This window comes from Streptomyces lacaronensis, assembly GCF_047337785.1.
GTDB lineage: Bacteria > Actinomycetota > Actinomycetes > Streptomycetales > Streptomycetaceae > Streptomyces > Streptomyces lycopersici.
The window spans coordinates 2,673,310-2,730,518 of the sequence record NZ_JBLHDK010000003.1; the positions used below are offsets into that span (position 1 = coordinate 2,673,310).

The following is a 57,209-nucleotide window of genomic DNA, read 5'->3' on the forward strand; positions in this document are numbered from 1 at the left end:
AGCTCGAAGGCCGACACGTCGAAACTCACCGAGGTGGACATCATCACGTGGGAGAGGGCTCGCGTCCCCAGGGTCTCGACGGCCCACGCGATGGTATTGACCAGGCTCTGATGGGACACCACAACGCCCTTGGGGGTGCCGGTCGAGCCGGAGGTGTACATCACATACGCCGGATGCGATGGATGCAGCGGCGCCAGACGGTCCGCGTCCGTCAGCGCCGCACCCGGACGCTCATCCACCTCCCGCGCCGTCTCCGGGTCATCCAGCACCACCACCGGAACATCCAACGACGACAGCCGCCCCGCCACATCACCCGACGCCACCACCAGCACCGGCCCGGCGTCCGCCACCATGAACCGCACCCGCTCCGCCGGATACCCGGGGTCCACCGGTACGTACGCGCCACCGGCCTTCAACACCGCCAGCAACACCACCACCAAATCAACCGAACGCGGCATCGCCACCGCCACCAACCGCTCAGGCCCCACCCCACACCCCACCAAAAACCGCGCCAACCGGTCCGACCGCGAACCCAACTCTCCGTAGGTCACGGCAACTTCGCCGCACTTCACCGCAACGGCGGCACCACCACACGCCACCACCCGCTCGCCCAACACCCCCGGCGGCGTCCCCGGACCACCGATCCCCCAACCCAGCAGCGCCCCACGCTCCGCCGCCGACACCAACTCCACGCCACCACCCACACACCGCCCCGCGTCCACCACCACCGCCTCCAACAAGGCGAAGAGGCGCCGCTGGTGGTCGGCCAGATCCTGGGGGCGGTAGAGGTCGGCGTTGCCGTTCAGGTCGATGCGGATTCCGCCGTCGGGCTGTTCGTAGGCCATGACCGACACATCGGGGATCGGGCCGTTGGCCAGGTTGTGGTGGGTGGCCCGGCACTCGCCGAACTCCAGGTCCCAGTCGAACGACATGACATTGACCTCGGGCCCCACGAGGGCCGGAACGCCACCGGTGAGATGGAGGTCGCGGGCCAGGTCTTCGCCACGGTAGCGCTGGTGCGACAAGGCCATGCGGACTTCCCGGGAAAGGCGTCGCAGGACATCGGTCCAGGTCGTCGCGGCGCTCAATTCCACGCGGAGCGGAAGTATGTTGGCCAGCGTTCCGGGAGTACGGCGGGAAATTGGGTCCTTTCGCGCCGAAACGGCGAAACCGAGCGTGATGTCCGCCGCCCCGGTCAAGCGGTGCAGGTAAATCGCGACAACAGCGGTCAACACCACCGACCAGTGAGTCCGGGCGGCGCGCGCGGCTTCTCTGATGCGGTCGGCCTCATCAGCTCCGATCAGGGAGGTATGGCGCAGGAAATCGCTGGGTTCGGAGCCGGGCTCGGTGGTGAGACGTGCGGCTTGGGGCGGGGAGGCAAAACGCTCCAGCCAGTACCGGCGGTCACGCTCGAATTCCTTGGATTTCCGGTACTCGGCTTCCTGGTCGAGCAGGGCGGCCAGTGACGAGAATGGGGACTCACCGGCGGGTTCGCCTTTGTGAAATGCCGTGTAGAGTTCGGCGACCCGGCGGGCGAAGAGCGTGCTGCCCGCCCCGTCGGTCACGATGTGGTGATATCCCTGGTACCAGACGAACCGATCCGCCGCCGTCTTGATGAGGGCGAAGGAGAACAACGGACCGTGCGCCAGGTCCATCGGCCTCCTGAGTTCCTCGCGCATCCACTGTTCGGCGGCGGCCCGGGGATCGGGGCCATGGCTCAGGTCGAGGGTCCGCAGCGCCCAGTCGCCGGGCGGGCCGAGCACCTGATGGGGCACACCGCCGATGCCGCCGCCGATGCCGCCGTCGATGCCGTCGTCGATGTCCGGGAAGCGCGCATGCAGGGTGTCTGCCTCGGTGACGGCCCGGCGCAGCGCCGATTCGAAAAGGGCGGGGTTGAGGGGCCCATGGATCTCGACATACTGGCCTACTTGGAATTGCAGGCCATCCGGATTGATGCGCTGCGCCACCCAGATCTCCCGCTGGGCGGCGGATAGCGGGTAGCGAGACCCCCGAGGATAGCGAGACCCATTCATTCCCCCGTCTTGCACGAGCACCACCCATTGCCTAATATCGGGTCACTTCCCGGGCAGCAGCACCGAATTACTTTCGAAATACTCATGTCATTTTGCATCGGGAGTCTAACCCCGCCGCTATATCGCTACAAGAGTCGTGGGCAGGCTTGGGGGGCCGAATGGCACCATCCTGCCACTCAGAAATTTCCCTTCCCGCGAACAAGGTCACGAAGACTCGTGATCCGGACATAGAGGAAGATACGATGACGGACGCTCTTCCGATTCCCACCGGTGTGCCCACCACGCGTCGGTGTCCGTTCGAACTGCCCACCGAACTCCTGCGGCTCAGTGAACAGGGCCCGTTGAGCCGTATGCACTATTCCGACGGCCATCTGGGATGGCTGGTCACCGGATATTCGGCCGCTCGGCTGGTGCTCGGCGACAGCCGATTCAGCAACCGGGCCGACCTGGCCCGTATGCCGGTGGCGATTTCCTCCGAGGCCGAGCAGTCGCGGCGTGCGGTACCGCCCGGTGTCTTCCATCGCATGGACCCGCCCGAGCACACGCGCTACCGTCGGCTGCTCACCCGCCACTTCACCGTGCGCCGCATGGACCGGCTGGTTCCGAGGATCGAGCAACTGGCCGACGCGCGGCTGGCGGCGATGGAGCGGCAGGGGCCACCGGCCGACCTCGTGGCCGACTTCGCCATGCCGATGTCACTCGACCTCCTCACGGAGTTGCTGGGCGTGCCGGACGAGGCCCGTGAACGGTTCCGGAAGGAATCGGCGGCGCTGTTCGAACTCGACTCCGGCGCCGAGGAGATCACCCGCGCCACGCAGGCGATCCACGAGCGGTTCCGTGAGCTGATCGGGCGGAAGAAGACCGGGACGGCGGAGGATCTCCTGGGGCATCTGGCCGCCGAGCCCGATCTGCCGGAGGACGAGGCCGCGACGATCGGCATGGTCATCCTCACCGCCGGCTTCGAGTCGACCGGCAACACCCTCGCCCTCGGCGCCCTCGCGCTGATGCGGAACCCCGGGCAGCTGGACGCGCTGCGGGCCGACCCGGCCGTGATGGACTCCGCCGTGGAGGAGTTGCTGCGCTATGTCACCGTCACCCACTTCGGGCCCATCCGCACCGCCTTGGAGGATGTCCAGGTCGGCGACGACCTGATCAGGGCTGGGGACTCGGTCACCCTCGCGCTGCCCGCGGTCAATCGAGATCCGGAGCACTTCGCGGCGCCCGACACCCTGGACGTCGCCCGTCCGGCGGCCCACCATGCCGCGTTCGGCCACGGCATTCACCAGTGCCTCGGGCAGCAGCTCGCCCGCTCGCTGATGCGCTGCTCGTACGCCAGGCTCTTCGACCGGTTCCCCGCCCTGCGGCCGGCCGTTCCGTTCGAGGAAATCCACGTCCGTACGGACAAGAACACCTATGGGCTGCGCGAGCTGCCGGTGACATGGTGAGGGCAACGCCGTGATGGCGACGTGGTGAGGGAAGCGTGGTGAGGGCAACGTTCTCGCAACGTGGCGGGGGGTTCGCTGGGCCGGACCTCTGACCGCTCGGTGAGCATGACCAGCATGACGGAGAGGGATCGCCCATGGACCGTATCGCGCTGACACCGGCCGCGGCTGAGCTGATCCGCAAGCTGCGGGTGGATCACGGGCCGCTGATGTTCCACCAGTCGGGCGGCTGCTGTGACGGCAGCGCGCCGATGTGCTATCCGCTCGGCGAGTTCCGTACGGGTGGATCGGACGTACTGCTCGGGGAGCTGGAGGTGGACGGGGTCGAGGAGCCGGTGGGGTTCTGGATGTCGGCCTCGCAGTTCGAGCTGTGGGCCCATACGCATCTCACGGTGGACGTGGTGCCGGGCCGCGGCAGCGGCTTCTCCCTGGAGGCGCCGGAGGGCGTGCGCTTCCTGATCCGCTCACGGCTGCTGGACGACACCGCCGGCTGAGCGCGGCGAGTTGGGCGCGGCGGGCCGTCGGATGGGCACGAGGGGGTGAACACCACCTCCTAGCGCCCTCAGTCGGCCGCGCTCTCAGCTCGCGTCGGCCATCGCCAGAGTGTGCAGCCGCTCGGGCGGGCCCGGCCGTGCGTAGTACCACCCCTGCGCGGTGTCACAGCCCAGCCCCCGCAGATGCTCGGCCTGTACGGCCGTCTCCACGCCCTCGACCGTCACCGCGAGGTCCAGCGTGTGCGCGAGCGAGACGATCCCCTCGACGATCTTGACGTCGACCGGATCGGCCGGGGCCCGCTGCATGCCCCGGGTGAAGGAACGGTCCAGTTTGAGCTGGGAGACCGGGAGCCGGCGCAGATACGACAGGTTGGAGTAGCCGGTGCCGAAGTCGTCCAGGGCGATGTCCACGCCGAGGTCGGCGAGTTGCCGCAGCGGCCGCAGGGCGGTCTCGTCGGCGCCGATGAGGTCGTTCTCGGTGACCTCCAGGCACAGCGCGCTGGGGCACAGTCCGGCGTTCTCCAGGACCGCCACCGTGTCGGAGACCAGCGTGGGATGGCTCAGCTGGCACGGCGAGAGGTTGACGTTGACGCGCAGCGACTCGTCGTCCTCGGCGGCGTCACGCCACTCGCGCGCCTGCCGGGCGGCCTGCTCCAGGACCCAGCGGCCGAGCGGGACGATCAGCCCGGTGCCCTCGGCGAGCGGGATGAACTGGTCGGGGCCGAGCACTCCGTGCAGCGGGTGCAGCCAGCGTACGAGCGCCTCGGCGCCGCGCACGGTGCCGTCGGTGAGCCGTACCAGCGGCTGGTACTCGATGAAGAACTCGCCCTTCTCCAGGGCGGACGGCAGCCCGTTGGTGAGGCTGTGACGGGCGATCACCCGGGCGTTGGAGTCGGCGTCGGCGATCTCGAAGCGGTTGCCGCCCGCGGCCTTGGCCCGGTACATGGTGATGTCGGCGCTGCGCAGCACCTCGGCCCGGCCGATCTCCCCGGCCCGGCCGTCGACCACGCCGATACTGGCCCGTACCCGCAGCTCACGGCCCTCGATCCGGACGGGTTCGGCGAGCGCGGCCAGCATCCGGCGGGCCAGTCCGGCGCCGTCTGCCTGCGCCGCGGGGCCGGTGACCAGGGCGAGGAACTCATCGCCGCCGACGCGGGCGAGCAGCTCGGCGGGAGCCTTCACACAGCGCTGGAGGCGTTCGGCCACGGTCTTGAGCATCCGGTCGCCGACGGCGTGCCCGAGGCTGTCGTTGACGGCCTTGAAGCCGTCCAGGTCCAGGTAGCACACGCCGAACCGCTCGGCGTCGGCGTCGGCGGCCAGCACCTGTTCCAGCCGCTCCAGGAACAGGGTGCGGTTGGGCAGTCCGGTCAGCTCGTCGTGGGTGGCCTCGTAGCGCAGCCGCTCCCGGAGCAGCCGGTGCTCGGTGATGTCCTCGGCAAGGGCGAGCTGGTACTGGGGAGCGCCGCTGGAGTCGCGCAGCAGGGTGACCGTCAGATTGGTCCACAGCTCGCTGCCGTCGTCGCGGTAGTGCGGCTTCTCGATGCGGAAGTGGTCGCGCTCCCCGTTGACCAGTTCGCGGTAGAGCTCATGGGCGCCGGGGACGTCGTCGGGGTGGACGAACTCGGTGACGTTGCGGCCGGGGCGGAAGAAGTCCATCCCGCCGAACATCCGGGCCATGGCGTCGTTGACGACGAGCACCTCGCCGTCGAGTCCGGCGATACCCACGCCGATGACCGCGCCCTCGAAGACGGCCTGGAACTTGGCCTCGCTGGCGTGCAGCGCCTTCTCGGCCTCGGTCCGGGCGACCATCGCGGCCCGCGAGATGGCCTCCTGCTCATCGCGCTCGCGCTCGCGCAGCTCGCGGACGAACCCGGCGGCGAGGGCGTGCTGGAGCCGCACACAGCGGGCCCGCGCCTCCTCGTCGGCCAGGGGCTCGTGGGAGGGCTCGTCGGACGGGTCCGGGAACGATTCACTGGATGGCCCGGGGAACGATTCACCGGACGGCGGGGAGAAGTTCGCTCCGGGCGACGAGCAGGACACCAGATGTGCGTCGATGACGCCCAGGATGGCGGGCAGCGCGTCGGGCTCGGTGCACTGGGCGTCCACCAGCGCGGCCCCGACCTCGTACGCGGTCTCGGTGTCGAAAGGGGAGGAGCGCAGGGCGGCGCTCAACCGGTGGGCCAGCGGCAGCAGATAGCCCTCGAACTCCTCGGGGGTCATCGTGGTGGCGGCCAGTGGGTGGACCGCCCGGCACCAGATGCCCGCGAATCGCCTCAGCGGATCGTTCTCCCTGGGGGCGGGGTGTCCGGCGGCGTCCCTGGCGTCGCGGTCACATCTCGGCCCGCCCGATTCGGAAGTCATATCGTGCGCTCCCCGGGGCAGCCGCCATGGGCTGGGTCCCTGTAGCCTGCCGCGTCCTCGCCTGCGGCGTCGATACCCTCCGGCCGCCAGTCCACGTCCTGCACTTCCTTCGCCCTCTTCCGGCTTCCGGGGCCGCCCTCGGGTCGTCCGCGTCCTCGGGGAAGTGGAGCACGACGAAGAGCGGCACGGCAACCCGCTGCTGAGGCGAGATTACTGATCAACCGTTCGATGAGGAAAGGAAAAACGGAAAACTTCAATCCGGATCCGATCATGGAGACGGGCGCCGCCGGGGATCGTCGAGCACCTGCCAGAGTCATCTGCCAGTGGCCCGAACCCCGCGCTGACCTCGGCCCTCCACAGGACGGCCCTTTGAAAGCGCCTCGGCGAAACCCGTTCGGGAGCCCCGTTCTGACGGCGCGCCAACCCCGGGCGTGAGCAGTCGAATGAGGAAATCCATCACGTCCGCCGCGCTTGAACGTCACACCGGGTTCTCCGCGGCCGAGGCAGCGACGACCCCGGCCCGCACGCCCGCCCCCGCACCCCGCGGATCGAAATCCGTGCAGCCTTTTGCCCTCATACGGTGATTTGCCATGAATAGGGGTACTCGACCGCTGGATCTCCGCAAGGAGGCACGGCGCACGGAACACATAAGGACGCACGGAGTGACCCCATGGCCCCACCAGGTCTCGCCCAGGATCTGCTGCCGCGCCGGGCGATGGCCCAGGTCAGCACGGTCGGCACCGGCCGCGCCGAGGCGGGCTGCCTACGGCTCGGCGAGCGCCTGGTCCGCTGTCCGTACGACGGTCAGCGGGCCACCGAGGCCCTGGACACACAGGTGAGGGAGCTGGCCGGACGGGACGGGCCGGTGCGGTTCCCCCGGCGGGCCCGGGGCTGGGCCTTCGGGCTGCGCGAGCGGGACGGACCACATGAGCCGCACGGGCCGCATGAGCGGGATGGCCTGCGCGGGCCGCATGCGCCGGACGGGCTGTACGGCGCACCGCTCGACGCCGCTCCCCCAGCTACCGCTGGGAGGTGCCCCCTACCGGCTCCAGCGCATCCGCGAGATCGGCGGATGCGATCTGGCGGATGTGGACAGCAGGCTCAACCTCCAGGTCGCCACCCGCATTTGGAAGATCATGCGGAGCGTCCCCGAGTGAGCGGGACGCCGCCGGGCACCCGTGACCGACGCAACGGCACCACACCACGAGGCGGGATGAGCGATGAGCGACAAGAACAAGAGTGTGGCGAGCGCTCTGCTCGACCAGCAGGGCACGACCTTCGCCGACGAGGCCGGGATCAAGCTCCGCGACACCCCCGGCCCGCTCTACCAGCTGCTGGTCCTCGCACATCTGCTGTCCGCGCGGATCAGTTCCGACATCGCCGTCGCCGCCGCCCGCGCCCTCTTCGACGCCGGGATGCGCGATCCACGGCGGATGGCGGAGGCCACCTGGCAGCAGCGGGTCGACGCACTGGGCGAGGGCGGCTACCGGCGTTACGACGAGCGGACCTCCAGCCAGCTGGGCGAGGCGGCCGAGCTGGTGAACCGGGAGTACGGGGGCGATCTGCGGCGGCTGCGCGAGGCCGGGGACGTGAAGAAGCTGCTCCAGGAGATCAAGGGCATCGGGCCGGCCGGGGTGAACATCTTCCTGCGCGAGGTGCAGGGCGTCTGGCCCGAGTTCGCCCCATACTTCGACAGCAAGGCGCTGGACGGCGCCGAGCGGGTCGGGCTGCCGAAGAGCGCGCGGGCGCTGGCGGGGCTGGTGGCCGAGAAGGACCTCCCCCGGCTGGCCGCCGCCCTGGTCCGGGTCGCGCTCCACGCGGACGCCGCGCGGGAGGTGCGCGCGGCCGCGTGAACATGGTCAGGCGGGAAGGCCCCTGCTGCTGTCGGCCTTCCGCGGGGACGACGGGCGTGGCGGCCCGCCCTCAGCGGATGCCGAGCTCCTTCAGCACCCGCCGCTGGGCGGCGGTGGGCTCGGCCGGGAAGTAGAGGTAGCAGACGCCTCCGGTGCCCGAGACCACCTTGCCGTCGGCGTTGTACCGCTTCGTCCGCAGCCAGATGTTCTCCCACTGCCGCCGCTTGTAGATGTGGCGGACCGCCTCGTTGCTGGCCGAGGCCGGGTCGTTGGCGATGACATCGCCGTCCGCCGTGAAGCCGATGACGGTCATCAGATGGCCCGCGGTGCCGTACCCCGCGCCGTCCAGCTCGGTCTTGAGGAAGGACTGCGAGGTGATCAGCGGAATGCCGACCTCGATCAGCTTCTCGGCGTCGGTGAGCGAGCCGAGCCGGGTGACCAGGCCCTGGAGATCGCGGTAGGTGGCGGCATAGGCGGTGTTGAACGGCCAGTTGCCGCAGCCCTCGTACTGGTAGTCGAAGGTGGACCGGGCGGCGTGGCAGACCTGCGGATCGGCGTAGTCCGGGTTGACCCAGGCGAGGTCCTCCGCGGAGGGCTTGCGGCCCCAGTACTCGATGATCATCTGGGAGGAGGTGGGGCTGCACCACGCCTCGCCGCCGTTGTCGTACTCCGGGTACTGGCCCTTGTGGATCTCCTGCGAATAGCGCGGTACGACGAGTTCGCGCCCCTTGGCCAGGCTCGGCGTGGAGGCGGGCACCTCGAACCGGTCGGGGACGTCCGAGCCCATCGCGCCGACCCGCCACACCGTGGGGGTGAGGGTGGTGCCGGGCTTGCGGTGGAGGGTGAGCCGCACCTGGTACTTCGCGAGCCGCAGCCCGCTCGCCGGGTCGTCGATGGAGAAGGTGTCGGTCCACACCGAGCTCTTGTCGTCGCTCTGGTCGTCCACCGACGTGCGCCGGATGGAGGAGGCGCCGTCGTCGGAGGCCCAGCGGCCCATCACGTACCAGGGGGTCCCGGAGCCGTCGGTGTAGGTGCCCTTGAGCTCGATCTGGACCCAGGTGCCGGCCGGGGTGCGGGCGTTCCAGGAGACGATGGCCTCGGTCGCCGGCACGGAGAGGGTGCGCACCGGGGAGGTCCAGGTGGCGTACTCCCAGGCGGCCTTGGTGCCGGTGTGCGGATCGGTGTAGTCCACGCTGCCCAGCGGGCGGGAGATGACGATGCCGGGGCGGGCGCCGGACTCGGCGCGGACGCCCTTGGCGGCACCGGCCAGCCAGTCGGCGTGGCTGGTCCAGCCGTGGTACTCCGCGGTCCTTTTGGCCTTCGAACCCGCCGGGGCCGCGGCGTCCCCGGAGGCTTGTTCCGCGGCGGGGGCCGGGCGGGCCGTTCCGGCGGCCGCGGCGGCTGTCGTGGTGACGGCGGCGGCGCCCGCGACGCCGAGGGCGGCGGCGAGCACGGAGCGGCGGGGCGTGGATCCAGATCTGGTCATACGGGGTTCCCCCAGTCGTCGTCCGGTCCAGTGGGCGGCGGGTGCGCGACAGTCGCACAACTATGGCCGCTGCGAGTGGTCTCAGGCCAGTGATTCCCCCGGTGTCCGCGCCATCAATATTGGTGTGAACCAATGGAGTGAACGGGCCCGAAGGGCCGTATGGTGGTCCCCGATGCGAACTTACCGACCGGTTGGCGGCCTGGACGCGCTGGCCCGACGCCTGTGCGCGCTGCCGCCGTCCTGCGGGCCGGTCCGGCTGGTCGCGGTGGACGGCCACGCGGGCTCCGGGAAGACCACCTTCGCCGGGCATCTGGCCGAGGCGCTCGGCGGCGCCCCCGTGCTGCACACGGACGACTTCGCCACCCATGAGGAGCTCTTCGGCTGGGCCGGGCGGCTGCACACCCACGTCCTCGCCCCGCTTGCCCGGGGCACGGCGGCGCGGTACGCCCCGTACGACTGGGTGGAGCGCCGCTTCGCCACCGCCCGGCGGCGGCTGGACCCCGCGCCGGTGGTGCTGCTGGAGGGCGTGGGCAGCGGTCGCCGCGCGATGCGTCCGCGGCTGGCGCAGCTGTTGTGGATGGATCTGCCCGAGCGGGACTCCTGGCGGCGCGGTCAGCTGCGGGACGGCCCGGGGATGTCCGCATTCTGGGACGGATGGCTGCCCGCCGAGCGTGCGCATTTCGCCGCCGACCCGTCCCGTCCGTACGCAGGAGCCTTGGTACAGCAGCGGAAGGAGGGGTATGAGGTGCTACCGGGACCCGCGGCTACCGACGGAAACACCCCCTGGCCTCACACAGCGTGAGCCGATGCTCCCGACCGGACCGGACGCGGCCGCCCGAGGCATGACGCGTACTCCAACTCGGCTTGACCTGGGGCCCATACAGGTCTTACGTTCTCAATGTGCGACTCGTACGAGTCGTCCCACAACGCGAAGCCCCCGGTTGTTCCCCCGTGATCGGGGGCTTCGTCCTGTCTGGCGCCGGTTTTCCACTGCTTTGCGCGGCCATTTCGTCACCCTGGGTGACGAACCGCCCCAGACCTTGCGCGCCCCCTACACGCCCCCGCGCACACCCGTCCGGCCTTGTGTGATTGCGACGAACAACAGTGCGGCACCCTCGGCCCATGCGAGTTGCGCAGGTACGATGCGAAAGGGGCAGTCGCCCCTGCGGCATCCACGGGGGCAGCGGTTGTGGGGGACGTGATGAATTTCGGCACGCAGGGTTCGCACGCCCCGGCCGACCTCGCCTGGCTGCGAGCCGTCGATGCCTACACGATGGGCGCGTACGCACAGGCCGAGGAGGAGTTCCGGGCCGCCACCCGGCTCGATCCGGGAATGGCCGACGCCTGGCTCGGACTGCACGCGCTGCGGGCCGACACGGCGGCGGCGCTGCTGCGGATGTACCGGCACCGCGACCGCTTCGGCGAGCAGCGCGCCCGGCACCGCCGCACCCTCAACTCCTGGTACTGGCTGGGCTGGTGGGTCCAGCCGGTGCTGGAGACCAGCCGGGACCTGCTGCTCGCCCACGCATCCCACTGGCTCGACGGCCGCCATGTGCCCGAGCTGGACCGGGCGCTGGCCGGCTGCCCCCCGGTCGAGGCAGATCCGCAGGCCCGCTTCCTGCACGCCTGCCGCGCCTATCTGGTCAAGGACTGGGAGCAGCTGGTACGCCACACCGAGCAGCTGCTGGACGATCCGTTCCTGGGCATCGAGGCCGGTCTGTTCGCCGGGATGGCGCGGGTCCGGCTGGAGATGTACAGCCAGGCCGAACCGCTGCTCGCCGCCGCCTTAATGCGCTGTCGCAGCGAACAGCCCCAGCGCAAGGAGCTGCGCTACTGGCTCGCCCGCGCCCATGAGGGCACCGGGCGCAGCGCCGCCGCGCTCCCCCTCTACCGCGCGGTGCACCGCATCGACTCCACCTTCATGGACACCTCGGCGCGGCTGGCGGCGATAGCCGAGTCCGACGGGCTGGACGAGCCCGCGGACCTCGCCGCCGTATCGCTGGCCGGGGCCGGTGGCCAGGACACCACGGACGGCCGGGACGTCACCGCCACCGACCCCGCCGACACGCTGGCCGACGGCCGCGATCCGCGCGCCGCGGCCGAGGGCCCCGAGGGCCCGCCGCTGATGGGCCCCGCCGTGATGGGCGCGGGCGGCACACGCGACCGGGCCGGACTGCCGTCCCAGCCCGGCCCCTCCGATCCGGTGCTGCTGGAGAGCGCGCTCCAGGAGCTGGAGCGCATGGTCGGCCTGGAGCCGGTCAAGCGGCAGGTCCGGGCGCTTTCGGCGCAGCTCCACATGGCGCGGCTGCGCGCCGGGCAGGGCCTGCCGGTCCAGCCGCCCAAGCGGCACTTCGTCTTCTCCGGGCCCTCCGGCACCGGCAAGACCACCGTGGCCCGCATCCTCGGCCGGGTCTTCTACGCCCTCGGGCTGCTCGGCGGCGACCATCTGGTGGAGGCCGGGCGCGCCGACCTGGTCGGCGAGTATCTGGGCCAGACGGCGGTGAAGGCCAATGAGCTGATCGACTCGGCGCTCGGCGGGGTGCTCTTCGTCGACGAGGCGTACAGCCTGTCCAACTCCGGCTACAGCAAGGGCGACGCATACGGCGACGAGGCGCTTCAAGTGCTGCTCAAGCGGGCCGAGGACAACCGCGACCGGCTCGTGGTGATCCTCGCCGGCTACCCCGAGGGCATGGACCGGCTGCTGGCCGCCAACCCCGGCCTCGGCTCGCGCTTCACCACCCGCGTCGACTTCCCCAGCTACCGGCCGCTGGAGCTCACCCGGATCGGTGAGGTGCTGGCGGCGGAGAACGGGGATGTGTGGGACGAGGAGGCCGTGGAGGAGCTCCGCAGCATCAGCGGCCATGTGGTGGACCAGGGCTGGATCGACGAGCTGGGGAACGGGCGGTTCCTGCGCACGCTGTACGAGAAGAGTTGCGCCTACCGGGATCTGCGGCTGTCCGGCTGGAGTGGCACCCCGACGCGCGATGACCTCGCCACGCTGCGGCTGCCGGATCTGATGCAGGCGTACGGGGAGGTTCTGTCGGGGCGCGGTCCCATGTACCGCGATCCTCAGGACCCGCCCCTGGGGTAGCGCGCCTGCGGCGGGCTTTTCCCCGACCCGCCCCTTCCCGAACCAGGAGGCTCCGCCCCTGGACCCCGGACGCCCTTCGGGCGTGTCCTCAATCGCCGGACGGGCTGAAAATCAGCCCCTCCGGCGATTGAGGAGCGGGGTCCGGGGCGGAGCCCCGGTTGTGGGAAGGGGCGGGTAGGGGAAAGCCCGCCGCAGGCGCAACCGCGGTCAGCCGACCATCGCCCGCTCCTCCTCGGAGAGCGCGGGCGCCGCCTCGCCCCTGGGCTCGGCCACCCGGTCCCGGGCCCCGCCCCGGTGCGCGGGGTCGTGGACCTCGCCGACCAGCTTCTCCAGGACGTCCTCCAGGGCGACCAGCCCCAGCACCTTGCCCGACGCGTCGGCGACGGCCGCCAGATGGGAGGCGGCCCGGCGCATCGCGGTGAGTGCGTCGTCCAGCGGAAGCTCCGCGCGGAGCGTCTCGATCGGATGCCAGACCCGCTGCGGCACGGCCCGCTCCGGGAACTCCAGCTCCAGGACGTCCTTCACATGCAGATAGCCCATGAAGGCGCCGCCGGGGCCGCGCACCGGGAAGCGCGAGTAGCCGGTGCGCACGGTCAGTTCCTCGATCTGCCGGGGGGTGACCGAGGGATCCACGGTGACCAGGCCCGCCGGGTCCAGGAGGACGTCGGTGACCGGACGGCTGCCCAGCTCCAGGGCGTCCGCGAGCCGCTCCTGCTCCCCGGGGTCGAGCAGCCCGGCCTGCCGGGAGTCCTCGACCAGATGGGTCAGCTGCTCGCTGGTGAAGACGGCCTCGACCTCGTCCTTGGGCTCCACCCGGAACAGCCGCAGCACCAGCCGGGCACAAGCCCCCAGCAGCGCGGTGACCGGCCGGCACAGCCGCGCGAAGGCGACCAGTCCGGGGCCGAGCCACAGAGCGGTCTTGTCCGGCGCCGCCATGGCCAGGTTCTTCGGCACCATCTCGCCGATGACCAGATGGAGGAAGACCACCAGGGCGAGCGCGATGGCGTAGCCGAGCGGATGGATCAGCTGCTCGGGCAGATGGACGGCGTGGAAGACCGGCTCCAGCAGTTCGGCGACGGTCGGCTCGGCGACCGCGCCGAGGGTCAGCGAGCAGACGGTGATGCCGAACTGGGCGGCCGCCATCATCTGCGGCAGGTTCTCCAGGCCCGTGAGCACCGTACGGGCGCGCCCGGAGCCCTCGGCCGCGCGCGGCTCGATCTGGCTGCGGCGCACCGAGACCAGGGCGAACTCGGCGCCCACGAAGAAGCCGTTGGCCAGGACCAGCAGAACGGCGAAGAGAAGCTGTACCAGACTCATCGTCCGTCCGCCTTCCCGGCCACGGCGGGGGCACTCATCTGCATGGGCGGCGTACTCGTACGGACGATGCGCACCAGTTCCGCCCGGTGGTGGCCGACCTGCCGGACGGCCAGCTTCCAGCCGGGCAGCTCGGCGATGTCGCCGGGGGCGGGGATCCGCCCCAGCAGATCGGCCACCAGCCCGGCCACGGTCTCGTACGGCCCGTCGGGCGTGTCAAGGCCGATCCGGCGCAGGGTGTCGACGCGGCAGGCGCCGTCGGCGTCCCATACGGTGCGGCCGTCCTCGGTGAGGGTCTGCACCAGGTCGGGGGTCTCCGCGGCCTCGTCGTCGTGCTCGTCGCGCACCTCGCCGACCAGCTCCTCGACGATGTCCTCCAGCGTGACCACACCGGCCGTGCCGCCGTACTCGTCGACGACCACGGCTATCGGCTGCTCACTGCGCAGCCGCTCCAGCAACGGCTGGACCGGCAGCGTCTCGGGGACCAGCACCGGGGACTGGGCGATCCGGCTGACGGGTGTGCGCAGCCGGTCGTCGGACGGCACCGCGAGGGCGTCCTTGAGGTGCACCATCCCGATGACCTCGTCCAGCCGGTCGCGGTAGACGGGGAAGCGGGACAGCCCGGTGGCCCGGGTGAGATTGAGCACATCCACGGCGGTCGCCGTGGAGTGCAGCGCGCTCACCCGCACCCGCGGGGTCATCACATGCTGGGCGGTCAGCTCGCCCAACGAGAGGGTGCGGACGAACAGATCGGCCGTGTCCTGCTCAAGCGCGCCGGCCAGCGCCGAATGGCGGGCGAGCGAGACCAGCTCACCGGGGGTGCGGGCGGAGGCCAGCTCCTCGGTGGGCTCCACGCCCAGCGCCCGCACCAGCCGGTTGGCCACGGTGTTGAGCAGGGCGATCACGGGCCGGAAGAAGCGGGCGAAGGCGTACTGCGGGCCCGCGACGAAGCGGGCGACCTGCAACGGCCGGGAGACCGCCCAGTTCTTCGGCACCAGCTCGCCGATGACCATCTGGACGGCGGACGCCAGCAGCATGCCGAGCACGATGGCGACACCGGGGACGGCGCCGTGCGGCAGCCCGACCGCCTCCAGCGGCGTGGTCAGCAGATGGCCGAGCGCGGGCTCGGCCAGCATGCCGACGATCAGCGAGGTGATGGTGATGCCGAGCTGGGTGCCGGAGAGCTGGAAGGACAGCTCGCGCAGCGCCTCGACGACGGTACGGGCGCGCTTGTCGCCCTCGTCGGCGGCTCGCTCGGCGTCCGGCCGCTCGACGGTGACCAGGCCGAATTCGGCGGCCACGAAGAAGCCGTTGGCGAGGATCAGGACGAGTGCCGCGGACAGCAGCAGGAGGGAAAGGGTGATGCTCATGCCGCCGCCTCGTGGTCGGCGGCGGCGCAGGTACTACAGGACGATCCGTCCATCTGCTGAGGGAGTCACTCCTCGGGTCGCAGGGGAGCCCGCCGGGGGCGCACGCGGGCGTACGCGCTGGAGAGGCGGGGCGGGGCATCGTTCGGCCCCGGCAACAGAGTAATCAAGGATGGGGCATGACGGGCAGGCCCCTCACGCCGTTGGAGTGCCGATCCGCCCGTCGGCCGGTCCATGGGGCCCGCCCGGCAGGAGCGGAGGCGTACGCAAAGGGGCTGCTCAACGCCGCTGGTGCCGGGCGGTCCTGCCGAGTGGCTCAGTCCGTGGTACGGCCCGTCCCGTGCCGCTCGGCGAGGGCGCGCAGGGCCCGCGCGTCGCTGATGGCGTGCGCCTTGGCGATGCCCGGCTGGATGCCCATCGCGGGCAGGCTGGTGCCGTCGGCGAGGTCCAGATAGACCCAGGGGTCGCCGGGGCGCAGATTGACCCGGAGCACCTCCGCCCACTCCAGCCGGCGCTTGGTGGTGAGGTTGACCACCGTCACACCGCCCTCCTCGGCCACCACCTTGGGGCGGCTGAGCAGCATCAGCCCCCCGAAGAAGAGCAGTCCGGTGAGGATGAAGCTGGCCCGCTCCCCCGGCCCCAGCCGCTCCAACAGCAGGGCGACGGCCGTGAGGACGACCAGGACGGCGACACCGACGGTCATCAGGACGGCCCGGGTCCTGGTCGGCCGGAAGGTGACGGGCAGGGCGGGGGTGGGCGCGGCGGCGGACACCTGGTCGGCCTCTCGGATGGGAGGGAACGGGACGTGGGGCAGGGACGGGGCGGGCCGTCAGAGGCGGCAGGCGTGGATGCCGGTGGTGAGGATGGCCCGCGCCCCCAGGTCGTAGAGCTCGTCCATGATCCGCTGGGCGTCCTTGGCGGGGACCATCGAGCGGACCGCGACCCAGCCCTCGTGGTGCAGCGGGGAGACGGTGGGCGACTCCAGGCCCGGGGTGAGGGCCACGGCGCGCTCCACCTGCTCCACCCGGATGTCGTAGTCCATCATCACGTAGCGCCGGGCGACCAGGACGCCCTGCATCCGGCGGAGGAACTGCTGGACCTTGGGGTCGTCGCTGGGGTCGCCGGTGCGGCGGATGACGACCGCCTCGGACTCCAGGATGGGCTCGCCGATGATCTCCAGCCCGGCGTTGCGCAGGGTGGTGCCGGTCTCGACCACATCCGCGATGACCTCGGCGACACCGAGCTGGATGGCGGTCTCGACGGCGCCGTCGAGGTGGACCACGGCGGCGTCCACACCGTTGTCGGCGAGGTGCTTGGTGACCAGTCCGGCGAAGGAGGTGGCCACGGTCATCCCGCCGAACTCGCTGACGTCCTTGGCCGTGCCGGGACGGGTGGCGTAGCGGAAGGTGGACCCGGCGAAGCCGAGCTGCATGATCTCCTCGGCCTGGGAGCCGGAGTCCAACAGCAGATCGCGGCCGGTGATGCCGATGTCGAGCCGGCCGGAGCCCACGTAGACGGCGATGTCGCGGGGGCGGAGGAAGAAGAACTCCACCTCGTTCTCCGCGTCGACCAGGACCAGCTCCTTGCGGTCCTTGCGCTGCCGGTAGCCCGCCTCATGGAGCATCGCCGACGCAGGCTCGGACAGTGAACCCTTGTTGGGGACGGCGATGCGCAGCATGAGTGCTCTTTCCTTCGGTAGCTCGGTAGCTCGGTAGCTCGGTAGCTCGGTAGCTCGGTAGCTCGGTAGCTCGGTAGCGAGGATGAGGGGGTGTTTGACGGGGGTGTTCAGAGGTGGGCGTAGACGTCGTCGAGGGTCAGCCCCTTGGCGACCATCATCACCTGAAGGTGGTACAGGAGCTGGGAGATCTCCTCGGCGGTCGCCTCGTCGCTCTCGTACTCGGCGGCCATCCACACCTCGGCGGCCTCCTCCACCACCTTCTTGCCGATGGCGTGCACACCGGAGTGGACCAGCTCGGCGGTGCGGGAAGTGGCGGGGTCGGCCGTGGCGGCCTTCTGCTGGAGCTCGGCGAAGAGCTCCTCGAACGTCTTCTTGGGCATCGTGTCCGTCATCCTACTTGGGTCGTGCGACGCCCCTCAGCGCCAGGGTTCGGCGACCGAGCGCAGGGTGGTGGCGGTGGCGACGGCCGCGGTGACCGCCTCGTGGCCCTTGTCCTCGCTGGAGCCCGAGAGCCCCGCCCGGTCCAGGGCCTGCTCCTCGGTGTCGCAGGTCAGCACGCCGAAGCCGATGGGCACACCGGTGTCCACGCTGACCTGGGTCAGCCCCTGGGTGACGCCCTGGCACACATAGTCGAAATGCGGGGTGCCGCCGCGGATGACGACGCCCAGGGCGACGATCGCGTCATAGCCGCGGCCCGCGAGCACCTTGGCGACCACCGGCAGTTCGAAGCTGCCCGGTACCCGCAGCACGGTGGGCTCGTCGATGCCGAGCTCGCCCAGCGCGCGCAGGGCGCCGTCCAGCAGCCCGTCCATCACCTTCTCGTGCCACTGTGCGGCGATGACGGCGACGCGCAGGTCCCCGCAGTTCTTCACGGACAGTTCGGGGGCGCCCTTACCGCTCACGTCTCTCCTCGGTGTTTCTCATGTTGCTGGTGCTTCTGGTGCTTCTGGTGCTTCTGTGGTGGTGCGTCGGTGTGGCTACTGGTTGCCGCAGGCCGATATGGGCTCGGCGCGGTCGCCGTCCAGCCAGGGCAGGTCATGCCCCATCCGGTCCCGCTTGGTGCGGAGGTAGCGGAGGTTGTGCTCCCCGGCCTGGACGGGCATCGGCTCCCGGCCGGTGACCCGCAGCCCGTGCCGGACCAGCGCCGTGGTCTTCTCGGGGTTGTTGGTCATCAGCCGCAGCGAGCGCACGCCGAGGTCGGCGAGGATCTCCGCGCCCGCGGCGTAGTCCCGCGCGTCGGCGGGCAGGCCGAGCTCCAGATTGGCGTCCAGAGTGTCCCGGCCCAGCTCCTGGAGCTCGTACGCGCGCAGCTTGGACAGCAGTCCGATCCCGCGCCCCTCATGGCCGCGCAGATACAGGACGATGCCACGGCCCTCGGCGGTGACCCGCTCCAGCGCGGCGTGCAGCTGGGGGCCGCAGTCGCAGCGCAGCGAGTGGAAGACATCGCCGGTGAGGCATTCGGAGTGGACGCGGACCAGCACGTCCTCGCCGTCCCGGAGGTCGCCCTGGACCAGCGCGATGTGCTCGACGCCGTCGGCCGCGCGGTAGCCGTACGCCCGGAAGTCGCCGAAGGCGGTGGGCAGCCGGGTCTCGGCCTCGCGCCGCACAAGCGGCTCGGCGGGCTTGCGGTACGTGATCAGATCGGCGATGGAGACGATCGCGAGGTCGTGCTTGTGGGCGAAGGCCACCAGGTCGGGCAGGCGCAGCATGGCGCCGTCCTCCCCCGCGATCTCGCAGATCACGGCCGCCGGGCGCAGTCCGGCCAGCCGGGCGAGGTCGACCCCGGCCTCGGTGTGGCCGTCGCGCGCGAGCACCCCGCCGGGGCGGGCGCGCAGCGGGAAGATGTGGCCGGGGCGGACGAGGTCGCCGGGGGTGGTGTCCGGGTCGGCCAGCAGCCGGAGGGTGGTGGCCCGGTCGGCGGCGGAGATACCGGTGCTGACGCCGTGTTCGGCGGTGGCGTCGACCGAGACGGTGAAGGCGGTCCGCATGGACTCGGTGTTCTCCTCGACCATCTGCGGAAGCCGCAGCCGGTCGAGGTCGACGGCCTCCATGGGCGCGCAGATGAGCCCACGGCACTCGTTCATCATGAAGGCGACGATCTCGGGGGTGATCGTCTCGGCGGCGGCGACGAGGTCGCCCTCGTTCTCCCGGTCCTCGTCGTCCACGACCACCACGGGGCGGCCCGCGGCGATGTCGGCGATGGCGCGCTCGATGGGGTCCAGTGCCAGTTCGTCGGGCCAGTGCGCGGCTCGCAGGGGGGCGGCCGGGCCGCTCGGGTGCGGGTCGGTCACCGCGTATGCCTCACTCATGATGTGGCCTCCTTGTCCTGCGTGCCGTTGTCCCGTCCGAGCAGCCGCTCGACGTATTTGGCGAGTACGTCCACCTCGAGGTTGACCGGGTCACCGGCCTGCTTGACCCCGAGCGTGGTGAGCGCGAGGGTCGTCGGGATGAGGCTGACGGTGAAGTAGTCCGGGCCCGCGTCCACGACGGTGAGGCTGATGCCGTCCACCGTGATGGAGCCCTTCTCGACGACATAGCGGCTGAGTTCGGCGGGCAGCGAGATCTTCACGATCTCCCAGTGCTCGGAGAGCTTGCGGTCCAGGATGGCGCCGGTGCCGTCCACATGGCCCTGCACGATATGGCCGCCGAGCCGCCCGCCCAGCGCCATCGGGCGCTCCAGGTTGACCCGGGAGCCAATGTCGAGCGCGCCGAGACTGGAGCGGTTCAGGGTCTCGGCCATCACGTCGGCGCTGAACCGGGTGCCCTCCGCGTCCTCGGTGATGTCGACGACGGTGAGACAGACGCCGTTGACGGCGATGGAGTCGCCGTGCTTCGCCCCTTCGGTGACGACGGGGCCGCGTACCTGGAAGCGGGACGCGTCACCCAGGTGCTCGATGGCGACGATCTCACCCAGTTCTTCGACAATTCCGGTGAACACTTCAGTTCTCCTCGGCGAGGGGGGCGGGGACGGGAGCGGCGATGGGGACGGCGGTGACGCGCAGATCGGGACCGAGCCGGGTCACATCGGCCGTCTCGAGGCGCAACGCCTGCGCGATGGTGGTGATTCCGGCGTCGGCGAGGGCGGCGGGGCCGGCGCCGAGCAGGACGGGGGCGAGATAGCCGACGACCTTGTCGACGGCTCCCGCGGCGAGGAACGCCCCGGCGAGGGTGGGCCCGCCCTCCAGCAGGACGGAGCGCACCCCGCGGCCGTGCAGTTCGGCCAGGAGCGCGGGGATCCGGAGGCCGGTTTCCGCGCGCGGCAGCCTTACGGTCTCCACGCCCGGCCGTCGCGGCAGATGCGCGATGCCCGCGTCCTCGGCGACCGCGATCAGCGTGGGCGCGGCGTCGTCCAGAACCCGGGCACCGGGCTTGATGGTGGCGCCCGTGTCCACGACGACCCGCAGCGGCTGGGTGGTGTCCTCCCGGTTCCGTACGGCCAGGTGGGGGTCGTCGGCGCGCAGGGTGCCGGAGCCGACGACGACGGCGTCGGCCTCCGCGCGCAGCCGGTGCACATCGGCGCGGGACTCGGCGGAGGTGATCCAGCGGCTGGTGCCGTCGGCGGCGGCGCTGCGGCCGTCCAGGGTCGCGGCGAACTTCCACAGCACGAAGGGGCGGCCGCGGCGCATCGCGGTCAGCCAGGGCTCGTTGACCGCCTCGGCCTCCTCGGCCAGCAGCCCGGCGTCGACCTCGACCCCGGCGGCGGCCAGGGTCGCGGCGCCGCCCTTGGCCTGGGCGGTGGGGTCGGCGACGGCGTAGTGGACGCGGGCGATCCCGGCGGCGATCAGGGCCTGTGAGCAGGGGCCGGTGCGGCCGGTGTGGTCGCAGGGTTCGAGGGTGACGACGGCGGTGCCGCCACGGGCCCGCTCCCCCGCCGCGCGCAACGCGTGGACCTCGGCGTGCGGGCCGCCGGCCCGCTGGTGCCAACCCTCGCCGACGACGCGGCCACCGGCGTCGAGGATGACGCAGCCTACGACGGGGTTGGGGCTGGTGTGGCCGAGGCCGCGGGCGGCGAGCGCGACGGCTTGGCGCATCGCCTGGGCTTCGGCTGCGGTGGCCACCGGGTCCTCCTGCCTCTTCGGGCACGGACTCCGGGGCTGTCGAGATGACACGGAAGCGGGAACGCCGCCGCCAGCACGCCGGGATCGGCGAAGAGTCCGCATCCCGCATACGCGAGGGCGAACCGCCGAGGCGGCGCACCGGTGATGTCGCTACCGCCGCGCACTGCCTCCCATCCGGACTTTCACCGTCGGTCCAGGAATTTCACCTGGTCAACCGGCCGCTGGCGGCGGACGGGTCGCGGACTGTAACCGCCGGTTCGGATTTTCACCGACCCCGGAGTGCGCTGACGTCACTGGTACGGACTCAGTGTGCCATGGCTATCGGCGCAGGTGGGAGGCAACCCCCATGTGGCCTCCCTCACCCACCCAAGCCCCGGAGGGGCCCGCCCCAGGTCCGGGCCGGATCCCACCCCGGTTCGGCCCCGGGTCCGGAGCGGTTTCCCCACCCCGGTCGGGAAGGGTTTCCCCGCTCGGGCCGGGAGCGGATCCCCCACCCCGCCCCTTCCCGAATCGTGGGCAAGCCCCCGAGCCCCGTCCGGGAGCGGCCTCCATACCGCGGAACTCCGTCGAAGCCCCGTCGCCCCGCAGATGGCGGGTGGGAGAGGCGAGGGATGGGCTTCCCTCCCCGGGGCGAGCCCCCGAGCCCCGTCCGGGGGCAGCCTCCATACCGCGGAACTCCGTCGAGACCCCGGCCCCCGCAGATGGCCGGTGGCGGCAACCCCCGGCCCCCTGCCACCCGCAAGGCACCCGCCCCCGGCCGGATACCGCGGCGCCGAGGCCGCTACCGATCCGGGGGGGCGGGGGCTTGCCGCCGGGGTGGGGAGAGGTGGCCGTCAGCCCTGGGCGATGCTGTCGAGTTGTTCCACCGCCGGCCGCAGGGCCCACAGGTCGCCACCGGGCGGGGTCTGGAGCTTGGGCAGTGCCGCACGGGCCTCGCGGTCACCCGCGTCGGCCGCCGCGTGGACGATGTCGCTCGCCGCGTAGGCGCGGAAGTCGAGCTCCGGGTACGGCCAGGGCGCGGCACCCGTGGCCGCCGGGAGCAGGACGTCGACCGCCTTGAAGAGGTTCGCGCCACCGGGCCCGGTGTAGTGCCACAGGTCCACCCCGACGTGCTTCCCGATGGCTGCCATCCGGGTGTACGCGACCAGGTTGAAGGTCGAGTAGTGGAAGCTCCGGGTGCGCTTCAGCTCCTGCGGCTGCGTGCCGTCGGCCGCGATCTGCGTGTCGATGCGCTTGGTGCGGGCGTCGCGGAGCACCTGGCGGGCGCGGTCCCGGTCGCCCACGGCGGTGGCGATGGCGGCCACCTGCATGTCGTAGAAGGTGCCGTGGTTGTTCTCGGCGGCGCCCTCCTCCTTGCCGAAGTCGCTGTTCACCAGCCAGTCCAGGAACTGCTTGTTCCAGGTGCGGAAGCCCGCGTGGTCGCTGTCGGACCAGCCGGGGGCGCCGGTGTCGAGGAGCGCGGCGGCGTCGAGGAGGCTGGTGAAGGCCTGGGAGAAGTCGATGATCCCGATCGAGCGGCCGTCGTACATGCAGGGGATGAACTGCGCGTGGTTCAGGTTCGGGTTCATCCGGGTCTCCGGGGTGATGAACCAGGTGCGCAGGATGTCCGCGGCGTGCTCGGCGTAGGCCCGCTTACCGGTGTAGTACCAGGCCAGGGAGAGCTCGTAGGCGGACTCGAAGACCTTCCCGACCTCGGGACGGTCCGTCATCTTGTCCACGTCGGGGTTCCGTTGGCCATCCTTCTGAACGTAAGGGCAGCCGTACGGATTGTCCTCGGTCTTGGGCCGGCTGGGCCACCAGTAGGGGGCCTGACTGAAGTAGTCGTGTTTGTCGCCGCTGGGCGGCACCTGGTCCTTGTCGGTGACCGTCCAGGGGCCCTGCTTCATCCACTGGTCGGCCTGGGTGGTCAGATCGCGTACGGTCCGCCGCAGATTCCGGTCTCCGAGCTGCAGTTTCAGCTTGGTGAGGGACAGTCGGGGCCCGTCGAGCACCACCGTACGGGGCACCGGGCCGGAATGCCGGACGCGCTCGGCGCCCTGCGCGGAGGGGGCGGCGGGGATCGCCAGGACGGCCAGGAGGGCGGCGGCGGCGACGATCGCCCGGGCGATCCGCCCGCGTCCCGCTGGAGGTGCACCCATCGAGCACTCCAATCAGATAGCTGAACGCTATTCAGAATTGAGATCGGGCTCAGAGTAAGACGGCTCCATGGGCACGACAAGAGATCGCACAGGAATGCCCTCACCCCACGGATGCGGCGCGCCGAAGGACTACGGGGCGCCGAACAGCTCGTTCTGCGTCGCGTCCAGCGCCGTCAGCACGGCGCCCCGCAGCACCCCGCCGCCGCCCACCACCCCCGCGCGCACCCACGTCCGCAGCGGCGACAGCCGGGCCACATGCTCCTCCACCCGCCGGGCGAGCCCCTCGCCCCCGGCCCGGCCGACCTCGCCGCCGAGCACCGCGCATCCCGGGTCGAGCACCGCGCAGATCGCGGCGACGCCCAGCGCGATACGGGACGCCAGCGCGTCCAGGAACGTCTCGCCCCGCTCCCCCGCCGCCAGGGCCGCGCGGATCACCGCCTCCGCCGCGCCGGAATCCTCCGCTCCGTCCCCACGCGAACCGCCCGCCGCGGCCTCGAGACCGTGCTCCTGGGCGAGTTCGCAGACCGCGGCGCTGCTCACCAGGGAGTGGAACCCGCCGTCGCAGCCGGTGGCGGAGGGCAGCCCCACGGTGCCCGGCACCGGCAGAAAGCCGATCTCCCCGGTGCCGCCGGACGCACCGCGCCGCAGCACCCGGTCGAGCACCACGGCCGCGCCGATGCCGTGGCCGAGCCACAGCAGTACGAAGGTGTCGCGGTCGCGCACCGCGCCCAGCCGCTGTTCGGCGACGGCGGCGAGATTGACCTCGTTCTCCAACAGCACCGGTGCCGCGAGGCCGCCGTGCAGCGCGGTGGCCAGCTCCCGATGCCAGGAGGGCAGCCCGCCCGGTGAGTTGAGCTCCCCGGTGGCGGGGTCGATGAGACCGGGCATCCCGATCCCGATGTGGTGCAGCCGCACCGCCCCGGCCCGCTCGGCGGCCCGCTCCACGAGGGCCACCACGGCCGCCACGGTGTGCGCCGGATCCACGTCCGGGGCCACCGGAAGCGACTCCTCCGCCACGGTCCGGCCCAGCAGATCGGCCACGCACACCGCGACACCGTCCGTACGGACGTCCACCCCGGCCACATGCGCGCTGTCGGCGACGAGCCCGTACACCCGGGCGTTGGGCCCCCGGCGCTCCGCCCCCGACTCCCCCACGACCGCCACCAGCCCGGTCTGCCGCAGCCGCTCGACCAGGTCCGCGATGGTGGGACGGGACAGCCCGGTCAGCGACTTGAGCTCCCCCGCGGTCAACGGCCCCTTGTCCTTGAGCAGGTGCAGGGCGAGGCGGTCGTTGATGGCCCGCGCCGTACTCGGAGAGGCGGTGCGGCCCGCCACGGACACGCTCGTCGAGGTCATGCCGGGATCCTTCCAGAAGGCCGTGGGAAAAGCTCTATCTATCAGGGAGCCTGCCTGATAGTTTCCGGTGGGCCACGGCACAGGCCGGGCGCAAGCACGAGTACGGGCACGGGCACGGGTCGGCGCTACGGGGAGGGTGCGACAAGTATGGGCAGGCTCAAGGAGTCCGGGGCGTCCGAGATGCGCCCGGTACGGCGGGCACGGATCGCCGTGGCGTCCGTCTTCGCCGTGCACGGCGCGGTGACCGGCAACTTCGCCACCCGTATCCCCTGGGTCCAGGAGCGGCTGGACCTGAGCGCGGGTCAACTCGGCCTCGCGCTCGCCTTCCCCGCCGTCGGGGCCTCGATCGCGATGCCCCTGGCCGGGCGGATCAGCCATCGCTTCGGCGCCCGCACGGCACTGCGCGGACTGCTCGCCCTGTGGACCGTCTGGCTGGTGATGCCCCCGCTCGCGCCCGGACTGGTCTGGCTGTGCGGTGCGCTGCTCATCTTCGGCGCGACCGCCGGGATGTCCGACGTCGCGATGAACGCCCTCGGTGTGGAGATCGAGAACCGCCTCGGCCGCTCGATCATGTCCGGGCTGCACGGCATGTGGAGCGTCGGCGCGCTCACCGGCTCGGCGGCGGGCACGGTCGCCGCGCACGCCGAGGCCGACGCCCGGCTCCACCTCGCCATCGCCGCCGGGGTCCTCACGGTGCTCGGCGCGGTGGCCTGCCACTGGGTCCTGGACCTGCGCAGCGCCCCCGAGGAGCACCCGCCGCCCCGCTTCGCCCTGCCGCCCCGCTCCGCGCTGATCATCGGCGCGGTGGGATTCTGCGCGGTCTTCGCTGAGGGGGCGAGCCTGGACTGGTCGGCGGTCTATCTGCGCGACGTCCTGGACACCTCCCCCGGCCTCGCCGCCGCCTGCACCACCGCCTTCTCCTGCACGATGGCCGGCGCCCGGCTCGTCGGGGACGCGTTGGTGGGCCGCTTCGGGCCGGTGCGGACCGTACGGACCGGCGGCGTCCTCGCCACCGCCGGGGGCGTCCTCGTGGTCACCGCCTCCGGGCCCGCCCTCGCCATCGCCGGATTCGGCCTGATCGGCCTCGGCATCGCGGTCGTGGTGCCGCTGGCCTTCGCCGCCGCCGGGCGCAGCGGCCCGGCCCCGAGCCAGGCCATCGCGGGCGTCGCCACGATCACCTACACCTCGGGGCTGATCGCTCCGGCGGCGATGGGGTCAATCGCGGATCTTACCTCGCTGACGATCTCGTTCTGCCTGGTCACGACGTTGGCGCTGGGGCTGGTGGCGGGGGCCGGAGTGCTGCGGACCCCGGCGGGGACGGACACCACGGGCTCCGCCCCGCACCCCGACCCGTCGACGTCCCAGGCCACGCTCCCCTGACGGAGGCGAGCCCGTGACGGTGCGTCGGCTCCGACGCCACCACCGTCCGGCTCCCGCACGGCCGTCGGTCGGCTCCCGCACGGCCGTGGGTCGGCTCCCGCACCGCCACCGTCCGGCTCCCGCACCGCCATTGTTCGGTGAGCGCCGTAAGGATCCGGCCGTACGGTCGGTGATATGAGCGATACGAGCGACGGCCCGGCCCCCGACCGCCACACCGCCTTCCGCCGGCTCCACCACGGCGACCGGCCCCTGCTGCTGCCCAACGCGTGGGACCATGCCTCAGCCGCCGCCCTGGTCCGGCGCGGCTTCCCCGCCATCGGCACCACCAGCCTCGGCGTGGCCGCGGCGGCCGGGCTGCCCGACGCGACCGGCGCCGCCCGCGACGGCACCCTCGCCCTCGCCCGTGGCATCGCCCGGCTCCCGGCGCTGGTGACCGTCGACATCGAGGGCGGGTTCGGCGAACGGCCCGAGGAGGTCGCGGCGGTCGCGGCCGAGCTGGACCGGGCCGGGGTGGTCGGCGTGAACATCGAGGACGGACGCCCCGACGGCACCCTCGCGCCGCCGGCCCGGCAGTGCGCGATGATCGAGGCCATCAAGGAGCGGGTGCCCCGGCTGTTCGTGAACGCCCGGACCGACACCCACTGGATCGCCGCGATCGGTGGCGGCACCCCGCCCTCGCTGGCCGCCACCGCCGAGCGCATCGAGGCGTATGTGCGGGCGGGCGCGGACGGGGTCTTCGTACCCGCGCTCATCGATGAGCAGAACATCGGCGCGCTGGCCGACGACCTCGGCGAGACCCCGCTGAACGTCCTCTTCACACCCGGCCGCCACACCTATGAGCGGCTGGCGGAGCTCGGGGTGCGGCGGATCAGCTGCGGTTCGCTGCTCTTCCGGGCCGCCCTGAACCATGCCGTCGAGCTGGCGTGGTCGATCACCCACCCGGACGTCCCCGCCCATGCCGATCAAGCCGCCGACCTGCCCGGCTACGGTGAGGCACAGTCACTGGCAGACGACTTCACCACGGCCGGTCCCACATAGCCGCAAGACGCATATTTTCGGCCAACTAACATTGCTGCGAATCCCCCGCAGCGATGAAGTGGAGCAGTCATGGGCCTCGGCGTGGGCTGGACCCTGCACGGCGATGGGCGCACCCCCGCCCCCGGTGCCGTCGTCAGGCCGGATGAGCGGCTGTCGTGGCCGAGGACGGTGGGGCTCGGCGCGCAGCACGTCGTGGCCATGTTCGGGGCCAGCTTCGTCGCTCCGGTGCTGATGGGTCTCGACCCCAACCTCGCGATCATGATGTCCGGGGTCGCGACCGTGCTCTTCCTGCTCGCGACCCGCGGCCGGATCCCCAGCTATCTGGGGTGCAGCCTGTCCTTCGTCGGCGTGGCCGCCGCGATCAGGGCGCAGGGCGGCGGCAGCGCCGCCGTCACCGGGGCGATCCTGGTGGTCGGCGGTGTGCTGCTGCTGAGCGGTCTGGCGGTACGGACGTTCGGCGCCCGGATCATCCACGCGGCGATGCCGCCGGTGGTGACCGGCGCGGTGGTCATGCTGATCGGATTCAATCTGGCGCCGGTGACCGCCGGTACGTACTGGCCCGCCGACCAGTGGACCGCGCTGCTGACGATGTTGCTCACCGGGGCGGCGGTGGTCTGTCTGCGGGGCTTCTGGTCGCGTATCGCGATCTTCCTGGGGCTGGTCTTCGGCTATGCGGTCTCCTGGGTCTTCGACCGCGTCTTCGGCAAGATCCACTCCATCGACGGCAGCGGACGGGTCACCGACCACTGGCGGCTGGATCTCTCCGGTGTGGCGAGGGCGGACTGGATCGGTCTGCCGTCCCTGCACGGGCCCACCTTCCACTGGTCGGCGGTACTGGTGGCGCTGCCGGTGGTGATCGCGCTGATCGCCGAGAACGCCGGGCATGTGAAGGCGGTCGGCGAGATGATCGGCGATCCGCTCGACGATCAGCTGGGCACGGCGATCGCCGCGGACGGCGCGGCGACCATGATCTCCACCTCGGTCGGCGGCCCGGCCAATACCACGTACTCCGAGAACATCGGGGTCATGGCCGCCACCCGGGTGTACTCCACCGCCGCGTACTGGGCCGCCGCGGGCTTCGCGCTGCTCTTCGGGCTGTGCCCGAAGTTCGGCGCGGTGGTGGCGGCGGTGCCGGGCGGGGTGCTGGGTGGGATCACCGTCATCCTCTACGGCATGATCGGGCTGCTCGGCGCGCAGATCTGGGTGCACAACAAGGTGGACCTGCGCAATCCGCTCAATCTGGTGCCGGTCGCGGCGGGCGTCATCATCGGCGTCGGGGGCGTCAGCCTGAAGATCGGCCACAACTTCGAGCTGGGCGGGATCGCGCTCGGCACGATCGTGGTGCTGCTCGGCTACCACGTACTGCGGGCCCTGGCCCCGGCACACCTGAAGCAGCAGGAGCCCCTGCTGGACGCGGGCACCAGCGAATACGACGACGAGTGGCCTGCCCAGGGGGCGTCCGGCGGATCGTGACGCCCGCGGCGGGCCGCGTCCCTCCCCGCCCCTCCCCGAAACCGGGGCTCCGCCCCACACCCCGGACCGGGCTCCGCCCGGAGTCCAGGGGCGAAGCCCCTGCCGCACACGCTGTGGAGCCGCAGATCGGGGTCGCGGGAAGGGGCGGGGAGGGGACAGATCCACCGGGCAGCCCGTAGGCCCTGAAGCGCCCGCGAAACCCCCGGGCCTCATCCTCGCGGGGCGAGGTCCTGGAGGCCCACCACCCGCAGCAGCTCCAGCCGCTCGGCGGACTCGGTGCCGGGGCGGGCGGTGTGGACGATCAGCCGCTGGGCGTGTTCCGAGCTCAGCAGGACCTCGCAGTCCAGCTCCATCGTCCCCACCACCGGGTGGGTGAACCGCTTGACCCTGGAGTGCCATACGGCCACCTCATGGGCCTCCCACAGCGCCGCGAACTCCGCGCTCACCGACAGCAGTTCGGCCACGAGCCCCGCCGGTCCGGGGTCGTCGGGGCGGGCGGCGAGCACGGCCCGGAGGGTGGCCACATGCAGCCGGGCGTGCTCCTCGATCTCCTCGCCCGAGAAGATCCCGGGGGCGTCGGAGGCGTCGTCGCGCCGGGTGAAGAAGGACCGGACGATATTGCGGTCGCCGGGCGGCCGCACCATGATGTCGCCGACCAGCGCCGCCGCCATCGCGTTCTGCGCCAGCACCTCGCCCCAGTCGGTGATCACCTGGGCCGGGGTGTCGTACAGCCGGTCCAGCACCCGGAGCAGACCGGGCCGCACATGCTCCGAGGTGCTGCGGTCGCCCGGCGGCTCCTCCCCCACCAGATGGAAGAGGTAGTCGCGCTCGTCGTCGGTGAGCCGCAGCGCCCGGGCCAGCGCGGTCAGCATCTGGCGGGACGGGCGCGGGCCCCGGGCCTGCTCCAGCCGGGTGTAGTAGTCCGGGGACATGCCCGCGAGCTGGGCCACCTCCTCCCGGCGCAGCCCTGGCGTACGGCGTCGGGGGCCGGGCGTCATCCCCACGTCGGCGGGACCGAGGCGGGCGCGGCAACGGCGCAGGAAGTCAGCGAGTTCCGTTCGATGCACGCTCCCATCGTCGCCGTGCCCGCGTCCCGTATCCAGGGTCTGCGGATCCCTGGATGAGGAGGTCTCTCCCGGCCCCGCCCCGCCCGCCGCAGGCTGAGGCCGAGCGACGAGACGAAAGGCGGATGCTCATGCCCTTGATTCTGGTGACGGGTGCGACCGGCCAGGTGGGACGGCGGTTCACCAAGCGGCTGCTGGAGCGGCCCGCGGCCGGTACCGAGGTACGGGTGCTGGTGCGCGACGAGGAGCGCGGCGCCCCCTTCGCGGCCCAGGGCGCGCGGCTCATGGTCGGCGATCTGCGCGAGGAGAAGGATCTGCGGAGGGCCATGGAGGGGGCGCATGCGGTGGTCAACATCGCGGCGGCCTTCCGCGGGGTGCCGGACGAGGAGGCATGGGCGGTCAACCGGGACGCGGCGGTCGCGCTCGGACGGGCCGCGGTCGAGGCCGGGACGAGCCGGTTCCTCCAGGTCAGCACCAATCTGGTGTACGGCGCCTCGCGCGGGCGGCCGCTCACGGAGGACGACGAGAGCAGGCCCGGCGGGCTGCTGTGGGGCGCGTACCCCGCCTCCAAGGCCGAGGCGGAGCGGGAGCTGCTGGCGTTGCACCGCGAGCACGGCCTCGATCTGCGGATCGGCAGCCTGGCCTTCGTCTACGGGGACGGCGATCCGCATCTGGCGAACATCCTGCCGCACGCGGCGGCATGGGCCGGGAACCAGCGGCTCGCCATGGTCCACCACGCGGACGCGACGCAGGCGCTGCTGCGGCTGCTGCGCGCGCCGGGCGGCACCGCCGGCGGCTCGGTGTCGGGCCGCAAGTACAACATCGTGGACGACGCCCCGGCGACCACGGTCGAGCTCTACCAGATCAGCGGGGTGCCGCTGCCCGAGGGCATGACCGAGCGGACCGACGCGGACCCCTGGTTCGGGATCACCTCCAACCTCCGGCTGCGGGACGAGCTGGGCTGGCGGCCGCTGTATCCGTCGATGTGGACGGCGCGCGACGCGGGGGTGCTGTGATACGGCGGTTGACGGGGCGTTAGACCGTCCAGGGGAAGCGACGGCGTACGGCGGGACCGCGCCCGTCCGGCCTGCCACCCTGGCGTCCATGACGATGCCCACGCCCACACCCACGCCCGCGCGGCCCACACCCACGCCCGCGCGGCTCGCACCGCGCACCGTGCGAAGCGTCCTGGCGCGCATGAGCGCGCTCGGCACGTCGCTGCCGCCCGGGGACGGGGTGACGGTCTTCAACGGGGTGTATCTGTCGGTCACCGAGGAGGTCGGCCGACGGCTCGCGGACGGGTACTTCCACGACCCGTCCGCCACCGAGGAGCTGGACGTGCGGTTCGCCGAGCGCTATCTGGCGGCGGTCGACGCGGTGACCACCGGCGGTCGGCCGCCCGCCTGCTGGCGGCCGCTGTTCCAGCTGCGGTGCCACCCGGGGGTCCGCCCGGTGCAGTTCGCGCTCGCCGGGATCAACGCCCATATCGGCCATGACCTGGCGCTCGCGCTGCTGGACACCTGCCGGGCCCGGGACCTGGAACCGGACGCCCTGGAGGGCGACTTCGACCGGATCGGCGCCCTGCTCGCGGGGATGGAGGAGCGGATCCGGGAGGAGCTGATGCCCGGTCCCGATCTGCTGGACGTGGCCGATCCGCTCACCCATCTCGTGGGCTCCTGGAGCCTGGAGAAGGCGCGGGACGCCGCATGGGCGGCGTTCCGCGCGCTGTGGGGGCTGCGCGCGGTGCCGGAGCTGGCCGAGGAGTTCGCCGAGCGCGTCGACGCCACCGTGGGTCTGGTCGGGCGCTTTCTGCTCACCCCTCTGCCGTCCGCGTGCTGAAGCCGCCCCGGACCGGGTGCTGAACGGCCCCCGGACCGGCTCAGTCCTCGGGGAGCTCGACGGGCGCGATCTCGTCGTACAGATCGCCCGGCCCGGGGTTCTTCGGGTCGGTGGAGCCGCCGAACTGGTGCATGACGCCCCACACGGCGTTGAGCGCCGTCTGGATCGCGCCCTCGGCCCAGCCCGCCGTCCAGGAGATGTCGTCGCCCGCCAGGAAGACGCCGCGCTTGCCGGCGGGCAGCCGGTCCTGCATGAAGTGGGTGAACAGCCGGCGCTGGTAGCGGTAGTGGCCGGGCAGATTGGCCTTGAACGCGCCCATGAAGTACGGCTCGTTCTCCCAGGACACGGTGACCGGGCTGCCGATGATGTGCTTGCGGATGTCGACGTGTGGATAGATCTCCGAGAGCGACTTGAGCATGACCTCCATCCGCTCGTTCGCGGACAGCGGCAGCCACTTGAGGCTGTCGTCGCACCAGGTGTAGGAGAGGCAGATGACGGCGGGCCGGTCCGGGCCGTTGTCCAGCAGATAGGTGCCGCGGGTCATCCGGTCGGTGAGCGTCATGCTCATCGTGTCCCGCCCGGTGACCTCGTCCTTGTCCAGCCAGAACGGCCGGTCCACCGGCACGAAGAGCTTGCTGGACTCCATGTAGTGGGTGCGCTCGATCGCCGTCCAGTGGTCGATCGGGAAGAGTGAGTCGTCGCAGTCGATCTGGGAAAGCAGCATCCAGGACTGCGCGGTGAAGACCACCGCGCGGTACGAGCGGATGTCACCGCTCGCGTCCGTCACCACGACGCGGTCGCCCGCTGCCCGGTGCAGCCGGGTCACGGCCGGGCGGGGCGCACCCTCGTGCAGCGAGGCCAGCGAGGTGCCCTGCGGCCAGTGGACGATCTTCTCGGGCTCACGCTCCCACAGCCGCAGCGGAAGCTGCTGGCTGCCGCCGACGATGCCGCGGTGGTGGTCGTCGGCCTCGGTGTAGACGACGCGCAGGATCTCCAGGATGGAGTTGGGGAAGTCGGTGTCCCAGCCGCCGGTGCCGAAGCCGACCTGGCCGAAGATCTCCCGGTGGCGGAAGGAGGTGAAGGCCGGGGAGTCGCAGAGGAAGCCGTAGAAGGTCTGGTTGTCCAGCTTCTCGACCAGCCGCGCCCAGATCTCCCGGATCCGGGGCACGTCCCGCTCGCGGATGGCGCGGTTCATGTCGGAGAAGTCCGCGCCCTCCTCCAGGCAGGCGTTCCAGGCGTCGGCCACCTCGCGGTAGACCGGCGGCAGGTCGTCGATGGTGCGGGCGTAGTGGGACTCGCCCTTGAGGTCGACGACGGTCGAGGGGGTCTCGGGGGCCAGCGGATTGGGGAACGGCTGGGTCTTCAGGCCCACCAGGTCGATGTAGTGCTGGAGGGCGGTGGAGGACGGCGGGAAGCGCATCGCGCCCATCTCGGCGGTCAGCGCGTCGTCACAGCCGTCGAAGCGATGAGTGCGCAGCCGTCCGCCGATCCGGTCGGCCTCGTAGACCACGGGTCGCAGGCCCATCTTCATCAGTTCGTACGCGGCGACGACACCGGAGAGTCCGCCGCCGACGACCGCGACCTCGGCGCCGTGCTCGGTCGCCGGTATCTGGCCCAGGCCCGCGGGGTGGGCGAGGTAGTCGTCGTAGGCGTAGGGGAAGTCCGGGCCGAACATGGTGATGGGCGGAAGGGCCTCGAGGGCGCGCGTCTCCTGCTCGTCATGGACGGCGGTGGGCACCGTGGACGTCATGGGGTACGGACTCCTTGCTGCTTGGTGCTCAAAAGGGTGGTTCGGGTGCGGCAGGGGCCGGACGGATCAGCTGAGGGAGGTGTAGAGACCGGGGCGGCGGTCGCGCAGATACGGGTTGATCCGGCGCGAGGTCGTCAGCAGTTTGGGGTCGACGTCGCCGAGGAGGAGCTCCTCACCGCGGCCGGCGCGCAGACAGGTGGCGCCGTCGGGCCCGGCGAGACAGCTCAGCCCGACGAAGTCGAACTCGCCCTCGGGGCCGCTGCGGTTGACGTACGCGATGTACATCTGGCTCTCGAAGGCCCGCACCGGGATCAGGGATTCGGCGACGAACTCGAAGGGGTGCATCTGCGCGGTGGGCACCACCAGCAGATCGGTCCCGGCCAGGGCATGGGCCCGTACGTTCTCGGGGAACTCCACGTCGTAGCAGACCAGGATGCCGACGGTCAGCTCGCCGATGGTGGCCTGGACGACGGGGACCTCCCCCGGGGTGAACGACTCCCGCTCGAAGCAGCCGTAGAGATGGGTCTTGCGGTAGTTGGCCAGCTCGGTGCCGTCCGCGCCCACCAGCCGCGCGGAGTTGTGGACCGCGCCCGCGTGGCGCTCGGGGTAGCCGTAGAGGATCGCGAGGCCGTGCGTCGCGGCGATCTCGGCCACGGCCCGGCCGCTCGGCCCGTCGGCGGGCTCGGCCAGCTCCCGCACGCCGCCGCCGATGGCGTAGCCGGTGAGGAACATCTCCGCGGTGACCAGCAGCCCGGCGCCATCGGCGGCCGCGCGGGCGGCGGCCTCGTCGAGGACCTTGAGGTTACCGGCGGGGTCGCCGGGGTGACCGGAGTTCTGGAGCAGAGCGGTGCGCAGCGGCGGCATGGCAGACCTCGGGAGGAGGAGTAAGGGCATAAAAACAGTACGTTGCCTCCGGATCGCCCAACAAGACGACTTCATTGCGTCCGGCGTCGATTCATGACGTATCGGGATCAGTACACGGCGATTCATTGCACGCGCCCCGAAGGGGCGCGAGGAACTGCGCGACCAGCCACAACGGCGCCGCGGCCGATAACGACACCAGGGAACGTGCGCACCCGGCGGAGCGCCTACGTAGGGGCGCCCGAACTAAACCTCCGCAGCAGAGGCGACAGCACCAGCACAGACTTCGTGCGCTCCACGAACGGCTCCCCCGCGATCCGCTCCAGCACCCGCTCAAAGTGGCGCATGTCGGCGGCGAAGACCTGGACGACGGCGTCCGCGTCACCGGTGACGGTGGACGCGGACACCACCTCGGGGTAGCGCGACAGGCCCCGGCGGATGTCGTCCGGCGAGGTGTTGTGGCGGCAGTAGAGCTCGATGAAGCCCTCGGTCTCCCAGCCCAGCGCCACCGGGTCGACCCGCACCGTGAAACCGGTGATGGCTCCCTCCGCGCGCAGCCGGTCCACCCGCCGTTTGACGGCGGGCGCGGACAGCCCGACGATTTCGCCGATGTCGGCGTAGGAGCGGCGGGCGTCCTCGGCTAGGGCGTGGACGATGCGTTCGTCGAGATCGTTCAGTCGCACTGGGGGGCAATCACTTCTCTGCTGTGGCCAGTCGGGATCGGCGCATGCCGTATCCGAAGTACAGCACAAGGCCGACGGCCATCCACACGCCGAAGACCACCCAGGTCACGAACTGCAGGCTGCCCATCATCCACAGGCACAGCGCGAAGCCGATCAGCGGGAAGAGCGGGGACAGCGGCACCCGGAAGGTACGGGGCATGTCGGGCCGGGTCCGGCGCAGCATGATCACGGCGATGTTGACCAGCGCGAAGGCGAAGAGCGTGCCGATGCTGGTGGCGTCGGCGAGCTGGCCGAGCGGGATGGCGGCGGCGAGGACACCGCAGAAGAGCGAGACGATGACGGTGTTGGCGCGGGGCACCCCGGTCCGGGCGTGGACCGTGGAGAAGACCTTGGGCACCAGCCCGTCCCGGGACATCGCGAAGAGGATGCGGGTCTGCCCGTAGAGCACGGTCAGCACCACGGACGCGATCGCGATCACCGCGCCGGCCGCCAGCAGCACGGCCCAGAAGCTCTGTCCGGTGACATCCTTCATGATCGAGGCGAGCGCGGCCTCGGAGCCGGAGAACTCCTTCCACGGCAGGGCGCCCACCGCCACGGCGGCCACCAGGCAGTACAGCGCGGTGACGATGATCAGCGAGAGCATGATCGCGCGGGGCAGGTCGGCTTGCGGGTTCTTGGCCTCCTCACCGGCCGTGGAGGCGGCGTCGAAGCCGATGTAGGAGAAGAAGAGGGTGGCGCCGGCGGCGCTGACGCCCGCCATGCCCAGCGGCATGAACGGGGTGTAGTTGCCGGCCCGGATGCCGGTGAAGGCGACGGCGCAGAAGAGGATCAGCGCCGCGATCTTCACCCCGACCATGATGGCGTTGGCGCGGGCGCTCTCCTTGGCGCCGCCCAGCAGGAACGCCATGGCCAGCAGCACCACGAGCAGCGCGGGCAGATTGAAGATCCCGCCGTCCCCGGGCGGCGCGGCCAGCGCGTCGGGGATGGTGATGCCGAGGGTGCCGTCGAGCAGTTCGTTGAGGTACTCGCCCCAGCCGACGGCCACGGCCGCCACCGAGACGCCGTACTCCAGGATCAGACACCAGCCGCAGACCCAGGCGATCAGCTCGCCCATGGTGGCGTAGGCGTACGAGTAGGAGGAGCCGGAGACCGGGATGGTGCCCGCCAGCTCGGCGTACGACAGCGCGGAGAACAGCGCGGTGAGCCCGGCTATGACGAACGACACGACGACCGCGGGGCCCGCGTCCGGCACCGCCTCGCCGAGCACCACGAAGATGCCGGTGCCCAGGGTGGCGCCGATGCTGATCATCGTGAGCTGCCATACGCCCATCGAGCGCCGGAGGCTTCCGCCCTCGCCCTGGCCGCCCTCGGCGACCAGCCGCTCCACGGGCTTGCGCCGCATCAGCCGGGCGCCCAGCCCGCCGACCGGAGGGTCTGGTTCCGGTTGCTGGGTGGCGGGCGGTGCTGCGCCGTGCTCCAACACTTGGGTGGCTCCTTATTCGCTGCCATCAGGTGGTGGCGACCGACTGCGGACATACGGGTACCCGGGAAGGAAACCCGCAGGTGGGAATCGCCGAGCAGCCGGTCCCCGCCACTCCACGTCAGCGCAAGACCCTATGAGCCGTCCGCCGACGGCCGTAATGGACCATGGTTGCGCATACGCGTCGCAACGTTGCGCGCGGGGGCGCTCGTCGGTGAATCGTTGCGAAACACTGAGCTTGTCAGCGCGCGTTTCACCCGAATGCCGCGATACTGCACCATTTTAGCGGTCGTTGGTGGGGACGTGACCACTGACAGTCTGCAACCACCCGATCACTCCCGCCTCGGTGCCGAACCGGTGTTCCGGCCTCGCGACCAGGGGGGTGACAGCGAGCGCTACCCGCTCGAATACTGCGCGAGAGTGTGGGAGGACTTCATCCGGACGCTGGGCCGGATCGAGGCGGACTTCCTCCAGCGCTCCGATACCACAGAACCGGGCGTCAAGGCATGACGTACACCGAGCCGAGGCCGGGCGGCTACGGGCCCCCTCCCACCGGCCACCGGCCCGCCCCCGCGCCCCCTCCCGGGGACCGGTTCGAGGCGGCAGCCGATTATGAGATGAATCCTTTCCCCCTGCCCGACCCGGAGACCATCGAGGGTCGCTGGGACCTGGAGGGGGACCTGGCCCGGCTGCTCCAGACCTCCTCCGCCGAGGAGGCGGTGCACACCACCGGCCCCATCGGACCACCGGTCACCCCCCTGCGGGCCCCCTCCCCCGCGCATGTGCGGGGGCGCGGCAAGCGCCGCCGGGTCCGCTTCCGGCTGCCGACGATGCCGTGGCTGCATGTGATCAGCCTGACCTTCGCGGCGGTCACCACCGTCATCGTCGCCATGCTGAGCGTGCTCGGCGGAATGATCTCCTACCCCCCGCTGCGCTATCTGGCCTCCCCGAGCACCTCGGAGTCCATGGCGGCGTGGTGGCCCCTGCTGGTCTACGGACCCTGGCTGGTCGCCTCGCTGTCGGTGCTGCGGGCCGCCCTGCACCGGCGGGGCGCGGCGCACTCATGGGCCGTGGTGGTGCTCTTCTCCACCATCGCGGTGTTCCTGTGTGTGGCACACGCCCCGAGGAACGCGCCCAGCATCGCCGTGGCCGGTCTTCCCCCGGTCGCCGCGCTGGTCTCGTTCCACCAGCTGGTGCGGCAGATCACCCTCACCAGCCCGCCACGCCACGCACTGCCCCGCACCCGGGGTGAGCAGCGTGGAATGGCGAGATGAGACAGGGCCGCACCACACCACCACAGCCCCACTCACCCGAGCCGAGTGGGGCTGTGGTGCTGTCCGGGTTCCGGGAGGCGGTGTCTCAGTCCCACGAGGCGTGGAGGGGCTGGCCCTCCGCGTAACCCGCGGCGCTCTGGACGCCGACGACGGCCCGCTCGTGGAACTCCTCCAGCGACCCCGCGCCCGCGTAGGTGCACGAGCTGCGCACGCCCGCGACGATCGAGTCGATCAGGTCCTCGACGCCCGGCCGGGCCGGGTCCAGGAACATCCGCGAGGTGGAGATGCCCTCCTCGAACAGCCCCTTGCGGGCCCGCTCGTACGCCGACTCCTCGCTGGTCCGATTGCGCACCGCGCGCGCCGACGCCATGCCGAAGCTCTCCTTGTACGGGCGGCCGTCGGCGGTGTGCTGGAGGTCGCCGGGCGACTCGTACGTGCCCGCGAACCAGGAGCCGATCATGACGTTGGACGCCCCGGCGGCCAGCGCCATGGCGACGTCGCGAGGGTGCCGGATACCGCCGTCCGCCCAGATGTGCTTGCCGAACTTCCGCGCCTCGGCGGCACATTCCATCACCGCGGAGAACTGAGGCCGGCCCACGCCGGTCATCATGCGGGTGGTACACATGGCGCCCGGTCCGACACCGACCTTGACGATGTCGGCACCGGCCTCGACGAGATCGCGCACCCCCTCGGCGGAGACCACGTTGCCCGCCACCACCGGCACCCGCGGGCCCAGCGCCCGGACCGCCTTGAGCGCGCTGATCATCGACTCCTGGTGGCCGTGGGCGGTGTCCACGACGAGGGTGTCCACCCCGGCGTCGAGGAGCGCCTTCGTACGGCCCTCCACATCGCCGTTGACCCCGACGGCGGCCGCGATCCGCAGCCGGCCCGCCGCGTCCACCGCGGGCGTGTAGAGCGTCGCGCGCAGCGCTCCCTTGCGGCTCAGGATGCCGGCCAGCTTCCCGTCCGCGTCCACGGCGGGGGCCAGCTTGCGGTGGGCGGCGTCGAGGCGGCTGAACGCCTCCTGGGGGTCGATGTCGGCGTCGAGCACCATCAGTTCCCGCGACATCACCTCGGACAGCTGGGTGAAGCGGTCCGCCCCGGTCAGGTCGGACTCGGTCACCACACCCACCGGACGCCCGTCCTCGACCACCACGCCCGCGCCGTGTGCCCGCTTGGGCAGCAGCGACAGCGCGTCGGCGACGGTGCCGGTCGGGGCGAGGACGATTGGGGTGTCCAGCACCAGATGGCGGCTCTTGACCCACCGGACCACGTCCGTGACGACGTCGATCGGGATGTCCTGCGGGATGACGACGAGGCCACCGCGCCGGGCGACCGTCTCGGCCATGCGGCGCCCGGCGATCGCGGTCATGTTGGCGACGACGAGCGGGATGGTGGTGCCGGTGCCGTCGGGGGCCGACAGATCCACTCCCTGGCGGGAGCCGACCGCGGAGCGGCTCGGGACCATGAACACATCGTCGTAGGTCAGGTCGTAGGGAACCGGGGAAGATTCCACGTGGCGCCCCGTACCGGGCTCTAGGAAACGCATGAGTCTCACATTTTCACGCGAAACGACGCAGGTCACTCGCACAGTGACACAAGAAAAGACCCCCGTGTTCATATAGTCCTCCAAAGAGGCGCTGCGGGGGCCGCTCCGGTGCCGACAGGCAACCTGCCTTACGTCAAAACGCTACCCGAGCGCCCGCCCGAGGGCGAGTGCCCCTGCGGCGGACCACCGCTCGGCGCGTGCGCAAGCGGTCGGGCCCCGGCCGTGAGTCGCCGACCGCGAGTCGTGGGAGAACACGATGACGGTCGTTGGTTCCACCTCCCCGAATCCCTGAGGTAACCCTTAGACCCGGCTCCCCGAAGGTCCCGAATCGCGGGCGGTGCGCGTACAAGATATGCGGGGCGCTCGATCTGAGCGCCTCACAGGTAAACCCGCGAACGGAAGCCGCGCGTGCCCATCCGGTGAGGTGTGTTTCGAGCAGCACTGGGTGCGAATGGCTGCCGTCGCCCTCTCTGACGAAGGAGTTGACCATGTCTATTGCCGTACCGGCCGAGTCGGCCATGGAGATGTCGGAGTTCGACCTGGACGTGCGTGTCGAGCTCGACGAGCCGGCGGCCGCCCAGGCCGCCTCCACGCCCATAGCGTCCATCCTCTGGTGCACCCAGGCCGCGCCGGCCTGTTAGCAGCCAGGACCGCGCGGGGCACGGGCCCAGCCCGGGCCCCGCGCGGCTCGCCGACGGCGGAATGCCCGGCGGTGCCGGGCATCAACGGGAGAGACGACACCATGTCCGGAGACCACGCGATGTTCCAGGCGGAGCCCACCGGGATGCTCCGTGTCCCGCTCCTTCCCCGCTCGGCCACCGGGACCCGCGCCCACATCGACCCGCGCGACCGCGAACAGGTCCGCCGGTACATCGACGCGCTCCTCTCCGACGGACGGGTGGAGGAGGCCCTCGCCGTCTCCAGCCCCTCACTGCACCGGACCGTCGAGGCGCTGCGCGCGGGCGCGCCGATGAAACCCGGCGCACTGCGCAAGCTCACGCTCTCGACGACGCGCTACGTCCTGCGGGCCGCCAGCCGCGCCACCCCCTTCGGGCTCCTGGCGGGCGTCGCCCCGGTGTCCTTCGGCGAGGCGGGCTGCCAGATCCGGATGGGCACCCGGCACCGCAAGGCGGTGCGCCCGGACGGCGGCTGGCTGACCGGCGTGCTCACCGCCTGGGAGGGCGACCTCGAGGTTCTGCGGGCGCTGCGCGTCGTGGCGAACGACCTGGGCTTCGCACGCGGACAGCGCTGGGTGCTCCCCTGCGGCTACGACGCGAAGGACCCGGCCGACCCCGAGGAGCCGGCCGCCGGCGAACGGCAGGGTGAGGGGCGGAGCGCCCAGGAGATCTCCGTACGCCACACGGCGGCCGTGAAGACCGTCCTCGCCGCCACCCGGCACCCCCGCCCGGCCGGGGAACTGCTGAAAATCCTGGACGAGACGTACCCGAACGTCCCCGAGTCCGCCAAGGAGGGGCTTCTCGTCGAGCTCGTCCGCCAGGGCTTCCTCCTCACCGAGCTGCGCCCCCCGCTCAGCGAGACCGACCCGTTGCGGTACGCGGTGGAAGTCCTCAAGGCCGTGGGCCGGACCGACAAGGCACGCGAACTGGCCGCCATCGGCGACCTATTGGAGGAGTACGGCGCGGAACGCCTCGGTGCCGGGCTCGGCCGCTGGCAGGCGGCCCTGAACACGATGGGCGGCCTGCGCGCCGATGACCGGCCGATCCAGGTCGACATGCGGCTGGACGCCGAAGTCACCCTGGACCGGGAGGTGTCGCGGGAGGCGGAGCGCGCGGCCACGGCGCTGTGTCTCGCCGCACCCGACACCATCCCGACGCCCGAACTCCGGGAGTACCGTGACGCGTTCGTCGAACGCTATGGCACCGACCGGGCCGTGCCGCTCGCCGACGTCCTCGACCCGCACACCGGCCTGGGCCCGCCCGCCGGCTACGACCACCCAAGAAGCGAGCGGCGCACGGCGGAACCCGGTGAGCCGAGCGAACGCGACCGGGCCCGGAACGAGTTCCTGGCCGAGCTGGCGCTCACGGCGATCGCGTCGGGCGACCGCGAGGTGGTGCTCGACGACGCGGCGCTCGACCGGCTGCGCGGCTCCGGAGCACCGCCCCCGGCCGCGCTGGAGCTCTGCGCCCATCTGACCGCCCCCTCAAGGCGATCACTCGAAGAGGGCGACTTCGCGCTCGTGCTCTCCCCGGCGACGGGATCGCCGGCACCGGGCGCGCTCTTCGGCCGGTTCGCCTACCTCCTCGACGACGTGGAGGCGGTGGGCGAGTTGGCGCGCCGCTCCGCCGCCGACTCGGCCCGGGACGGCGCGCTCCAAGCACATCTGGACTTCCTGCCCCTGAGCGGGCGCGACGCCAACGTGGCCCGCGTTCGGGCGTTCTGGACCGAGCGGGTCGCGGTGGGCTGCTTCGCGGACCGCGCCTCGCCCGCCGTGCGGGGAATGGGCGATCTCGCACTGGCCGCCGACCTCGACCGGCTGTATCTCGTGGACGCCTCGACCGGGCAGGAGATCAACCCCCGGGTTCCGACCATGCTCGACGCGCGGCGCGCCCCCGCGGCGGTCCGTCTGCTGCGCGAGCTGCCGACGATGGGAAGCTGGCCCTCGTGCGTGTGGACATGGGGGCGCGTCTCCACACTTCCCCATCTGCCCCGTGTCCGGTTCGGCAGGACGGTCCTCGCCCCCGCCCGATGGCGGCTGACCGACCCCGGCCTGTTCGACCCCTCCCTCTCGGACGCGGAGTGGGAGCGCCGCCTGGACGGCTGGCGGGCGCGCTGGAACGTGCCCGACCGGGTCGCCGTCGGCGGGGGCGACCATCGGGTGGCGGTCGACCTGACCGCCCCGCTCCACCGCATGGTGCTGCGCCGCGAGCTCCGCCGGGGCAAGGACGTGACGGCGTACGAGACTCCCGAGGACGCGGGGGCGGGCGACGGCTGGCTCGCCACCGACTCGGGGGCGTTCAGCAGCGAACTGGTGATTCCGCTGCTGCCCGCCCGCCCGGCGCCCGGCGGGTCCCCGGCCGTCCGGGCTCCGGCGCGGCGCATCCGCCCGGTCGGTCCGCCGGTCCCGCGGCACAGCCGCGCATGGCTCTACGGCAAGCTCTACGCCTGCGCCAACCGCCAGGACGAGGTGCTGACCGAGCACCTGCCCCGGCTGCTGGCGGCCCTGCCGCCCGCGGTGGACCGCTGGTTCTTCATCCGCTACGCCGATCCGGCCGGCGCGCATCTGCGCCTGCGGTTCCACGGCGACCCCGCCACGCTCCACGGCGAGCTGCTGCCGGGCGTCCTGGACTGGGTGGAGCAGCTGCGCGACCTGCGTCTGGCCGGGGCGTTCGTCATCGACGGCTATGAGCCCGAAAGCCACCGCTACGGTGGCCCCGAGTCCATCGAGGCCGCCGAGAAGGTCTTCCACCAGGACAGCGTGGCCGCCCTCGAACAGCTGCGCCTCCGGGCGGCGGACGCGGTCACCGTCGAACCGCGGCTGCTCGCCGCCGCCAACTACCTCGATCTCGCCTGCCAGGTCCATGGCGACCGGTGGACCGACTGGTGGCTGCGCAACCCGCGGGACGAGGAGCACCACGCCTACTTCCGGGAAAGCCGCGCGGCGGCACTTCGCCTGCTGGACGGCGGGCTCCCGGCCGCGTTCCCCGCCGAAGGCGCTGCCGCCGCGCTCGCCGCCCTCGACGCCAGGGCGGCCGCCATGCGTGCCTATGCCTCCGCAGCCGCCGACGGATCGGTGCTGGCGAGCGTATTGCATATGCACCACAACCGGCTCATCGGCACCTCACGCACCTCCGAGTCCCGTTCGCTGGCGGTGGCGCGGGGCCTCGCCCAGACCGAACACGGACGACGGAGGCACCTGGGATGACGGCGGCACCAGCCGGACGGTGGGACGCCGACACGGTGGCGGCCGAGATCGCCGCCCGCCTCAGCGACCACGCCATCGGCACCGGCACCGGCACCGGCACCCGGGACTTCCCCGCTGCCGGGCTCGGCATGGGTGCCTCAGGGGCGGCGCTGCTGCTCAGTGAGCTGAGCAAGGGCGACCCGGGCCTGCGCACAACCGTCCACGCCTTGCTGGCGGCGGAGGCCGGGTTCGCCGGTGCCAAGGGTTCCGGGCTGATCACGGGCCTGGCCGGGCTCGGCTTCGCCGCCAAGCACGCCGCCCGCTCGCCCCGGGACTACGCCGCCGTGCGGGGCCAGGTGGACGCGGCCCTGCGGCATCGTCTTGGAAAAGTCCTCGACGCCGAGTACGACCGGATGGAATCCGGTGTCCCCGGAGCGGACCGGGGAGACTTCGACGTCGTCTCCGGTATGACCGGCCTCGGCCGGTACTTCCTCGCCGAGCCGTCCGACCCCGAAACGGTCCACGACGTACTGCGGTATCTCGTCGCCCTCACCGAGCCCGTCAAGGCCGGGGCCGGGCCGCTGCCCGGCTGGTTCAGCCCACCGTGGCCCGCCGCGGCGGACCCGGGGCGGCGGGAGTGGGTCCTCGACCTGGGCCTCGCCCACGGCATCGCCGGGCCGCTCGCGCTGCTGTCCCTGTGCTGGACGCGCGGACTGCGCGTCCCCGGCCACGACACGGCCATCCGCCGTATCGCCCGGTGGCTGATGAGCTGGCGCCAGGAGGACCCGGACGCGGGCGCCGGATGGCCCGGTACGGTCTCCGTCGACCAGGAGCTGGCCCCCACTCGGCCGACCCTGGAGCCGGGGCGCGCGAGCTGGTGCTACGGCGCTCCGGGAATCGCCCGCGCCCTCCACCTCGCCGGAGTCGCGCTGGGCGAGGACGCGTGGGTGCACACCGCGGCGGCGGCGATGAGGGCGGTCTTCGCCCGCCCCGGCGGACTGCGGGGGCTGGACGACCCCGGACTGTGCCACGGCCTCGCCGGGCTGGCCCGGATCACCGGGCGCATGGCCGACGAGTTGGACGATCCGGTGCTGTCCGCGCGGGCGGACGAGATCGCCGAGCGGCTGTGCGCCCGCTTCGACCCCGGTACGGCCTTCGGCTTTCCCACCGCGCCGGTGCCATCGCACCGGCCGGAACCGCTGGACGCGCCGACGTTCCTGGAGGGCGCGGCGGGCGTCGCCCTCGTCCTGCTCGGCCGCGGCACGCCGCCCGCCGGAACCGCCGACGGTGATGTGCCATGGGACGCCGCCCTGCTTCTGGCGTGATCCGGCGGGTGTTTCCGTCCCAGGGTCCTCCTGGCGGATCCGAGTGACGGGAGGACCCCAGCCCGCGGCGGTCGGCCCGCTACGGCCCGTCCGGGTCGGCGCGGTCGAGGGCGGGGTGGGCGGCGGGGGTGATCCCCAGCAGATAGTCCGCGGCGGCGGTGTCCGTCACCAGGCTGGTGACCAGGCCGGACCTCAGCACCGCCCCGATCGCCTCGGCCTTGCGGCGGCCACCGGCGATGGCCACCACCTCGGGGATCCGGCGCAGCCGGTCGGCCTCCACGGTGATGCAGCGCTCGCCCAGGTCACGGCCGATGCGGCGGCCCTCGGCGTCGAAGAGGTGGGCCGACATCTCGGCGGCGGCGCCCAGGCTCTCGTAGTGGGCCCGCTCCTCCTCCGTCAGCATGTCGTAGACCGTGGAGATCCCGGCCTCCCAGGAGCCGATGGAGACGCAGGCCACGGTGACCTTGTCGAAGTACTCGAAGGCGCGGGCGATACCGGTCTGGCCGCGCAGGGCGTCCGCGGTGGCCGTGTCCGGCAGCAGCATCGGCGCGTAGATGGGATGCGCCTCACCGCCGGAGACGGCGGCGGCGCGGCGCACCGCCTCGACCGAGCCGCGCTCGGCCGTGCCCGCGTCGTACACGCCCGTGAGCTGGACGACCGTGCACGGGGGCAGCCGGTGCAGCGCGGCCGCCATGTGGATCGTGGACCGCCCCCAGGCCAGCCCCAGCACATCCCCCTCGGTCACCAGCTCGCCCAGCAGGTCCGCGGCGACCTCGCCGAGGTTCTCCGGGTCCGGGGTGTCCGCCTCGGCGTCGGCCGGGGACTCCACGACGACCGCGTGGCGCAGCCCGTAGCGGGCGCGCAGCGCGTCGGAGCGCTCCGCGTCGAGCTCGGCGGGAACCCGGATTTCGATGCGCACAAGATCGCGCTCGAGCGCCGTCTCCAGCACCCGCGCGACCTTGAAGCGGCTGACGCCGAACTCCTCGGCGATCTGGATCTTGGACTTGCCCTCGAGGTAGAAGCGGCGCGCCATGGCGGCCGCCTGCACCAGTTCGGCGGGTCCCATCCGCGTGGCTGAACGGCCCGTCGACACCGCGGTCTCCTCACTATTCACTGTCCGGACTCACCGTTCATCCTGTCAGAAACGGCGGAGTTGGTTTGGCCTTCACCCTTGAGTTCATCGACCGGTAGCTACGCCGCCTCATGAACCGGGGGTGCCGGTCGCCTTTTCGGCGAGGTGGCGCAGCTCCCGTACGGCCTTGGCCGGGTCGTCGGCGCCGTAGACGGCCGAGCCCGCGACGAACACATCGGCGCCCGCCTCGGCGCACCGCTCGATGGTCTCGGCCGAGACCCCGCCGTCCACCTGCAACCACATCTGAAGGCCGTGCTTGGCGATGAGCTGCCGGGTGCGGCGGATCTTCGGCAGCATGATGTCGAGGAACGCCTGGCCGCCGAAGCCGGGCTCCACGGTCATCACCAGCAGCATGTCCAGCTCGGGCAGCAGATCCTCGTACGGCTCGATGGGGGTGGCGGGCTTGAGCGCCATCGACGCCCGCGCGCCCTTGGCCCGGATCTCGCGCGCCAGCCGCACCGGCGCGGCCGCGGCCTCCACATGGAAGGTGACGGAGCCGGCGCCCGCCTCGATGTACTGCGGCGCCCAGCGGTCCGGGTCCTCGATCATGAGATGGCAGTCCAGCGGGGTCCGCGTGGCCCTGCCCAGCGATTCGACCACCGGCACGCCGAGGGTGAGGTTGGGGACGAAGTGGTTGTCCATGACGTCGACGTGGAGCCAGTCGGCGCCTTCGACCGCCTTCGCCTCATCCGCCAGGCGGGAGAAATCTGCGGACAGGATGCTGGGATTGATCTGCGGAGCCATGGCTCCAAGCCTCCCACGGTCGGCGCCGGTCCAGGGAGCCGGGATCTGATCATCGGTCCCGCTCGGATCGACGGACGCCGAGGGAGCCAGGATCATGAAGATGTCGGACGGAATCCTTGGCCATCGGGCGCGACACAGGCAACCCACCATGACGAGCGATCGAATACCCCGGCACCCCCGCACCGCGGTGTGCGCGGCGCTCACAGCGGCCCTCGTCGCGGCGCCGGTCGCCGGGGCCGGGCCCGCCTCCGCGGCGGCCACGGCACCGCGGCCGGTCTGCGTCTCGCACCAGTCCGGGCTGGCCGGAAAGATGTCCAAGGACATCGCCGCCGCGCTGCGCGGCCGGTCCGGAACCATCGCGATCAGCCTCCGCGACCACACCACCCACACCCGCTGCACCCTGCGCGCGAACCAGAGGTTCGACTCCGCGAGCGTGGTGAAGGTGACGGTCCTGGGGACGCTGCTGTGGGACGCGCAGCGGCACCACCGGGGGCTGACCAAACGCGAGAAGACCCTCGCCAAGGCCATGATCACCAAGTCGGACAACGCCTCGACCAGCAAGCTGTGGAAGCAGCTCAAGCCCTCCGGGGTCAAGGCGTTCCTGCGGACGGCCGGAATGGACGCCACCGTGCCCGGCCAGGACGGCTACTGGGGCCTCACCCGGATCACCGCGAACGACCAGGAGCGGCTCCTGGACCTGATCACCCACGCGAACACGGTGCTGAGCGACGGCTCCCGCACGTACATCCTCTCGTTGATGGGCAAGGTCATCCGGGAACAGCGCTGGGGCACCCCGGCCGGCGCCCCGGGCGGTACGAAGATCCATGTGAAGAACGGCTGGCTGGAGCGGTCCTCGCACGGCTGGCGAGTGCACAGCGTCGGCGCCTTCACCGGCGGCGGCCACGACTACACGCTCACCGTGCTCACCCAGGACGACCGCACCATGGAGGCGGGCGTGGCCACCATCGAGGCGGTGGCGCGCGCGGTGCACAAGGACCTCAACCCCACCGTCCACGCCAATACGCTCTACGCCCCGACCGACCGGCCCGAGGAAGCGCTCCCGGCGGTCCCGAAGGACTGACCCCGGAAAGCACCGCCCGGAAATGAGAGCGGTCAGCCGGTGCGGCGCAGCAGGGCCAGATACATGGCGTCCGTGCCGTGCCGGTGCGGCCACAGCTGGATGTCGGGGCCGTCGCCCAGCTCGGGCACCCCGGGCAGCAGCGGCCGGGCGTCGATCCACTCCGCGGAGACGGCGGCGCCGCCCCGCCCCTTGAGGACGTCCTCGACCACGGCCCGGGTCTCGGCCGGATGCGGGGAGCAGGTGGCGTAGCCGACCACCCCGCCGATCCGCGCCGCGGCCAGTGCCTCCCGCAGCAGTCCGCGCTGGAGCGGGGCGAAGCCCTCCAGGTCCTCGGGGCGGCGCCGCCAGCGCGCCTCGGGGCGGCGGCGCAGGGCACCCAGGCCGGTGCAGGGGACGTCCACCAGCACCCGGTCGAAGGACTCCGGACGCCACGGCGGCCGGGTGCCGTCCGCGGCAATCACCTGGTACGGCCCGGGGTTGCCCGCCAGGGCCCCGGCCACCAGCCGGGCCCGGTGCGGCTGCTTCTCGGCGGCCAGCAGCGCGGCACCGCGCTCCGCGGCGAGCGCGGCCAGCAGCGCGGCCTTGCCGCCGGGGCCCGCGCAGCCGTCCAGCCAGCGCCGGTCGTCCCCCTCCAGCGGGGCGTTCGCCAGCGCGAGGGCCACCAGCTGGCTGCCCTCGTCCTGCACTCCGGCCCGCCCGTCGCGCACCGCCTCCAGCGCACCGGGCTCGCCGCCCTCGGTGAGCCGCACCGCGTACGGCGACCAGCGGCCCGGCACCGCTGCCGGCTCGCCGACCGCGTCCAGCAACTCCCCGGGCGTGGACCGGCCGGGCCGGGCGACGAGGGTGACCTCGGGCCGTTCGTTGTCGGCGGCCAGCAGCTCCTCCATACCGGCGCTGCCGCCGCCGAGCGCGTCCCACAGGGCGGAGACGACCCAGCGCGGATGCGAGTGGCGGACGCCCAGATGCTCCTCGGGGTCCTCGTCGTACGGCGGGGCGACCCGCTCCAGCCAGCCGTCGAGGTCATGCGTGGCGATCTTGCGCAGTACGGCGTTGACGAACTTGGCCCGGCCGTCGCCGAGCACCACCCGGGCCAGTTCGACGCTCGCCGAGACGGCGGCGTGGGTGGGGATACGGGTTCCGAGCAACTGGTGGGCGCCGAGGCTCAGTACATCGAGCACGGGCGGATCCACCTCGCGCAGCGGGCGGTCCACGCATTCGGCGATGACCGCGTCGTAGGTGCCCTGGTGGCGCAGGGTGCCGTAGACCAGCTCGGTGGCGAGCGCCGCGTCCCGGGAGTCGAACCGCGGCCCGCTCCCGGCCTCCGCGCTCTCCCGCGCCTTGCGCAGCAGGGGCGGGAGAACGAGGTTGGCGTACGCGTCCCGTTCGTCGACCGCCCGCAGCGCCTCGAAGGCGAGGATCCGCACGGGGTCCTTCTGCGGGCGGCGGTAGGGCTTGCCAGGCCGGTTCGGGGCGTGGGGACGGCGACGACGGGGCTGGTCGGTCACGGGAAATGTGCTCCGGGGGACGGATCGGGCTGAAGGAACCAGCCTACGTCGCCGGGGCGTCGGCGGTCGTGGGGCCGCCGTCCAGGGCCGCCGGGTCCACGATGGCTCCGTCCACGATGGAGGTTCCGTCCACGGTCGTGCCGCTGACGGCGAATCCGTCGTCGACACTCGTCGGCTGCTCGAACTGGGTGCGGTACAGCTCCTCGTAGCGGCCCCCCGCGGCCAGCAGCGCGGTGTGCGTACCGCGCTCCACGATCCGCCCGTCCTCCACGACCAGAATGAGATCCGCTGCCCGGACCGTGGACAGCCGGTGGGCGATCACCACCGCGGTGCGCCCGTCCAGCGCCTCGCCGAGCGCCTCCTGGACGTCCGCCTCCGAGGTGGAGTCCAGATGCGCGGTGGCCTCGTCGAGGATCACCACCCGGGGCCGGGCCAGCAGCAGCCGGGCGATGGTCAGCCGCTGGCGCTCACCGCCGGAGAGCCGGTAGCCGCGCTCGCCCACGACGGTGTCGAGACCGTCCGGCAGGGCCGCGATCAGCCCCTCGAGACGGGCCCGGCGCAGCACCTCCCACAGCTCCTCGTCGGTGGCCTCCGGCCGGGCCAGCAGCAGATTGGCGCGGATCGAGTCATGGAAGAGATGGCCGTCCTGCGTGACCATGCCGAGGGTGGCGCGGATCGAGTCGGCCGTCAGGTCGCGGACGTCCACCCCGGCGAGCCGTACGGCGCCCTCGTCGGCGTCGTAGAGCCTCGGCAGCAGCTGCGCGATGGTCGACTTCCCGGCGCCGGAGGAGCCCACCAGCGCGACCATCTGGCCCGGTTCGGCGCGGAAGGACACCTGGTGCAGGACCGGGACGCCACCGCGGGTGTCCAGGGTGGCGACCTCCTCCAGGGAGGCGAGGGAGACCTTGTCCGCGGCCGGGTAGCCGAAGTCCACGCGGTCGAACTCGACGGACACCGGCCCCTCCGGGACCTCCCGGGCGTCCGGCCTCTCCTTGATCAGCGGCTCGAGGTCGAGCACCTCGAAGACCCGCTCGAAGCTGACGAGCGCGCTCATCACCTCGACCCGCGCCCCGGCCAGCGCGGTCAGCGGCGCGTACAGCCGGGTGAGGAGCAGCGCGAGCGCGACGACGGCGCCGGGGTCGAGCCGCCCGTGCAGCGCGAACCAGCCGCCGAGACCGTAGACCAGGGCGAGGGCCAGGGCGGAGACGAGGGTCAGGGCGGTCACGAAGGAGACCTGGACCATCGCGGTCCGCACCCCGATGTCCCGCACCCGGCGGGTCCGCGCCGCGAACTCGGCGGACTCGTCGGCGGGCCGCCCGAACAGCTTGACCAGCGTCGCCCCGGGCGCGGAGAAGCGCTCGGTCATCTGGGTGCTCATCGCGGCGTTGTGCGCGGCCGCCTCGCGCCGCAGCTTCGCCAGCCGTCCGCCCACCCGGCGCGCGGGCAGCAGGAAGACGGGCAGGAGCACCAGCGTCCCCAGGGTGATCTGCCAGGAGATACCGATCATGACGACGAAGGTGAGCAGCAGCGTCACCACATTGCCGACCACCCCGGAGAGGGTGTCGCTGAACGCCCGCTGCGCGCCGATGACGTCGTTGTTGAGCCTGCTGACCAGCGCACCGGTACGGGTCCGGGTGAAGAACGCCACCGGCATCCGCTGGACGTGGTCGAAGACGGCGGTGCGCAGATCGAGGATCAGCCCCTCGCCGATGTTCGCCGACAGCCAGCGGGTCACCAGCCCGAGCGCCGCCTCCGCCACGGCGATCGCGGCGATCAGCCCGGCCAGCCAGAGCACCGTGCTCTGTCCCGAACGGTGGACGATCGCGTCCACCACCCGGCCGGCCAGCAGCGGCGTCGCCACCGCGAGCACCGCCGTGACCGTGCTCAGCACCAGGAACAGCAGCAGCCGGCGGCGGTGCGGACGGGCGAAGGCACCGATGCGGCGCAGCGTCTCGCGGGAGAAGGGCCGCCGGTCGTCTTGAGCGTTGGCCGTCTGATACAGGGAATGCCAGGCGGTCGATTGCATGTCCATCACGTACCTCCGAGGTCTCGTGAGGAACGTAGGACTTCAACCTAGGTTGAAGTCAATGTCCGCCTCCTCGGCGCGTCCGTGGCCCTGCCGGTCCTGGCGCGGCCGCGCGCTCAGGCCCCGAGCCGCTCGCCCTCCGCGATCCGCACCCCGCGTGCCCAGTCCGCCGCGAGCATCGGCTTCTTGCCCTGCGGCCGCACCCAGGTCAGCTCGACGGCATGGCTGCCGGTGCCCACGTACACGGCCTTCTTGGTGACGGCCGGCCGGCCGGGCTCCAGATCCGTACGGTCCGCCACCGGCCGCGCCGAGACGACCTTCAGCCGCTCCCCCCGGAAGGTGGTCCACGCGCCCGGGGCCGGGGTGCACGCGCGCACCAGCCGGTCGACGCGCAACGCGGGCGCCGTCCAGTCGATCTCCGCGTCCTCGACGGTGATCTTCGGGGCGAGCGAGATGCCCTCGGCCGGCTGCGGCACCGGGCGCAGGGTGCCGTTCTCGATGCCGTCCATCGTCGCCTCGAGCAGCCCCGCACCGGCGAAGGCGAGCCGGGTCAGCAGATCGCCGCTGGTGTCGGTGGCCCTCACCTGCTCCGTCACCACCCCGAACACCGGCCCGGAGTCCAGTCCTTCCTCGATCTGGAAGGTCGAGGCGCCGGTCATCTCGTCGCCCGCGAGCAGGGAGTGCTGCACGGGGGCCGCGCCCCGCCAGGCCGGGAGCAGCGAGAAGTGCAGATTGACCCAGCCGTGCGCGGGGATCTCCAGCGCGGCCTTGGGCAGCAGCGCGCCGTAGGCCACCACCGGGCAGCAGTCCGGCGCGATCTCGGTGAGCCGGGCCAGGAACTCCGGATCGCGCGGCTTGGCGGGCTTGAGCACCTCGATGCCCGCCTCCTCGGCCCGCTCGGCGACCGGGCTGGCCACCAGTCGGCGGCCGCGTCCGGCGGGCGCGTCGGGACGGGTCACCACGGCCACCACCTCGTGCTTCTCGGACGCGATCAGCGCGTCCAGAGCGGGCAGGGCGACCTCGGGGGTACCGGCGAAGACGAGCCTCATGGGTGGCGAACTACCTCTCACACAGCGGATATGGCGGGAACGTCGCAAACAGCGACTGAAGTCTATGGTCCGCCGTCCGAGGGGGCGTACGAGCGGACTGCCGCACGCCCCGGACCGTGACCGACGGGCGGGTGCCGCGTTGGTCAAGGCAGATTGACCGCATCGGGCCGCTGTCGCGGCCCGATCCATTTCCCGCCGTCCGTCCGACTCCCCGATCCAGCCCCAGCCCTTCCCCCAACTCCCCCAACTCATCCCCTATCCCTCGTCAACGCCGGTTCGAGAGGCTTGTTCATGGCCGACCACGCAACTCATGACGCCCAGGCACGGGCCAGCCTGCACCTCCTGGTCCGGGACATCGAGCGGGTCCGCCGCCAGGTGGACGCGCTGCGCACGCTCACCGCCCAGCTCGGCAATGTCTACCGCCCCCGTCGCACCGGCCCGTCCACCGGTTTCGTGGTCTACGGACGCGCCCCGGCCCCCACCGTGCGGCTCGCCCAGGAACTGCGGGACAGCGTAGAGACCCTGGTCACGGCCGCGGTCGACTTCGACCGCTCACTCGGCTTCTCCTGGGACGCGGTGGGCTCGGCACTCGGCGTCACCAAGCAGGCGGTGCACCGCCGTTACGGCGCCCGCCGGGCCGCGGCGCAGAGCGCGACCGAGGGTGGCGAACCGTCCACGGGCCGCCCGGCCGAGCCCGCTCCCCTGCCCTCGGTGCCCGCCGCCCGCACGGTCCCCCCGCAGTCGACCCCGGCCCTCCGCGAGGACCCCCGCCCGAGCGCTTTCCCCAGTCCCCGGCCGTCCGTCTGAAGCTCGGTTCTCCCCCGGCTACCGCCGGGAGGTGCCCCCACCGGGCTCAGCCGATGTCCAGGGGATCCACCCGCACCGCGGGGTCCCTGTCCCCCCGGGCCAGGCGGCGGGCCTTCGCTTCCTTGAGGGCCGCCGCGAGGGCGCTGCCCTGGCCGGGGCGGACCCGTAGCAGGGCGCGCTCCCAGACCTCGCCCGCGGGCGGGTCTCCGGGGCGGCGCGGGCGGCCGGGAGGCGGCGGGGGCAGCGGGACCGGGCCCAGGGTCTCGGCCCCCTCGGGGAGTCGGGTCGAGGCGATCAGCTCGGCCACCGCCTCCGCCGGGCCGGTCACGGCCGCCATCCGGGAGATCGGTGGAAAGCCCAGATCGGACCGCTCGGCCAGCTCGCGCGCCGCATAACCGGCCGGGTCCCAGCGCACCAGCGCCTGGACGGGGCGCAGCGTCGGCTCGGCCATGATCACCACCGTGCCGCCCCCGCCGTCGTCGCCCTCCTCCCCATGGCCACGGACCAGGGAGGCCGCCTCCAGCCAGTGGCGCAGCGCGTCCTCGCCCGCGCGCAGATCGGGGCGGCCGAGCAGGGCCCAGCCGTCGAGCAGCAGCGCCGCGGCGTAGCCGCCCTCCGCGACCGGCTCGGCGCCCGGTGTGCTCACGACGAGCGCCGGACGGTCGGGGACGGACGTCAGCACATGGTCACGGCCCGATGTGCGGACGGGCACGGACGGAAAGGCGCGGCCCAGCTCCTCGGCGGTGCGCCGGGCGCCGACGATGGACGCCCGCAGCCGGACGCCCCCGCATTCGCGGCAGTGCCAGGCGGGCTCGTCCCGCCCGCACCATCCACACACCAGATGGTCCGCGTCCCGCGCCTCCAGGGGGCCCGAGCAGTGCGCACAGCGCGCGGGCTCCCGGCAGCGCTCACAAGCCAGCTTCGGCACATAGCCCCGGCGCGGCACCTGCACCAGCACCGGGCCCCGGGTCAGCGCCTCCCGTACGGTCTGCCAGGCGAGCGTGGGCAGCCGGGCGGCGCGGGCCTCCGCGTCCCGGGCCACCTCGCCCTCGTCGACCGTACGGATCAGGGGGGCGGCCGCCCGGACCCGCTCGCGGTCGGCCTCCAGCGGCCGGGCCCAGCCGTTCTCCACCAGCTGGGCGGCCTCGACGGTGCGGCCGAGGTCGCCCAGCAGAAAGCCGGTCTTCTCATGGACGGCGCGCAGCAGCAGCACATCGCGGGCGTGCGGCTGCGGCAGCCGGTCGTCGCTGTGGCTGCGGTCCCCGTCGTCCCAGATCCCCACCAGCCCGAGGTCCCGGACCGGTGCGAACATCGCCGCCCGGGTGCCCACCACCGCCCGCACCGAGCCCCGGCTGACCGCCAGCCAGCGGCGGTAGCGCTCCTCGGGCCCGAGGTCGGCGGTGAGCAGCACATGCCGCCCCGGGCCGCCGAGCACCTCCGTGAGCGCGGCGTCCACCCGCTCTGCGGTCCGCCCATCGGGCACGACGACGAGCGCCCCGCGCCCGGACGCGAGCGTGGCGGCCACGGCGGTGGCCCACTCCCGGGGCCAGTGCGGCCCTGGCAGCGCGGTCCATACGGCACGCGGCCGGTCGCCGCGCACCAGCGCCTCCAGGAACCCGGGCCCGGCCGGATAGCGCGCCCAGCTACCGGGCGCGGGCGGCTCCGGCGGGGGCAGCGGCGGCGGTGACGGCTCGCCCTCGGCACGGGCGTTGCGCTTGGGCAGGGCCAGCTGGAGCACATCGGCGAGCGACCCGGCGTACCGGTCGGCGACCGCCCGGCACAGCGCCAGCAGCCCCGGCCCCAGCACCTGCTCCGTGGAGACCACCTGCGCGAGGGCGGCCAGCGGGCCCCGGTAGTCGGACTCGGCGACGCGCTCGATGATGTACCCGTCGAGCAGCCCGCCCCCCTCGCGGCGCCCCTCGCGCACCTTCCCCGCCCCGGCCCCGAACCGCACCCGCACCCGCACCCCGGGCCGGGCCTCGGCGTCCATCTCGGCCGGCACCGCGTAGTCCCACAGCTTGTCGAGGTGAACCGGCCCCTTGTCGACCAACACCCGCGCCACCGGCCGCTCCGCGGCCAGCGCCGCCCCCCGCCAGGTCCGCGGTTTGGCCTTGGGCACCTTGGCCTTGCGCACCGTCTCCCGAATGAGCGCGAGCTGCTCCCCCTCCGGCACCTCCGCCGGATCCCTCGACCGCTCGTCGTCCCTGCTCACAGATCAAGTCTTAGCAGACCGCACGGACAGGAACGCATGCGAAGACCCGGACGCCGCCAGGGGCGTCCGGGGCCTTCGTCTGGATCCGGGAATCGAGCCGGGGGTTACAGGCCCGCCGCCGCGCGGAGGGCGTCGACGCGGTCGGTGCGCTCCCAGGTGAAGTCGGAGTGCTCACGGCCGAAGTGGCCGTATGCCGCGGTCTGGGCGTAGATCGGGCGGAGCAGGTCGAGGTCGCGGATGATCGCGGCCGGGCGGAGGTCGAAGACCTCGGAGATGGCCTTCTCGATCTTCTCGGCGTCGACCGCCGCGGTGCCGAAGGTCTCGACGAAGAGGCCGACCGGCTCGGCCTTGCCGATCGCGTACGCGACCTGCACCTCGCAGCGCTGGGCGAGGCCGGCGGCCACCACGTTCTTGGCGACCCAGCGCATGGCGTAGGCGGCGGAGCGGTCGACCTTGGAGGGGTCCTTGCCGGAGAAGGCGCCGCCGCCGTGGCGGGACATGCCGCCGTAGGTGTCGATGATGATCTTGCGGCCGGTGAGGCCGGCGTCGCCCATCGGGCCGCCGATCTCGAAGCGGCCGGTGGGGTTGACCAGCAGGCGGTAGCCCTCGGTGTCGATCTTGATGCCGTCCTCGACCAGCTCGTTCAGCACGTGCTCGACCACGAATTCCCGGATGTCGGGCGCCAGCAGCGAGTCCAGGTCGATGTCGGAGGCGTGCTGCGAGGAGACGACGACGGTGTCCAGGCGGACCGCCTTGTGGCCGTCGTACTCGATGGTGACCTGGGTCTTGCCGTCCGGGCGCAGGTAGGGGATGGTCCCGTTCTTTCGGACGTCGGACAGCCGGCGGGAGAGCCGGTGCGCCAGGTTGATCGGCAGCGGCATCAGCTCGGGCGTCTCGTCGCAGGCGTACCCGAACATCAGGCCCTGGTCGCCCGCGCCCTGCTTGTCCAGCTCGTCCTCGTCGCCCTCGACCCGGAGCTCGTAGGCGGAGTCCACACCCTGGGCGATGTCCGGGGACTGTGAGCCGATCGACACCGAGACGCCGCAGGAGGCGCCGTCGAAGCCCTTCTTCGACGAGTCGTAGCCGATCTCGAGGACCTTGTTCCGCACGAGCGTCGCGATATCGGCGTACGCCTTGGTCGTCACCTCGCCGGCCACGTGCACCAGGCCGGTGGTGATCAAGGTCTCGACGGCGACCCGGGAGGTCGGGTCCTCCCGCAGAAGGGCGTCGAGAATGGTGTCGCTGATCTGGTCAGCGATCTTGTCGGGGTGACCCTCGGTGACAGATTCCGAGGTGAACAGGCGGCGGGACACATCGCTCCCTGGGGTTGCAGCGGCTGCTGGCTGATCATGGTCGGGACCGCGCGGGAGCTGCGCCCGATGCGGTTCCTGGGCCAGTTTATCCGGCACGTCCACCGGTCAAGCATCCCCGTCCCACAGAACGGGCAGGCCCGTGACCGGGAACATACCTTGCCTCAGGCCGAAATACAGCCCCACCTCGCCGTGGCAGGAATGTGTCATGAGCCCGATCGACCGCGTCCCGCCCCTGTCGAGCCCGTGGAGGAAGCCCCGGCGAGCCTCGGATCCGCGCTCAGCCCAGGCGGCGGGCCACCAGGTCCCAGACGGTGTCGGCGAGCGCGCCCTTGGGGCCGTACGGCACGGGCGTCTCGGTGCCGTCGGCGCCGAGCACCACGGCTTCGTTGGTCTCGGCGCCGAAGGTCTTGTGCTCCCCGACCTCGTTCACCACCAGCAGATCGCAGCCCTTCCGGACCAGCTTCGCGCGGCCGTTGGCGAGCACGTCGTCGGTCTCGGCGGCGAAGCCGACCACGATCTGGCCGGGGCGGGCGCGCTCCGCGGAGATCTCGGCGAGGATGTCCGGATTCCGTACCAGGGCGAGCGGCTCGGGCTCCTGGCCCTCGCGCTTCTTGATCTTCCCCTCGGCGTACCGCGCGGGGCGGAAATCGGCGACGGCGGCGGCCATGACCACGGCGTCGGCGTCCGCGGCGGCCTTGAGGACGGCCTCCCGCAGCTGTGCCGCGGTGCCCGCGCGCACCACGTCGGCGCCGGCCGGGTCGGGCAGCTCGCTGTTGGCCGAGACGAGCGTCACCCGCGCGCCCCGGGCGACGGCGGCGCGGGCCAGGGCGTACCCCTGGCGGCCGGTGGAGCGGTTGCCGAGGAAGCGCACCGGGTCCAGCGGCTCGCGGGTGCCTCCGGCGCTGACCACGACATGGCGGCCGGCCAGATCGGCGGTGAGCGCCTCGCCGCCGCGGGCCAGCACCCGGCGGCAGACCTCGAAGATCTCTCCGGGGTCCGGCAGCCGCCCCTTGCCGGTGTCCACGCCGGTGAGCCGACCCACGGCGGGCTCGATGACGACGGCGCCGCGGCGGCGCAGCGTCGCCACGTTC

General features: G+C 72.2%; 46 protein-coding genes and 1 riboswitch (2 of these 47 only partly in view). Of the genes, 18 read left to right on the forward strand and 28 right to left on the reverse strand.

Annotation, left to right across the window (positions count from 1 at the left end; translation table 11 throughout):
- Positions 1-2,033, reverse strand: the 5' end (the start) of a protein-coding gene (locus ACMTAK_RS11175) for an amino acid adenylation domain-containing protein (RefSeq protein WP_413806070.1). 2,638 nt of this gene lie to the left of the window's left edge; 2,033 of the gene's 4,671 nt are visible here — the first part of the coding sequence; the start codon lies at positions 2,031-2,033; the stop codon falls past the left edge of the window.
- Positions 2,034-2,275: 242 nt separating this feature from the next.
- Between ACMTAK_RS11175 and ACMTAK_RS11180 the strand changes: the two genes are divergently transcribed.
- Entirely contained in the window at positions 2,276-3,478 is a 1,203-nt protein-coding gene (locus ACMTAK_RS11180; RefSeq protein ID WP_413806071.1) for a cytochrome P450, read from the forward strand.
- 134 nt (positions 3,479-3,612) lie between these two features.
- The gene (locus ACMTAK_RS11185; protein WP_413806072.1) at positions 3,613-3,969 is read left to right on the forward strand and encodes a DUF779 domain-containing protein; all 357 of its coding nucleotides are present in this window, start codon (positions 3,613-3,615) and stop codon (positions 3,967-3,969) included.
- An 84-nt stretch (positions 3,970-4,053) separates the two neighbouring features.
- Here the strand turns inward: ACMTAK_RS11185 and ACMTAK_RS11190 are convergent, their stop codons facing one another.
- A complete protein-coding gene (locus tag ACMTAK_RS11190; protein WP_413806073.1) occupies positions 4,054-6,330 on the reverse strand; it encodes a putative bifunctional diguanylate cyclase/phosphodiesterase in 2,277 nt (758 codons plus the stop codon).
- Positions 6,331-7,256: 926 nt separating this feature from the next.
- On the opposite strand from ACMTAK_RS11190, the gene ACMTAK_RS11195 reads away from it, so the two are divergent.
- Both ACMTAK_RS11195 and ACMTAK_RS11200 read left to right on the forward strand, forming a co-directional pair.
- Positions 7,257-7,487, forward strand: a complete 231-nt coding sequence (locus ACMTAK_RS11195; protein WP_413806074.1) for a helix-turn-helix domain-containing protein — start codon at positions 7,257-7,259, stop codon at positions 7,485-7,487.
- A gap of 63 nt (positions 7,488-7,550) precedes the next feature.
- Positions 7,551-8,183, forward strand: a complete 633-nt coding sequence (locus ACMTAK_RS11200; protein WP_413806075.1) for an HhH-GDP family DNA glycosylase — start codon at positions 7,551-7,553, stop codon at positions 8,181-8,183.
- Positions 8,184-8,253: 70 nt separating this feature from the next.
- Here the strand turns inward: ACMTAK_RS11200 and ACMTAK_RS11205 are convergent, their stop codons facing one another.
- Positions 8,254-9,669 carry a peptidase C39 family protein gene (locus ACMTAK_RS11205; RefSeq protein ID WP_413806076.1) on the reverse strand — a complete coding sequence of 472 codons (1,416 nt, stop codon included), beginning with the start codon at positions 9,667-9,669 and terminating at the stop codon, positions 8,254-8,256.
- 172 nt (positions 9,670-9,841) lie between these two features.
- Between ACMTAK_RS11205 and ACMTAK_RS11210 the strand changes: the two genes are divergently transcribed.
- On the forward strand, positions 9,842-10,471 hold the full coding sequence (locus tag ACMTAK_RS11210; protein ID WP_413806077.1) for a uridine kinase family protein: 630 nt from the start codon (positions 9,842-9,844) through the stop codon (positions 10,469-10,471).
- Positions 10,472-10,870: 399 nt separating this feature from the next.
- On the forward strand, positions 10,871-12,760 hold the full coding sequence (locus tag ACMTAK_RS11215) for an AAA family ATPase (RefSeq protein WP_413806078.1): 1,890 nt from the start codon (positions 10,871-10,873) through the stop codon (positions 12,758-12,760).
- A gap of 207 nt (positions 12,761-12,967) precedes the next feature.
- On the opposite strand, the gene ACMTAK_RS11220 is transcribed toward ACMTAK_RS11215, so the two are convergent.
- From ACMTAK_RS11220 to ACMTAK_RS11270, 11 genes are all read right to left on the reverse strand, one after another.
- Positions 12,968-14,077, reverse strand: coding sequence for a hemolysin family protein (locus ACMTAK_RS11220; RefSeq protein WP_413806079.1), 1,110 nt, complete (start codon positions 14,075-14,077; stop codon positions 12,968-12,970).
- Positions 14,074-15,438 carry a hemolysin family protein gene (locus tag ACMTAK_RS11225; protein ID WP_413812858.1) on the reverse strand — a complete coding sequence of 455 codons (1,365 nt, stop codon included), beginning with the start codon at positions 15,436-15,438 and terminating at the stop codon, positions 14,074-14,076. The genes ACMTAK_RS11220 and ACMTAK_RS11225 overlap by 4 nt, the downstream gene beginning before the upstream one ends.
- A 319-nt stretch (positions 15,439-15,757) precedes the next feature.
- A complete protein-coding gene (locus ACMTAK_RS11230; protein WP_413806080.1) occupies positions 15,758-16,213 on the reverse strand; it encodes a PH domain-containing protein in 456 nt (151 codons plus the stop codon).
- Positions 16,214-16,270: 57 nt separating this feature from the next.
- Positions 16,271-17,119 carry an ATP phosphoribosyltransferase gene (hisG, locus tag ACMTAK_RS11235; RefSeq protein WP_137980388.1) on the reverse strand — a complete coding sequence of 283 codons (849 nt, stop codon included), beginning with the start codon at positions 17,117-17,119 and terminating at the stop codon, positions 16,271-16,273.
- A gap of 107 nt (positions 17,120-17,226) precedes the next feature.
- Complete coding sequence (locus ACMTAK_RS11240; protein ID WP_044568481.1) at positions 17,227-17,499, reverse strand: phosphoribosyl-ATP diphosphatase; 273 nt, start codon at positions 17,497-17,499, stop codon at positions 17,227-17,229.
- Between the two features lie 36 nt (positions 17,500-17,535).
- Entirely contained in the window at positions 17,536-18,021 is a 486-nt protein-coding gene (gene ribH / locus ACMTAK_RS11245; protein ID WP_413806081.1) for a 6,7-dimethyl-8-ribityllumazine synthase, read from the reverse strand.
- A gap of 75 nt (positions 18,022-18,096) precedes the next feature.
- Entirely contained in the window at positions 18,097-19,428 is a 1,332-nt protein-coding gene (locus tag ACMTAK_RS11250; protein ID WP_413806082.1) for a bifunctional 3,4-dihydroxy-2-butanone-4-phosphate synthase/GTP cyclohydrolase II, read from the reverse strand.
- A complete protein-coding gene (locus ACMTAK_RS11255) occupies positions 19,425-20,057 on the reverse strand; it encodes a riboflavin synthase (protein WP_413806083.1) in 633 nt (210 codons plus the stop codon). Before ACMTAK_RS11255 ends, ACMTAK_RS11250 begins: the two co-directional genes overlap by 4 nt.
- Position 20,058: 1 nt before the next feature.
- Positions 20,059-21,177, reverse strand: a complete 1,119-nt coding sequence (gene ribD / locus ACMTAK_RS11260; RefSeq protein WP_413806084.1) for a bifunctional diaminohydroxyphosphoribosylaminopyrimidine deaminase/5-amino-6-(5-phosphoribosylamino)uracil reductase RibD — start codon at positions 21,175-21,177, stop codon at positions 20,059-20,061.
- A 156-nt stretch (positions 21,178-21,333) separates the two neighbouring features.
- Positions 21,334-21,464, reverse strand: a riboswitch (FMN riboswitch).
- A gap of 546 nt (positions 21,465-22,010) precedes the next feature.
- On the reverse strand, positions 22,011-23,315 hold the full coding sequence (locus ACMTAK_RS11265) for an alginate lyase family protein (RefSeq protein WP_413806085.1): 1,305 nt from the start codon (positions 23,313-23,315) through the stop codon (positions 22,011-22,013).
- Between the two features lie 129 nt (positions 23,316-23,444).
- Positions 23,445-24,671, reverse strand: coding sequence for an ROK family transcriptional regulator (locus tag ACMTAK_RS11270; RefSeq protein WP_413806086.1), 1,227 nt, complete (start codon positions 24,669-24,671; stop codon positions 23,445-23,447).
- A 147-nt stretch (positions 24,672-24,818) separates the two neighbouring features.
- Between ACMTAK_RS11270 and ACMTAK_RS11275 the strand changes: the two genes are divergently transcribed.
- The 3 genes from ACMTAK_RS11275 (at position 24,819) to ACMTAK_RS11285 (ending at position 28,562) form a co-directional block, all read left to right on the forward strand.
- Positions 24,819-26,051, forward strand: coding sequence for an MFS transporter (locus ACMTAK_RS11275; RefSeq protein WP_413806087.1), 1,233 nt, complete (start codon positions 24,819-24,821; stop codon positions 26,049-26,051).
- 174 nt (positions 26,052-26,225) lie between these two features.
- On the forward strand, positions 26,226-27,089 hold the full coding sequence (locus tag ACMTAK_RS11280) for an isocitrate lyase/PEP mutase family protein (protein ID WP_413806088.1): 864 nt from the start codon (positions 26,226-26,228) through the stop codon (positions 27,087-27,089).
- Between the two features lie 69 nt (positions 27,090-27,158).
- Entirely contained in the window at positions 27,159-28,562 is a 1,404-nt protein-coding gene (locus ACMTAK_RS11285) for a uracil-xanthine permease family protein (protein ID WP_413806089.1), read from the forward strand.
- A gap of 209 nt (positions 28,563-28,771) precedes the next feature.
- Here ACMTAK_RS11285 and ACMTAK_RS11290 read toward each other — a convergent pair whose 3' ends face one another.
- Positions 28,772-29,629 (reverse strand): helix-turn-helix transcriptional regulator, encoded by an 858-nt coding sequence (locus ACMTAK_RS11290; RefSeq protein ID WP_413806090.1) that lies wholly within the window; start codon positions 29,627-29,629, stop codon positions 28,772-28,774.
- Between the two features lie 128 nt (positions 29,630-29,757).
- On the opposite strand from ACMTAK_RS11290, the gene ACMTAK_RS11295 reads away from it, so the two are divergent.
- Both ACMTAK_RS11295 and ACMTAK_RS11300 read left to right on the forward strand, forming a co-directional pair.
- Entirely contained in the window at positions 29,758-30,642 is an 885-nt protein-coding gene (locus tag ACMTAK_RS11295) for an NAD-dependent epimerase/dehydratase family protein (RefSeq protein ID WP_413806091.1), read from the forward strand.
- Positions 30,643-30,730: 88 nt separating this feature from the next.
- Positions 30,731-31,465, forward strand: a complete 735-nt coding sequence (locus tag ACMTAK_RS11300) for a DUF5995 family protein (protein ID WP_413806092.1) — start codon at positions 30,731-30,733, stop codon at positions 31,463-31,465.
- 40 nt (positions 31,466-31,505) lie between these two features.
- On the opposite strand, the gene ACMTAK_RS11305 is transcribed toward ACMTAK_RS11300, so the two are convergent.
- From ACMTAK_RS11305 to ACMTAK_RS11320, 4 genes are all read right to left on the reverse strand, one after another.
- Entirely contained in the window at positions 31,506-33,215 is a 1,710-nt protein-coding gene (locus ACMTAK_RS11305) for a flavin monoamine oxidase family protein (RefSeq protein ID WP_413806093.1), read from the reverse strand.
- 66 nt (positions 33,216-33,281) lie between these two features.
- A complete protein-coding gene (locus tag ACMTAK_RS11310; protein WP_413806094.1) occupies positions 33,282-34,079 on the reverse strand; it encodes a carbon-nitrogen hydrolase family protein in 798 nt (265 codons plus the stop codon).
- Between the two features lie 224 nt (positions 34,080-34,303).
- The gene (locus ACMTAK_RS11315) at positions 34,304-34,759 is read right to left on the reverse strand and encodes an Lrp/AsnC family transcriptional regulator (protein ID WP_201854519.1); all 456 of its coding nucleotides are present in this window, start codon (positions 34,757-34,759) and stop codon (positions 34,304-34,306) included.
- Positions 34,760-34,769: 10 nt separating this feature from the next.
- A complete protein-coding gene (locus ACMTAK_RS11320) occupies positions 34,770-36,242 on the reverse strand; it encodes an amino acid permease (protein ID WP_413806095.1) in 1,473 nt (490 codons plus the stop codon).
- Between the two features lie 300 nt (positions 36,243-36,542).
- Here ACMTAK_RS11320 and ACMTAK_RS11325 point away from each other — a divergent pair, with 300 nt between their 5' ends.
- Together ACMTAK_RS11325 and ACMTAK_RS11330 are read left to right on the forward strand one after the other, a co-directional pair.
- Complete coding sequence (locus ACMTAK_RS11325) at positions 36,543-36,749, forward strand: hypothetical protein (protein WP_164425081.1); 207 nt, start codon at positions 36,543-36,545, stop codon at positions 36,747-36,749.
- A 107-nt stretch (positions 36,750-36,856) separates the two neighbouring features.
- Entirely contained in the window at positions 36,857-37,513 is a 657-nt protein-coding gene (locus ACMTAK_RS11330; RefSeq protein WP_413806096.1) for a DUF2637 domain-containing protein, read from the forward strand.
- A gap of 85 nt (positions 37,514-37,598) precedes the next feature.
- On the opposite strand, the gene ACMTAK_RS11335 is transcribed toward ACMTAK_RS11330, so the two are convergent.
- Entirely contained in the window at positions 37,599-39,062 is a 1,464-nt protein-coding gene (locus tag ACMTAK_RS11335; RefSeq protein WP_413806097.1) for a GuaB1 family IMP dehydrogenase-related protein, read from the reverse strand.
- 488 nt (positions 39,063-39,550) lie between these two features.
- Here ACMTAK_RS11335 and ACMTAK_RS11340 point away from each other — a divergent pair, with 488 nt between their 5' ends.
- From ACMTAK_RS11340 to ACMTAK_RS11350, 3 genes are all read left to right on the forward strand, one after another.
- Complete coding sequence (locus ACMTAK_RS11340) at positions 39,551-39,703, forward strand: FDLD family class I lanthipeptide (RefSeq protein ID WP_413806098.1); 153 nt, start codon at positions 39,551-39,553, stop codon at positions 39,701-39,703.
- Between the two features lie 101 nt (positions 39,704-39,804).
- Positions 39,805-42,945, forward strand: a complete 3,141-nt coding sequence (locus ACMTAK_RS11345; protein WP_413806099.1) for a lantibiotic dehydratase — start codon at positions 39,805-39,807, stop codon at positions 42,943-42,945.
- The gene (locus tag ACMTAK_RS11350) at positions 42,942-44,249 is read left to right on the forward strand and encodes a lanthionine synthetase C family protein (RefSeq protein WP_413806100.1); all 1,308 of its coding nucleotides are present in this window, start codon (positions 42,942-42,944) and stop codon (positions 44,247-44,249) included. The genes ACMTAK_RS11345 and ACMTAK_RS11350 overlap by 4 nt, the downstream gene beginning before the upstream one ends.
- A gap of 79 nt (positions 44,250-44,328) precedes the next feature.
- Here ACMTAK_RS11350 and ACMTAK_RS11355 read toward each other — a convergent pair whose 3' ends face one another.
- Together ACMTAK_RS11355 and rpe are read right to left on the reverse strand one after the other, a co-directional pair.
- Positions 44,329-45,315 (reverse strand): sugar-binding transcriptional regulator, encoded by a 987-nt coding sequence (locus ACMTAK_RS11355; RefSeq protein WP_075200442.1) that lies wholly within the window; start codon positions 45,313-45,315, stop codon positions 44,329-44,331.
- A 135-nt stretch (positions 45,316-45,450) separates the two neighbouring features.
- Positions 45,451-46,125, reverse strand: coding sequence for a ribulose-phosphate 3-epimerase (rpe, locus tag ACMTAK_RS11360; protein ID WP_413104145.1), 675 nt, complete (start codon positions 46,123-46,125; stop codon positions 45,451-45,453).
- A gap of 148 nt (positions 46,126-46,273) precedes the next feature.
- On the opposite strand from rpe, the gene ACMTAK_RS11365 reads away from it, so the two are divergent.
- Complete coding sequence (locus tag ACMTAK_RS11365) at positions 46,274-47,206, forward strand: serine hydrolase (RefSeq protein WP_413806101.1); 933 nt, start codon at positions 46,274-46,276, stop codon at positions 47,204-47,206.
- 32 nt (positions 47,207-47,238) lie between these two features.
- Here the strand turns inward: ACMTAK_RS11365 and ACMTAK_RS11370 are convergent, their stop codons facing one another.
- The 3 genes from ACMTAK_RS11370 to fmt all read right to left on the reverse strand — a co-directional run bounded on the left by ACMTAK_RS11370 (position 47,239) and on the right by fmt (position 51,786).
- Positions 47,239-48,711 carry an RsmB/NOP family class I SAM-dependent RNA methyltransferase gene (locus ACMTAK_RS11370; RefSeq protein ID WP_413806102.1) on the reverse strand — a complete coding sequence of 491 codons (1,473 nt, stop codon included), beginning with the start codon at positions 48,709-48,711 and terminating at the stop codon, positions 47,239-47,241.
- A gap of 43 nt (positions 48,712-48,754) precedes the next feature.
- Entirely contained in the window at positions 48,755-50,743 is a 1,989-nt protein-coding gene (locus tag ACMTAK_RS11375) for an ABC transporter ATP-binding protein (protein WP_413806103.1), read from the reverse strand.
- Positions 50,744-50,853: 110 nt separating this feature from the next.
- Positions 50,854-51,786, reverse strand: a complete 933-nt coding sequence (gene fmt, locus ACMTAK_RS11380; protein WP_413806104.1) for a methionyl-tRNA formyltransferase — start codon at positions 51,784-51,786, stop codon at positions 50,854-50,856.
- Positions 51,787-52,077: 291 nt separating this feature from the next.
- On the opposite strand from fmt, the gene ACMTAK_RS11385 reads away from it, so the two are divergent.
- Positions 52,078-52,593, forward strand: coding sequence for a hypothetical protein (locus tag ACMTAK_RS11385; protein WP_413806105.1), 516 nt, complete (start codon positions 52,078-52,080; stop codon positions 52,591-52,593).
- A gap of 46 nt (positions 52,594-52,639) precedes the next feature.
- On the opposite strand, the gene ACMTAK_RS11390 is transcribed toward ACMTAK_RS11385, so the two are convergent.
- From ACMTAK_RS11390 to coaBC, 3 genes are all read right to left on the reverse strand, one after another.
- The gene (locus ACMTAK_RS11390; protein WP_413806106.1) at positions 52,640-54,805 is read right to left on the reverse strand and encodes a primosomal protein N'; all 2,166 of its coding nucleotides are present in this window, start codon (positions 54,803-54,805) and stop codon (positions 52,640-52,642) included.
- Between the two features lie 104 nt (positions 54,806-54,909).
- The gene (gene metK, locus ACMTAK_RS11395) at positions 54,910-56,118 is read right to left on the reverse strand and encodes a methionine adenosyltransferase (protein WP_413806107.1); all 1,209 of its coding nucleotides are present in this window, start codon (positions 56,116-56,118) and stop codon (positions 54,910-54,912) included.
- A 277-nt stretch (positions 56,119-56,395) separates the two neighbouring features.
- A protein-coding gene (coaBC, locus tag ACMTAK_RS11400) for a bifunctional phosphopantothenoylcysteine decarboxylase/phosphopantothenate--cysteine ligase CoaBC (RefSeq protein ID WP_413806108.1) crosses the window boundary here: on the reverse strand, positions 56,396-57,209 show its 3' portion. Its footprint extends 395 nt past the window's final position; only the last 814 of its 1,209 coding nucleotides appear in the window; the start codon falls outside the window, past its right edge; the stop codon is at positions 56,396-56,398.

Excerpts from the sequence above, each read along its gene's own strand:
- ACMTAK_RS11180 (WP_413806071.1), top strand. The coding sequence starts at position 2,276 with ATGACGGACGCTCTTCCGATTCCCACCGGTGTGCCCACCACGCGTCGG.
- ACMTAK_RS11185 (WP_413806072.1), top strand. The coding sequence starts at position 3,613 with ATGGACCGTATCGCGCTGACACCGGCCGCGGCTGAGCTGATCCGCAAG.
- ACMTAK_RS11190 (WP_413806073.1), bottom strand. The coding sequence starts at position 6,330 with ATGACTTCCGAATCGGGCGGGCCGAGATGTGACCGCGACGCCAGGGAC.
- ACMTAK_RS11195 (WP_413806074.1), top strand. The coding sequence starts at position 7,257 with ATGAGCCGCACGGGCCGCATGAGCGGGATGGCCTGCGCGGGCCGCATG.
- ACMTAK_RS11200 (WP_413806075.1), top strand. The coding sequence starts at position 7,551 with ATGAGCGACAAGAACAAGAGTGTGGCGAGCGCTCTGCTCGACCAGCAG.
- ACMTAK_RS11205 (WP_413806076.1), bottom strand. The coding sequence starts at position 9,669 with ATGACCAGATCTGGATCCACGCCCCGCCGCTCCGTGCTCGCCGCCGCC.
- ACMTAK_RS11210 (WP_413806077.1), top strand. The coding sequence starts at position 9,842 with ATGCGAACTTACCGACCGGTTGGCGGCCTGGACGCGCTGGCCCGACGC.
- ACMTAK_RS11215 (WP_413806078.1), top strand. The coding sequence starts at position 10,871 with ATGAATTTCGGCACGCAGGGTTCGCACGCCCCGGCCGACCTCGCCTGG.
- ACMTAK_RS11220 (WP_413806079.1), bottom strand. The coding sequence starts at position 14,077 with ATGAGTCTGGTACAGCTTCTCTTCGCCGTTCTGCTGGTCCTGGCCAAC.
- hisG (WP_137980388.1), bottom strand. The coding sequence starts at position 17,119 with ATGCTGCGCATCGCCGTCCCCAACAAGGGTTCACTGTCCGAGCCTGCG.
- ACMTAK_RS11240 (WP_044568481.1), bottom strand. The coding sequence starts at position 17,499 with ATGCCCAAGAAGACGTTCGAGGAGCTCTTCGCCGAGCTCCAGCAGAAG.
- ACMTAK_RS11250 (WP_413806082.1), bottom strand. The coding sequence starts at position 19,428 with ATGAGTGAGGCATACGCGGTGACCGACCCGCACCCGAGCGGCCCGGCC.
- ACMTAK_RS11265 (WP_413806085.1), bottom strand. The coding sequence starts at position 23,315 with ATGGGTGCACCTCCAGCGGGACGCGGGCGGATCGCCCGGGCGATCGTC.
- ACMTAK_RS11270 (WP_413806086.1), bottom strand. The coding sequence starts at position 24,671 with ATGACCTCGACGAGCGTGTCCGTGGCGGGCCGCACCGCCTCTCCGAGT.
- ACMTAK_RS11275 (WP_413806087.1), top strand. The coding sequence starts at position 24,819 with ATGGGCAGGCTCAAGGAGTCCGGGGCGTCCGAGATGCGCCCGGTACGG.
- ACMTAK_RS11280 (WP_413806088.1), top strand. The coding sequence starts at position 26,226 with ATGAGCGATACGAGCGACGGCCCGGCCCCCGACCGCCACACCGCCTTC.
- ACMTAK_RS11285 (WP_413806089.1), top strand. The coding sequence starts at position 27,159 with ATGGGCCTCGGCGTGGGCTGGACCCTGCACGGCGATGGGCGCACCCCC.
- ACMTAK_RS11295 (WP_413806091.1), top strand. The coding sequence starts at position 29,758 with ATGCCCTTGATTCTGGTGACGGGTGCGACCGGCCAGGTGGGACGGCGG.
- ACMTAK_RS11300 (WP_413806092.1), top strand. The coding sequence starts at position 30,731 with ATGACGATGCCCACGCCCACACCCACGCCCGCGCGGCCCACACCCACG.
- ACMTAK_RS11305 (WP_413806093.1), bottom strand. The coding sequence starts at position 33,215 with ATGACGTCCACGGTGCCCACCGCCGTCCATGACGAGCAGGAGACGCGC.
- ACMTAK_RS11310 (WP_413806094.1), bottom strand. The coding sequence starts at position 34,079 with ATGCCGCCGCTGCGCACCGCTCTGCTCCAGAACTCCGGTCACCCCGGC.
- ACMTAK_RS11330 (WP_413806096.1), top strand. The coding sequence starts at position 36,857 with ATGAATCCTTTCCCCCTGCCCGACCCGGAGACCATCGAGGGTCGCTGG.
- ACMTAK_RS11335 (WP_413806097.1), bottom strand. The coding sequence starts at position 39,062 with ATGCGTTTCCTAGAGCCCGGTACGGGGCGCCACGTGGAATCTTCCCCG.
- ACMTAK_RS11340 (WP_413806098.1), top strand. The coding sequence starts at position 39,551 with ATGTCTATTGCCGTACCGGCCGAGTCGGCCATGGAGATGTCGGAGTTC.
- ACMTAK_RS11345 (WP_413806099.1), top strand. The coding sequence starts at position 39,805 with ATGTCCGGAGACCACGCGATGTTCCAGGCGGAGCCCACCGGGATGCTC.
- ACMTAK_RS11350 (WP_413806100.1), top strand. The coding sequence starts at position 42,942 with ATGACGGCGGCACCAGCCGGACGGTGGGACGCCGACACGGTGGCGGCC.
- ACMTAK_RS11355 (WP_075200442.1), bottom strand. The coding sequence starts at position 45,315 with ATGGGACCCGCCGAACTGGTGCAGGCGGCCGCCATGGCGCGCCGCTTC.
- rpe (WP_413104145.1), bottom strand. The coding sequence starts at position 46,125 with ATGGCTCCGCAGATCAATCCCAGCATCCTGTCCGCAGATTTCTCCCGC.
- ACMTAK_RS11365 (WP_413806101.1), top strand. The coding sequence starts at position 46,274 with ATGACGAGCGATCGAATACCCCGGCACCCCCGCACCGCGGTGTGCGCG.
- ACMTAK_RS11375 (WP_413806103.1), bottom strand. The coding sequence starts at position 50,743 with ATGGACATGCAATCGACCGCCTGGCATTCCCTGTATCAGACGGCCAAC.
- fmt (WP_413806104.1), bottom strand. The coding sequence starts at position 51,786 with ATGAGGCTCGTCTTCGCCGGTACCCCCGAGGTCGCCCTGCCCGCTCTG.
- ACMTAK_RS11385 (WP_413806105.1), top strand. The coding sequence starts at position 52,078 with ATGGCCGACCACGCAACTCATGACGCCCAGGCACGGGCCAGCCTGCAC.